Origin of the sequence: Paenibacillus sp. CECT 9249 (genome assembly GCF_918697855.1) — a bacterium.
Classification (GTDB): Bacteria; Bacillota; Bacilli; order Paenibacillales; family Paenibacillaceae; genus MSJ-34.
Genome location: NZ_CAKKLI010000002.1, coordinates 1 through 57671, shown reverse-complemented (window position 1 = coordinate 57671; position 57671 = coordinate 1). Strand labels below are relative to the sequence as shown.

The 57671-nt window shown below is 50.2% G+C and carries 56 protein-coding genes and 1 pseudogene (1 of these 57 running past the window's edge); 46 read left to right on the top strand and 11 right to left on the bottom strand.

Annotated elements, in window-relative coordinates:
* The 22 genes from LQ229_RS02270 to LQ229_RS02165 all read left to right on the top strand — a co-directional run.
* On the top strand, positions 1–917 hold the 3' portion of the coding sequence (locus tag LQ229_RS02270; RefSeq protein WP_230190842.1) for a nucleotidyltransferase family protein. Its footprint begins 130 nt before the window's first position; only the last 917 of its 1047 coding nucleotides appear in the window; its start codon lies beyond the left edge, outside the window; its stop codon occupies positions 915–917.
* A gap of 33 nt (positions 918–950) precedes the next feature.
* Positions 951–1643: an acylneuraminate cytidylyltransferase family protein gene (locus LQ229_RS02265; protein ID WP_230190841.1), complete on the top strand. Its 693-nt coding sequence runs from the start codon at positions 951–953 to the stop codon at positions 1641–1643.
* 224 nt (positions 1644–1867) lie between these two features.
* Entirely contained in the window at positions 1868–2065 is a 198-nt protein-coding gene (locus tag LQ229_RS02260) for a cold shock domain-containing protein (protein ID WP_216536754.1), read from the top strand.
* Positions 2066–2225: 160 nt separating this feature from the next.
* A complete protein-coding gene (raiA, locus tag LQ229_RS02255) occupies positions 2226–2774 on the top strand; it encodes a ribosome-associated translation inhibitor RaiA (RefSeq protein ID WP_230190840.1) in 549 nt (182 codons plus the stop codon).
* Between the two features lie 324 nt (positions 2775–3098).
* Positions 3099–5609 (top strand): preprotein translocase subunit SecA, encoded by a 2511-nt coding sequence (gene secA, locus LQ229_RS02250; protein ID WP_230190839.1) that lies wholly within the window; start codon positions 3099–3101, stop codon positions 5607–5609.
* A gap of 104 nt (positions 5610–5713) precedes the next feature.
* A protein-coding gene (gene prfB, locus LQ229_RS02245; RefSeq protein WP_230190838.1) for a peptide chain release factor 2 occupies positions 5714–6821 on the top strand; the annotation gives its coding sequence in 2 pieces (ribosomal slippage) (positions 5714–5785 and positions 5787–6821; 1107 coding nt in all).
* A 119-nt stretch (positions 6822–6940) separates the two neighbouring features.
* Complete coding sequence (locus LQ229_RS02240) at positions 6941–7798, top strand: YitT family protein (protein WP_230190972.1); 858 nt, start codon at positions 6941–6943, stop codon at positions 7796–7798.
* A gap of 214 nt (positions 7799–8012) precedes the next feature.
* Complete coding sequence (gene argC, locus LQ229_RS02235; RefSeq protein ID WP_230190837.1) at positions 8013–9062, top strand: N-acetyl-gamma-glutamyl-phosphate reductase; 1050 nt, start codon at positions 8013–8015, stop codon at positions 9060–9062.
* Positions 9063–9077: 15 nt separating this feature from the next.
* Positions 9078–10322 (top strand): bifunctional glutamate N-acetyltransferase/amino-acid acetyltransferase ArgJ, encoded by a 1245-nt coding sequence (gene argJ / locus LQ229_RS02230; RefSeq protein WP_230190836.1) that lies wholly within the window; start codon positions 9078–9080, stop codon positions 10320–10322.
* Positions 10323–10398: 76 nt separating this feature from the next.
* Complete coding sequence (argB, locus tag LQ229_RS02225; RefSeq protein ID WP_216536761.1) at positions 10399–11220, top strand: acetylglutamate kinase; 822 nt, start codon at positions 10399–10401, stop codon at positions 11218–11220.
* Between the two features lie 86 nt (positions 11221–11306).
* Entirely contained in the window at positions 11307–12503 is a 1197-nt protein-coding gene (locus tag LQ229_RS02220) for an acetylornithine transaminase (RefSeq protein ID WP_216536762.1), read from the top strand.
* Positions 12504–12520: 17 nt separating this feature from the next.
* Entirely contained in the window at positions 12521–13477 is a 957-nt protein-coding gene (gene argF, locus LQ229_RS02215) for an ornithine carbamoyltransferase (protein ID WP_216536763.1), read from the top strand.
* Between the two features lie 36 nt (positions 13478–13513).
* Positions 13514–14755 (top strand): argininosuccinate synthase, encoded by a 1242-nt coding sequence (locus LQ229_RS02210; RefSeq protein WP_216536764.1) that lies wholly within the window; start codon positions 13514–13516, stop codon positions 14753–14755.
* Positions 14752–16167, top strand: a complete 1416-nt coding sequence (argH, locus tag LQ229_RS02205; protein WP_216536765.1) for an argininosuccinate lyase — start codon at positions 14752–14754, stop codon at positions 16165–16167. The genes LQ229_RS02210 and argH overlap by 4 nt, the downstream gene beginning before the upstream one ends.
* 1444 nt (positions 16168–17611) lie before the next feature.
* On the top strand, positions 17612–19450 hold the full coding sequence (locus LQ229_RS02200) for a sensor histidine kinase (RefSeq protein ID WP_230190835.1): 1839 nt from the start codon (positions 17612–17614) through the stop codon (positions 19448–19450).
* On the top strand, positions 19428–20975 hold the full coding sequence (locus LQ229_RS02195; RefSeq protein WP_216536811.1) for a response regulator: 1548 nt from the start codon (positions 19428–19430) through the stop codon (positions 20973–20975). The genes LQ229_RS02200 and LQ229_RS02195 overlap by 23 nt, the downstream gene beginning before the upstream one ends.
* 174 nt (positions 20976–21149) lie before the next feature.
* A complete protein-coding gene (locus tag LQ229_RS02190) occupies positions 21150–22394 on the top strand; it encodes a sugar ABC transporter substrate-binding protein (RefSeq protein WP_216536767.1) in 1245 nt (414 codons plus the stop codon).
* Positions 22395–22481: 87 nt separating this feature from the next.
* Positions 22482–23396, top strand: coding sequence for a sugar ABC transporter permease (locus tag LQ229_RS02185; RefSeq protein WP_230190834.1), 915 nt, complete (start codon positions 22482–22484; stop codon positions 23394–23396).
* A 5-nt stretch (positions 23397–23401) separates the two neighbouring features.
* On the top strand, positions 23402–24226 hold the full coding sequence (locus LQ229_RS02180) for a carbohydrate ABC transporter permease (protein WP_230190833.1): 825 nt from the start codon (positions 23402–23404) through the stop codon (positions 24224–24226).
* Between the two features lie 24 nt (positions 24227–24250).
* Positions 24251–26398, top strand: a complete 2148-nt coding sequence (locus tag LQ229_RS02175) for a glycoside hydrolase family 3 N-terminal domain-containing protein (RefSeq protein WP_230190832.1) — start codon at positions 24251–24253, stop codon at positions 26396–26398.
* Positions 26379–28457: an amylo-alpha-1,6-glucosidase gene (locus tag LQ229_RS02170; RefSeq protein WP_230190831.1), complete on the top strand. Its 2079-nt coding sequence runs from the start codon at positions 26379–26381 to the stop codon at positions 28455–28457. The genes LQ229_RS02175 and LQ229_RS02170 overlap by 20 nt, the downstream gene beginning before the upstream one ends.
* Positions 28458–28869: 412 nt before the next feature.
* Positions 28870–29667, top strand: a complete 798-nt coding sequence (locus tag LQ229_RS02165) for a TrmB family transcriptional regulator (protein ID WP_216536772.1) — start codon at positions 28870–28872, stop codon at positions 29665–29667.
* 42 nt (positions 29668–29709) lie between these two features.
* Here LQ229_RS02165 and mscL read toward each other — a convergent pair whose 3' ends face one another.
* The 6 genes from mscL to LQ229_RS02135 form a co-directional block, all read right to left on the bottom strand.
* Complete coding sequence (gene mscL / locus LQ229_RS02160) at positions 29710–30183, bottom strand: large conductance mechanosensitive channel protein MscL (RefSeq protein WP_216536773.1); 474 nt, start codon at positions 30181–30183, stop codon at positions 29710–29712.
* 60 nt (positions 30184–30243) lie between these two features.
* Positions 30244–31140: a diacylglycerol kinase family protein gene (locus LQ229_RS02155; RefSeq protein WP_216536774.1), complete on the bottom strand. Its 897-nt coding sequence runs from the start codon at positions 31138–31140 to the stop codon at positions 30244–30246.
* Between the two features lie 77 nt (positions 31141–31217).
* The gene (locus LQ229_RS02150; protein WP_216536775.1) at positions 31218–31562 is read right to left on the bottom strand and encodes a DUF4870 domain-containing protein; all 345 of its coding nucleotides are present in this window, start codon (positions 31560–31562) and stop codon (positions 31218–31220) included.
* 432 nt (positions 31563–31994) lie between these two features.
* Positions 31995–32255: a transposase gene (locus LQ229_RS02145; RefSeq protein WP_230190830.1), complete on the bottom strand. Its 261-nt coding sequence runs from the start codon at positions 32253–32255 to the stop codon at positions 31995–31997.
* 284 nt (positions 32256–32539) lie between these two features.
* On the bottom strand, positions 32540–32866 hold the full coding sequence (locus LQ229_RS02140; RefSeq protein WP_230190829.1) for a zinc ribbon domain-containing protein: 327 nt from the start codon (positions 32864–32866) through the stop codon (positions 32540–32542).
* Between the two features lie 52 nt (positions 32867–32918).
* The gene (locus LQ229_RS02135) at positions 32919–34097 is read right to left on the bottom strand and encodes an MFS transporter (protein WP_216536778.1); all 1179 of its coding nucleotides are present in this window, start codon (positions 34095–34097) and stop codon (positions 32919–32921) included.
* Positions 34098–34432: 335 nt separating this feature from the next.
* Between LQ229_RS02135 and LQ229_RS02130 the strand changes: the two genes are divergently transcribed.
* From LQ229_RS02130 to LQ229_RS02100, 7 genes are all read left to right on the top strand, one after another.
* Positions 34433–34612, top strand: coding sequence for a hypothetical protein (locus LQ229_RS02130; protein WP_216536779.1), 180 nt, complete (start codon positions 34433–34435; stop codon positions 34610–34612).
* A 437-nt stretch (positions 34613–35049) separates the two neighbouring features.
* A complete protein-coding gene (gene coxB / locus LQ229_RS02125; RefSeq protein WP_230190828.1) occupies positions 35050–36102 on the top strand; it encodes a cytochrome c oxidase subunit II in 1053 nt (350 codons plus the stop codon).
* A 47-nt stretch (positions 36103–36149) separates the two neighbouring features.
* Complete coding sequence (gene ctaD, locus LQ229_RS02120) at positions 36150–38000, top strand: cytochrome c oxidase subunit I (protein ID WP_216536812.1); 1851 nt, start codon at positions 36150–36152, stop codon at positions 37998–38000.
* Positions 37997–38629, top strand: coding sequence for a cytochrome (ubi)quinol oxidase subunit III (locus tag LQ229_RS02115; protein WP_230190827.1), 633 nt, complete (start codon positions 37997–37999; stop codon positions 38627–38629). The genes ctaD and LQ229_RS02115 overlap by 4 nt, the downstream gene beginning before the upstream one ends.
* Positions 38630–38632: 3 nt before the next feature.
* A complete protein-coding gene (locus LQ229_RS02110) occupies positions 38633–38950 on the top strand; it encodes a cytochrome C oxidase subunit IV family protein (RefSeq protein ID WP_216536782.1) in 318 nt (105 codons plus the stop codon).
* Positions 38951–39038: 88 nt separating this feature from the next.
* Positions 39039–39947 carry a cytochrome c oxidase assembly factor CtaG gene (ctaG, locus tag LQ229_RS02105; RefSeq protein WP_216536783.1) on the top strand — a complete coding sequence of 303 codons (909 nt, stop codon included), beginning with the start codon at positions 39039–39041 and terminating at the stop codon, positions 39945–39947.
* 29 nt (positions 39948–39976) lie between these two features.
* The gene (locus tag LQ229_RS02100) at positions 39977–40441 is read left to right on the top strand and encodes a DUF420 domain-containing protein (RefSeq protein WP_216536784.1); all 465 of its coding nucleotides are present in this window, start codon (positions 39977–39979) and stop codon (positions 40439–40441) included.
* 293 nt (positions 40442–40734) lie between these two features.
* Here LQ229_RS02100 and LQ229_RS02095 read toward each other — a convergent pair whose 3' ends face one another.
* From LQ229_RS02095 to LQ229_RS02085, 3 genes are read right to left on the bottom strand one after another with little or no spacing between them, the layout of a single operon-like run.
* A complete protein-coding gene (locus LQ229_RS02095) occupies positions 40735–42216 on the bottom strand; it encodes a hypothetical protein (protein WP_230190826.1) in 1482 nt (493 codons plus the stop codon).
* Positions 42213–42569, bottom strand: coding sequence for a hypothetical protein (locus LQ229_RS02090; RefSeq protein WP_216536786.1), 357 nt, complete (start codon positions 42567–42569; stop codon positions 42213–42215). Before LQ229_RS02090 ends, LQ229_RS02095 begins: the two co-directional genes overlap by 4 nt.
* On the bottom strand, positions 42553–43104 hold the full coding sequence (locus LQ229_RS02085; protein ID WP_216536787.1) for a sigma-70 family RNA polymerase sigma factor: 552 nt from the start codon (positions 43102–43104) through the stop codon (positions 42553–42555). The genes LQ229_RS02090 and LQ229_RS02085 overlap by 17 nt, the downstream gene beginning before the upstream one ends.
* Positions 43105–43318: 214 nt before the next feature.
* Between LQ229_RS02085 and LQ229_RS02080 the strand changes: the two genes are divergently transcribed.
* The 17 genes and pseudogenes from LQ229_RS02080 to LQ229_RS27260 all read left to right on the top strand — a co-directional run bounded on the left by LQ229_RS02080 (position 43319) and on the right by LQ229_RS27260 (position 56637).
* Complete coding sequence (locus LQ229_RS02080) at positions 43319–44038, top strand: hypothetical protein (protein ID WP_230190825.1); 720 nt, start codon at positions 43319–43321, stop codon at positions 44036–44038.
* A gap of 42 nt (positions 44039–44080) precedes the next feature.
* Positions 44081–44470, top strand: a complete 390-nt coding sequence (locus LQ229_RS02075) for a GntR family transcriptional regulator (RefSeq protein WP_230190824.1) — start codon at positions 44081–44083, stop codon at positions 44468–44470.
* Between the two features lie 23 nt (positions 44471–44493).
* Positions 44494–45408, top strand: coding sequence for an ABC transporter ATP-binding protein (locus LQ229_RS02070; RefSeq protein ID WP_230190823.1), 915 nt, complete (start codon positions 44494–44496; stop codon positions 45406–45408).
* Complete coding sequence (locus LQ229_RS02065) at positions 45408–46310, top strand: ABC transporter ATP-binding protein (protein ID WP_216536791.1); 903 nt, start codon at positions 45408–45410, stop codon at positions 46308–46310. Before LQ229_RS02070 ends, LQ229_RS02065 begins: the two co-directional genes overlap by 1 nt.
* On the top strand, positions 46303–47592 hold the full coding sequence (locus LQ229_RS02060) for an ABC transporter permease (RefSeq protein ID WP_230190822.1): 1290 nt from the start codon (positions 46303–46305) through the stop codon (positions 47590–47592). Before LQ229_RS02065 ends, LQ229_RS02060 begins: the two co-directional genes overlap by 8 nt.
* A 69-nt stretch (positions 47593–47661) precedes the next feature.
* Positions 47662–48663, top strand: coding sequence for a TraB/GumN family protein (locus tag LQ229_RS02055; RefSeq protein WP_230190821.1), 1002 nt, complete (start codon positions 47662–47664; stop codon positions 48661–48663).
* Between the two features lie 132 nt (positions 48664–48795).
* A complete protein-coding gene (locus LQ229_RS02050) occupies positions 48796–49473 on the top strand; it encodes a response regulator transcription factor (protein WP_216536794.1) in 678 nt (225 codons plus the stop codon).
* A complete protein-coding gene (locus tag LQ229_RS02045; RefSeq protein ID WP_230190820.1) occupies positions 49470–50480 on the top strand; it encodes a HAMP domain-containing sensor histidine kinase in 1011 nt (336 codons plus the stop codon). Before LQ229_RS02050 ends, LQ229_RS02045 begins: the two co-directional genes overlap by 4 nt.
* Positions 50481–50572: 92 nt before the next feature.
* Positions 50573–51286 (top strand): ATP-binding cassette domain-containing protein, encoded by a 714-nt coding sequence (locus tag LQ229_RS02040; protein WP_230190819.1) that lies wholly within the window; start codon positions 50573–50575, stop codon positions 51284–51286.
* Positions 51283–52050: an ABC transporter permease gene (locus LQ229_RS02035; protein WP_230190818.1), complete on the top strand. Its 768-nt coding sequence runs from the start codon at positions 51283–51285 to the stop codon at positions 52048–52050. The genes LQ229_RS02040 and LQ229_RS02035 overlap by 4 nt, the downstream gene beginning before the upstream one ends.
* On the top strand, positions 52047–52796 hold the full coding sequence (locus LQ229_RS02030; RefSeq protein WP_230190817.1) for an ABC transporter permease: 750 nt from the start codon (positions 52047–52049) through the stop codon (positions 52794–52796). The genes LQ229_RS02035 and LQ229_RS02030 overlap by 4 nt, the downstream gene beginning before the upstream one ends.
* 61 nt (positions 52797–52857) lie before the next feature.
* Positions 52858–53262: a hypothetical protein gene (locus LQ229_RS02025; protein ID WP_230190816.1), complete on the top strand. Its 405-nt coding sequence runs from the start codon at positions 52858–52860 to the stop codon at positions 53260–53262.
* 60 nt (positions 53263–53322) lie between these two features.
* A complete protein-coding gene (locus LQ229_RS02020) occupies positions 53323–53583 on the top strand; it encodes an FAD/FMN-containing dehydrogenase (protein WP_216536798.1) in 261 nt (86 codons plus the stop codon).
* A 92-nt stretch (positions 53584–53675) separates the two neighbouring features.
* A pseudogene (locus LQ229_RS02015) lies at positions 53676–54378 on the top strand (response regulator transcription factor).
* Positions 54368–55720, top strand: coding sequence for a HAMP domain-containing sensor histidine kinase (locus tag LQ229_RS02010; protein WP_230190815.1), 1353 nt, complete (start codon positions 54368–54370; stop codon positions 55718–55720). Before LQ229_RS02015 ends, LQ229_RS02010 begins: the two are co-directional and overlap by 11 nt.
* A gap of 14 nt (positions 55721–55734) precedes the next feature.
* Complete coding sequence (locus LQ229_RS02005) at positions 55735–55953, top strand: SHOCT domain-containing protein (RefSeq protein ID WP_216536801.1); 219 nt, start codon at positions 55735–55737, stop codon at positions 55951–55953.
* A 594-nt stretch (positions 55954–56547) separates the two neighbouring features.
* Complete coding sequence (locus tag LQ229_RS27260; RefSeq protein WP_356709468.1) at positions 56548–56637, top strand: TraB/GumN family protein; 90 nt, start codon at positions 56548–56550, stop codon at positions 56635–56637.
* A 79-nt stretch (positions 56638–56716) separates the two neighbouring features.
* On the opposite strand, the gene LQ229_RS02000 is transcribed toward LQ229_RS27260, so the two are convergent.
* On the bottom strand, positions 56717–57052 hold the full coding sequence (locus tag LQ229_RS02000; protein ID WP_216536802.1) for a type II toxin-antitoxin system PemK/MazF family toxin: 336 nt from the start codon (positions 57050–57052) through the stop codon (positions 56717–56719).
* Positions 57049–57318 (bottom strand): AbrB/MazE/SpoVT family DNA-binding domain-containing protein, encoded by a 270-nt coding sequence (locus LQ229_RS01995; protein ID WP_356709299.1) that lies wholly within the window; start codon positions 57316–57318, stop codon positions 57049–57051. Before LQ229_RS01995 ends, LQ229_RS02000 begins: the two co-directional genes overlap by 4 nt.
* Positions 57319–57671: the final 353 nt, after the last annotated feature.

Genomic DNA, 57671 nt, shown 5'->3' with positions numbered 1-57671 from the left:
ACGGAGACATTCGAAGAGGCATCTTAAAAGGAAAATCGCTTGATGCTCCAGTAACAGAGATTATGAATAATAAACCAATTATAGGATTTGTTGGTGAAGACCAAGATAAACTAATGCAGAAAATGAGATTTGCGGGAATAAGGCAAATTCCTGTTGTCGATCAAGAGGGACGGGTTATTTACCTGGAAACGTTAAAAGAAATTTCAAAAGTGAAAAGACGGGATAATTGGGTTGTATTAATGGCAGGAGGGCTTGGTAGTAGATTACGGCCTTTAACGGAAAAGTGCCCTAAACCATTGCTTGAAGTCGGAGGTAAGCCGTTACTGGAAACAATAATTGAAAATTTCAAAATATATGGATTTTATAAATTTTTCATATCTGTTAACTATAAAGCAGAAATGATAGAAAAGTATTTTGGCAGTGGAATTAAACATGGCGTTGAGATTAAATATATTCGTGAAAATAAGAGACTTGGGACAGCAGGAGCGTTAAGCTTATTGCCCCAAAATCCGAGTGATCCCCTTATTGTAATGAACGGTGATTTATTAACAAAAGTGAACTTTACACATATGCTTGATTTCCATCATCAGCAACGTGGGGTAGCTACGATGTGTTTAAGAGATTACGAGTTTCAAGTTCCATATGGGGTTATTGACGTGGATCGTAGTAGGTTGATCGGTATTAGTGAAAAACCTGTATTCAGACATTTTGTAAATGCAGGGATATATGTATTAAATCCAGAGGTTCTTACCTTTATACCTAAAAATTCTTATTATGATATGACAACCCTGTTTGAGACTTTAATAAATAATCATTTTGTCACTTCGGCTTTTCCAATTAGAGAATATTGGATGGACATTGGTAGAATAGATGATTTTGAACAAGCTAACAATGAGTTTTATGAGGTATTTGGTTAATTAGCGAGATCTAAAAAGAAGGTGCTGGGTTCGATGATAAACAATAAAAAAGTATTAGCCGTAGTTCCCGCCCGCGGAGGTTCGAAAGGAGTTTCGCGCAAAAACCTTAGACCCTTATTAGGTAAACCACTAATACAATGGACAATTGATGAAGCCAAGTTATCAAGATATCTAGATCAAATTATTGTTTCTACAGATGACATGGAAATAGCTAATGTTGCCAAAACGCTTGGAGTCAATGTTCCATTCTTACGTCCAGTAGAACTTGCTCAAGATGACACTCCTGGTATCGAGGTAATGCTACATGCTATTCGGATGGTACCTGGGTATGAAATTGTAATAACTCTTCAGCCCACTTCTCCTCTTCGTACAAATAGAGATATAGACTCGGCTCTAGAGTTTTTTATTAATCAAAATGTTAATGCCTGTGTTTCTGTTACTGAGCCGGAAAAATCACCTTATTGGATGTACTATGTAGACGAAAAAGATAAACAACTTAAACCTATCATTTCAAACGAACGGGTAATTTCTAATAGACAACAGTTGCCGCCTACTTACGTTTTAAACGGCGCAATATATATTGCTAATACAGACTGGCTTGTTCAATCCAAATCATACATTACCAGCGAAACTATCGGATATATTATGGACAAAGATCGTTCCTACGATATCGATACAATTTTAGATTTTAAATTAGTTGAGTATATTCTTGAACAAACTAATTAGATAATTTTACTAGTACATATACATAAAAAGGTAATGGTGAAAATGGCTATTGAACATCAACTTAAAGCGGCTGGACATCCGCAACTTATAACCGAATTTCAAACATCCCCATGAAACCCCTTACAAAATTCCCGCCAAAGTCATTGACATCGTTTACAAGCGGTGTTATATTCAATCTGTGGGCCAAGGCCTGCTTTCATTTGAAGACGAAGGGAATGTGTTACATGCAAGGTAAAGTTAAATGGTTCAATGCAGAAAAAGGCTACGGTTTTATCGAAACGGCTGAAGGCGGAGACGTATTCGTACATTTCTCTGCAATTCAATCCGAAGGATTCAAAACTTTGGAAGAAGGCCAATCCGTTGAGTTCGATATCGTTGAAGGCGCTCGCGGACCACAAGCAGCTAACGTAATCAAACTCTAATCATCCCGGCAATCGCCGACCTACATAATACGGTACGATGGTTAACATAACAGATTCGGTAGCATGAACCCTGGGAGCGAACTCTTGGGGTTTATTTTTTTGCTTTTGAAAGTGCTCCTTGGAGTGTGGTATAATGGATGTACCAAAGGAGGAGTGCCATATGAAATACAGTATTCGAGGACAACACATCCAAGTGACAGAAGCTTTGAAAGAGTATGTCGACAAGAAGCTGAGCCGATTGGATAAGTATTTTGAAGTGCCCCCTACCTCTGACGCTTATGTTACGCTTAGCGTAATTCGCGATCTGCATAGCGTCGAAGTAACGATTCCTTTGCCAGGCGTGTTACTACGCGCCGAAGAGAAAAGCGACGATATGTACGCTTCGATGGATGCCGTAATTGACAAGCTCGAACGGCAAATCCGCAAACACAAAACGAAAGTGAACCGCAAGTTCAGACAAGACGGTGGTTTGAAAACGCTCTTCCGAGACGAAGGCTCCGTCGCCGTACAGTATGAAGAAGAAGAGGACAGTCTGGAAGTCGTCCGGACGAAACGATTCGCCTTTAAACCGATGGATGTGGAAGAAGCGATTTTGCAAATGAACATGATTGGACATAACTTCTTCGTATTTTCCAACATCGATACCCAAGAGGTAAATGTTGTCTACAAGCGCAACGACGGCAAATACGGATTGATTGAACAAGGTTAAATAAGAAGAAGCAAATGATACTTACAAAGCTTGGCTCCGCAGGGGCCGGGCTTTTTTCGGCTTTCGGGGACAATCGAGGCTTGCCGGCAACCGCCGCGATCTTCCGGCGGCATGATCCGACAGTCGATGGAACCAATTCAGCGTATATATGCCAAGTATATATGAAATGGCAGTGAGTTCCTGCAACGTTTCACGCATTTTCAGCGTATAATAGGATGTATCGACTGCTAGTGATAGAGGGATGTTGTTGCGACAACCCTTATAAACTGTTACAATTTATTGCAAACCATCTTTTTTTGCACGAAACATGAAAGGGGTACACCCATGCTAGGAATTGTGAAAAAGATTTTCGGCGACGCCAACGAGCGCGAAGTGAAGCGTCTAATGAAGACGGTGGACCAGATCAACGATATGGAACCGACATTTCAAGCGCTCTCGGACGAACAACTGAAAGCGAAGACGGAAGAGTTCCGGGCGCGTCTGGAAAAAGGGGAGACGCTGGACGACTTGCTTCCTGAGGCGTTTGCGGTCGTGCGCGAAGCGTCGAAACGGACGCTCGGCATGCGTCACTTTGACGTACAGTTGATCGGCGGTATGGTGCTCCATGAAGGGAAAATTGCCGAGATGAAAACCGGGGAAGGGAAGACGCTCGTCGGAACGCTTCCGGTTTATTTGAACGCATTGCTTGGCAAAGGGGTACATGTCGTCACCGTCAACGATTACCTCGCTCAGCGGGATAGCCAATTGATGGGACAAATTTACGAATTTCTCGGCATGACCGTCGGGGTAAACCTGAACGGTATGTCTCATGAAGATAAACAAGCGGCATACGCTTGCGATATTACGTACGGAACGAACAATGAATTCGGCTTCGACTATTTGCGCGACAACATGGTATTGTACTTGGAACAAATGGTGCAGCGGCCGTTATATTTCGCCATTATCGACGAGGTCGACTCCATTCTCGTCGACGAAGCGCGGACGCCGCTCATCATTTCCGGTCAAGCCGCCAAATCGACCGAGTTGTATTTTGCGGCCGATCGTTTCGTCAGCCGATTGCAGCCGGAAGAAGATTATACGGTTGATATCAAAGTGAAATCCGTCGCCCTGACGGAAGCCGGCGTTGCGAAAGCGGAACGCGCCTTCGGGATCGAGAACCTGTTCGATCACGCGCATGTCACGTTGAACCATCATGTGACGCAAGCGCTCAAGGCGCATGTCATTATGAAACGCGACGTCGATTACGTCGTTCAGGACGGTGAAGTGTTGATCGTCGACGAGTTCACCGGTCGGATTATGCAAGGCCGCCGTTACAGCGACGGGCTGCATCAAGCGATCGAAGCGAAGGAAAAGCTCGATGTGCAGAACGAAAGCATGACGCTCGCGACGATTACGTTCCAGAACTACTTCCGTATGTACCGCAAGCTTGCCGGCATGACCGGTACGGCCAAAACGGAAGAAGAAGAATTCAAGAAAATTTACGGTTTGGACGTCGTGCAAATTCCGACCAACAAACCGAATATTCGCAAGGATATGGCCGATATCGTCTATAAGACGCAAATGGGCAAATTCAAGGCGGTTGTCGAAGAGATCGTCAAACGCCATCAGAACAATCAACCGGTGCTCGTCGGTACCGTTTCGATCGAGAATTCCGAGCTGATCTCGGAACTGCTGAAACGGAAAGGCGTTCCCCATAAAGTGTTGAATGCCAAATACCATGCCGAAGAAGCGGAAATCATATCGCGCGCCGGGCAAGCGGGCAGCGTCACGATCGCGACGAACATGGCCGGCCGCGGTACCGACATATTGCTGGGCGACGGCGTTTCGGAAGCAGGCGGACTGCATATTATCGGTACGGAACGGCATGAAAGCCGCCGGATCGACAATCAGCTGCGCGGCCGTTCCGGGCGTCAGGGCGACCCGGGCTCGTCCCAATTTTATCTGTCGTTGGAAGACGAATTAATGCGTCGTTTCGCATCCGACAGCATTACCGCGATGATGGACAAACTCGGCTTCGACGAAGAATCGCCGATCGAGAGCAAGCTCATTACCCGCGCGATCGAATCCGCGCAGAAACGCGTGGAAGGCAGCAACTTCGACATGCGGAAGATCGTCCTGCAATACGACGACGTGATGAACCAGCAGCGCGACATCATTTATAAACAGCGCCGCGAAGTGTTGGATTCGGACAATATCCGGCAAATCGTGCTGGATATGATCAAGCCTTGCATTGAACGCGTCGTCGAGGCGCATTGTACGGACGACATCCCGGAAAATTGGGAGCTGCAGGAAGTTGCCGATTATGCGAACAGCAAACTGCTCGAAGAAGGCCAGTTGACCAAAGACGAGCTTTGGGGCAAGGAAAAAGAAGAAATTATCGAGCATATATATAATCTCGTATTGCAGCGCTACGACGAACGCGAACAAACGATGGGTCCGGAAATGATGCGCGAATTCGAGAAAGTCATCGTCCTGCGCGCCGTCGACAGCAAATGGATGGATCATATCGACGCAATGGATCATTTGCGCCAAGGCATCCATTTGCGCGCCTATGGCGGAACCGATCCGCTGCGCGAATATCAATTCGAAGGGTTCGAGATGTTCCATGAGATGATCAGCCGTATACAGGAAGAAGTCTCGACCTATATTATGAAAGCGCAAGTGGAACGCAATCAGGAACGCCAAGCCGTTGTGGAGGAAAGCAAAATGTCCACGAACAGCAGCAGCGAGCCGGCGGAGAAAAAACCGGTCACGCGCGGCGAGACGATCGGCCGCAACGACCCTTGCCCATGCGGCAGCGGCAAAAAATACAAAATGTGCCATGGTAAAGCGTAACAAAACGGAAGTTGCCGCGGGCATAGCGCATGCATAAGATGGACTAGCGGGCAATCGCAATGTACGATGCGGTTGCCGCATACAGTGTGATGAGGTGAACAGCCATGATCGATCCGAGCGTCAAACATGATTTGCGCGAAGTGGCAAAGAGATTAACCGACCTTAGGGGGTCTCTTTGACTTAGATGTTAAGCAGGAAATGATAGCGAACTATGAGGAGAAGATGGCGGCGCCCGATTTTTGGGACGACAACGAGCGGGCGCAGAGCCTTATCGCCGAACTGAACGGCGTCAAGGCCGTCGTCGACCAATACGAAGCGTTGCGTCAAGAATACGAGGATGTGCAATTAATGCTGGAATTGGCTGAGGAAGAGAAGGACGAGGCGCTGGCGGACGAAATCGCCGGCAATATCGAACAACTCTCGGACAAAATGAGCAACTTCCAATTGCAGCTATTGCTTAGCCAGCCGTACGACAAATTCAACGCCATTCTGGAGCTGCATCCGGGAGCGGGCGGCACCGAGTCGCAAGACTGGGCGCAAATGCTGCTGCGCATGTACACCCGATGGGCCGAGAAACGCGGCTTCAAAGTCGAAGTGCTCGACTATTTGCCCGGCGACGAAGCCGGCGTGAAGAGCGTAACGCTGCTGATCAAAGGCTTTAACGCTTACGGCTACCTGAAAGCGGAGAAGGGCGTGCACCGGTTGGTGCGCATTTCTCCGTTCGATGCCTCGGGGCGGCGGCATACGTCGTTCGTATCTTGCGACGTCGTTCCGGAAATATCCGAAGATGTCGAAGTTGAAATCCGTACGGAAGATTTGAAAATCGACACCTACCGTTCCAGCGGCGCAGGCGGGCAGCATATTAATACGACCGACTCGGCGGTGCGGATTACGCATATCCCGACCGGCATCGTCGTCACTTGCCAAACCGAACGCTCGCAGATCAAAAACCGCGAGCGCGCCATGACGGTATTGCGTTCCAAGCTGTACGAGCGCAAGATCGAAGAGCAGCAGAAAGAATTGGCTGAAATTCGCGGCGAACAATCGGATATCGCTTGGGGCAGCCAAATCCGCTCATACGTGTTCCATCCATATAGCATGGTCAAGGACCATCGGACGCAAGTGGAGACGGGAAATGTAGGCGCAGTGATGGACGGCGATCTCGATTCGTTCATCGACGGATATTTACGCAGCCAGATTCGGCAAGAATAAGCACAGTACGAAATTCCTACACGACAGTGTAGGAATTTTTTGTAAGTGAGGAGAGTACATAGGTGAATACCTTAGAAAGCAAGGAAACCAAGGGAACGAGATCGAAACCGAATCGAAGAATGCCGAAACCTGTCAACCGCAAGCTGCAGATGACCATCGAATATGCCCTCGTCATGATCGGCAGTTTTATCGTGGCGATCAGCTTCAATTTATTTTTACTAGCCAATCAAATCGCTTCCGGCGGCGTATCCGGGATTTCGATTCTAGTCGAACAATTGACCGGCATCCAACCGGCATTCACCCAGTGGGGGTTCAACATCCCGCTATTCGTGATCGGCACGATATTGCTCGGCAGACGATTCGGCTTCAAAGTGCTGCTCAGCAGCATTGTCTTGCCGTTATTCGTCTACTTGACCCGGGACTGGCCTGCTCCGACAGACAATCCGTTGCTTGCGTCGATATATGGCGGGATGGGAATCGGTCTGGGTCTTGGCATCGTATACCGCGGCCGCGGTTCCACCGGAGGTCTTGATCTGGTTGCGCAAATCGTTCACCGTTTCACCGGTCTAAGCTACCCGCTGTCGGTCGCGATGCTGGACGGAATCGTCATTTTGTCCGCGGGCATTTTGTTGTCTCCGGAGAAAGCGCTGTACGCCTTAATCGGCCTGTTCGTGACGAGCAAAATGATCGACGCGGTTCAAGTAGGCTTCGGCTTTTCCAAAGTTGCCTTTATTATTTCCGCGCAGACGGAGCCGTTGACGGAAGCGATCTTGCATGAACTGGACCGCGGGCTGACGAAGTGGGACGGCCAAGGCGGCTTCACCAAAGAAGGGCGCACCGTTCTCATGGTTGTCGTCGGCCAGACGGAAGTCAGCAAATTGAAGGCGATTGTAAAAAGGGTCGACCCGACCGCTTTTGTCATCATTAGCAATACGAATGAGGTGTTGGGCGAAGGTTTTAAACTTCATGGCAGTTGAAAAAATTACATAAATTGAGCATTGTATTTTTATAAATCCAAATGTATAATGATACATATTTTAAAATACGGCTAATATTTCCACAGGGGGTCAATTGGTGTACAATGGTAAAGAAGACGGACTTATACGGAAAAGAACGTAACAAAGGACGTATTCGAAAGTAACTTTTGAAAGACCTCTTACAGAGTATGGCGATTTGGAGGGAAAACGCGACATGAACAAAACAGTAAGGGCAGCGATTGTCGGTTCGACCGGTTACGGGGGCGTCGAACTGATTCGTTTTTTAGGGGGACATCCGCAAGTGGAGATTGCGTCGGTGCTATCCTCATCCAGCAGCGGGGTTCCCATCGCGGAAGGCTATCCCCATCTATCCGAGATCGTAACGGATTTGCTGGACGGCATCGATATCCCGGCGATCCGCGAGAAGGCGGACGTTGTATTCACCGCTACGCCGCATGGCGTAAGCTCCAAGCTGGTGCCGCAGTTATTGGATGCCGGCTTGAAAGTGATCGATCTATCGGGCGATTTCCGGCTGAAGTCCGGCGATCAATACCGGCAATGGTATAAACACGAACCGGCGCAGGCGGAACTGCTGCAAAAAGCGGTATACGGCCTCAGCGAAGTGTTCGGCGACGAGGTGACGGGAGCCCGCTTCGTATCCAATCCGGGATGTTATCCGACGGCGACGCTGCTCGGCTTGATTCCGGCGCTTTCCGCAGGCTGGATCGACCCCCGTTCGATTATCGTGGACGCGAAATCGGGCGTATCCGGCGCGGGGCGGGGCGCGAGCTTAGGGACTCATTATTCGGAAATCAATGAAAATTTTAAAGCATATAAAGTGAATAAGCATCAGCATACGCCTGAAATCGAGCAGGTGCTTTCGCTGCTGAGCGGAGAACAGGTTACCGTGACGTTCACGCCCCATTTGGTGCCGATGACGCGCGGCATTATGGCGACGATGTACGCGACGTTGAACGACGCGCATACGGAGGAAGATTTGATCGAGCTGTACCGCCAATATTACGAGGGGCGCCCGTTCGTGCGCATACGCGATAAAGGCAAGTGGCCTGCCACCAAGGAAGTGTACGGCTCCAATTATTGCGATATCGGCTTCGCGGCCGACGAGCGAACGGGACGGGTGACGATCATCTCCGTGATCGATAACTTGGTCAAAGGCGCCGCGGGTCAGGCGATTCAAAATATGAATTTGATGATGGGATGGAACGAAACGTTAGGTTTGAAACTAACGCCTGTGTATCCATAGGACGGAGGAACGACGATGGGGAAAAATGCGGTAGAAGAGCTGCCTTACACGATCGTGCCGGACGGCTCGGTGACGACGCCTGCCGGTTTCCGGGCGGGAGGCTTGCATTGCGGCTTGAAGAAGACGACCCGATTCGATTTGGGGGCGATCGTATGCGAAGTGCCGGCAACGGCGGCGGCCGTCTATACGACCAATGTGTTTCAGGCGGCTCCGCTGCAGGTGACGCGCGACAGTATTTCGCAGGAAGGCAAGCTCCAGGCGGTGCTTGTGAATAGCGGCAACGCGAATGCGTGCACGGGCAAGCAAGGCGAAGAAGATGCGTATCGGATGCGTTCGACGCTCGCGCAGCGGCTCGGCATCGCGGAGCATTACGTCGCGGTCGCGTCGACCGGCGTGATCGGCGAACTGCTTAAGATGGACCGTGTGCTCAAGGGGGTAGAATCGTTGCCTGCGAAGCTAACGGATCAAAACTCCGGGGCGGATGATTTTTGCCAAGCGATACTTACGACCGATTTGGTGAAAAAAGAATGCTGCGTTCAAGTCCGCGTCGACGGCAAAATCGTGACGATTGCGGGCGCGGCGAAAGGCTCCGGCATGATTCATCCGAACATGGCGACGATGCTCGCCTTTATGACGACGGATGCCGAGATCGAACGCGAGTCGCTGCAACGGTTGTTGGGCCAAACGACCGATGTTACGTTTAATATGATTACCGTGGACGGCGATACGAGCACGAACGATATGCTCGTCGCGATGGCCAGCGGACTGGCCGGCAACAATAAGCTGCATGAGGGGCATCCCGACTGGCCGGCGTTCGCCGCGGCGTTTCGCCGGGTATGCGAGCATTTGGCGCAGGCGATTGCGCGCGACGGCGAAGGAGCGACGAAGCTGATCGAGGTGAACGTGGCCGGGGCGGCAACGGAGGAAGGCGCCCGCGCCATCGCCAAGACGGTGATCGGTTCGAGCCTGGTCAAATCGGCCGTGTTCGGCGCCGACGCCAACTGGGGGCGCATTATTGCGGCGGTCGGACGCTCCGGCGTGCCGGTCGATCCGGAGACGGTCGATATACGTATCGGCGATATCGTCATGTTGGAACAATCGCGGCCGATTCCGTTCGACGAAGAGGCGGCGCTTGAATATTTGAAGGGCCAGACGGTGGTCATTCATGTGGATCTGCACATGGGTCAAGGCGAAGCGACGGCATGGGGCTGCGATTTGACGTATGATTATGTGCGCATTAATGCGGCGTATCGAACGTAAATATACGACAGTTTTCGATGAAATCATATTGCAAGTTGGCCATATTGCGCCATAAAGGGAGACAGGAGTAAAGTTCATGGATAACAATGCGTTGAACGGACAGAAGCAACGGCGATTTGTCATGAAATGCGGAGGCAGCACGCTTGCGGCGCTGCCGGACGCTTTTTACGCCGATTTATGCGCGCTGCAAGCGGAAGGAATCATTCCGGTCATCGTGCACGGCGGCGGACCGGCCATTTCCGACACGTTGACGAAATTGGGCATCGAGACCGAGTTCGTGAACGGTTTGCGGAAGACGAACGATGCGGTATTGGATGTCGTCGAAATGGTGCTGGCCGGGAAGATTAATAAAGAAATCGTCCGCAAAATCGGCGCAAGCGGCGCCAAAGCGCTCGGCTTATCCGGCGTCGACGGCGCGTTGATTCAGGCAGAGCCGGTAGCGAACGAGGCGGAAATCGGTTTTGTCGGCGAAGTCACGCATATTAACGCCGAAGCGATCGAAGGGATCGTCGCGATGGGGTATATGCCTGTCATTGCCCCGATCGGCATCGGCAAGGACGGCAAACAGCGATACAACATTAACGCGGATACGGCGGCAGGAGCCGTCGCCTCTTATCTCGGCGTCGAGCGCATGATCGTCGTGACCGATGTGCCGGGCATTATGCGAACGGCGGCAGACGGAGGGCGAACCGTCCTCCCGAGCGTGACGGTAGCGGATATCGAAGAGATGATTGGCTCGGGTGAAATATACGGCGGCATGATTCCGAAGGTACGGGCGGCGATGCAATGCATTCATGGGGACGTGCGGGAGGTCGTAATTGTCGACGGCGCGGAACCGGGCGTGCTTCGCAGCGTGCTGCAGGGCGCGGCCATCGGCACGCGAATTGTGCGCGGGTAAGGTATAGAGGTTGTTCAAAAAGCAGCTGAAAAGTTGACTTTTTGAACACGCATTAATATGGAAAGATGACGGAAGGAGTGAATCGAATGAGCGAAAATAAGGTGCAGCAAAGCGCATTGTTTCCGACTTATGCGCGCTATCCGATTTCGCTGGTGAAAGGCCAGGGCAGTTGGCTGTGGGACGATCAAGGCAACAAGTATCTCGATTTTATGAGCGGATTGGCGGTCGCGAACCTGGGTCACGTACCGCAAACTGTGAAGGAGAAACTGGTCGCCCAGCTCGACGAATTATGGCATGTTTCGAATTTGTTTCAAATCCCGAATCAGGAAAAGGCGGCCGGTCTGCTCACCGCCAACAGCTGTGCGGATGCGGTATTCTTCTGCAACAGCGGCGCGGAAGCGAACGAAGCGGCGATCAAATTGGCGCGGCGTTACAACAACAAAGTGCTTGGAAGCGACCGGTACGAAGTCATTACCTTTATCCAATCGTTCCACGGGCGCACGCTTGCGACGTTAACGGCAACAGGGCAAGAGAAGGTGAAGGATGGGTTCTCTCCGTTGCCGACAGGCTTCAAACATGTTCCTATGCATGATGTTGAGGCGTTGACCGCCGCGATCGGCGGCAAAACATGCGCGATCATGCTCGAATTGGTGCAGGCCGAGGGCGGCATCCATCCGGTCGATCCGGCGTTCGTGCAAGAGATCGTTCGCCTGTGCAAGCAGCATAACTTGCTGCTCATCATTGACGAAATTCAAACCGGCATGGGCCGGACCGGCAAACTGTTCGCCTATGAGCATTACGGCATCGAGCCGGATATTTTTACGTTGGCGAAAGGGCTGGGAAGCGGCTTCCCGGTAGGAGCGATGCTTGCCAAAGCGCCTTTGCGCGAAGCGTTCACTCCTGGCAGCCATGCGACCACATTCGGCGGCACGCCGATTGCGATGGCGGCGGTCATTGCGACGATCGAGACGATCGTCGGCGAAGGAATTCCCGCACGCGCCGCCGAGATGGGCGACTACTTGATGCGGCAGTTGCAAGAGCGGCTTGCGGGCAATCCGTATGTGCGCGACATTCGCGGCAAAGGGCTGATGATCGGCATCGAATGCGTCGAACCGATCGCCGGGGTGCTGGCCGAAGCGCAGAAGGCCGGGCTGCTGTTCGTGCCGGCCGGACCGAACGTCATTCGACTGCTGCCGAATTTGCTTGTAACCAAAGAAGAAATCGATCAGGCTGTTTCCATGATTCACTCGCTGCTGGCGAACAGAACAGCCGTTCATCCATAGAACAGGAGGGAATGCCCATGAATCCCACGGTGCAAGAAGAGATGGGGATTAACTTGAAAGGGCGGGATTTTCTCGCATTAGGCGATTACTCCCCCGAAGAAATTCAATATTTGATCGATCTGGCGATCGACTTGAAACGGAAACAGAAGAACGGTGAAATCTATCACCCGCTCAAAGGCAAATCGCTCGGCATGATCTTCGAGAAATCGTCCACGCGGACGCGCGTCTCCTTTGAGGTCGGCATGTATCAACTAGGGGGGCAGGCGCTATTTTTAAGCAAGAACGATTTGCAGCTTGGACGGGGCGAGACGATTTGGGATACGGCGCAAACGATGTCGCGCTATCTCGACGGCATTATGATTCGCACGTTCGCGCACCGCAATGTTATCGACTTGGCGCGGGCGGCGACGATTCCCGTTATTAACGGGCTGACCGACTTGAATCATCCTTGCCAGGCGTTGGCCGATTACCAAACGATCTATGAACATAAAGGAAAATTGCGCGGCTTGAAGCTTGCCTACATCGGCGACGGCAACAATATGGCGCATTCGCTCATTATGGGCGGCCTGAAACTGGGCGTGAACGTGGCGGTCGCGACGCCGGAAGGATATGACCCGGATGCCGGCATTGTGGCGCAAGCCAAAGAAATCGGCGCGAAAACAGGCGCAAACCTGCTCCTGACCCGCGACCCGAGAGAAGCGATCGAGAGCGCGGACGTGGTATATACGGATGTGTGGGCGAGCATGGGCTTTGAGGCGGAGCAAAAAGAACGCGAGGCGGCTTTTGCGGGTTATCAAGTGAACGAAGAACTGACGCAATACGCGAAGGAAGATTACGTATTCATGCACTGCTTGCCGGCGCATCGCGGGGAAGAAGTGAGCGAAGGCGTGATCGACGGGCCGCATTCGATTATTTTCGACGAGGCCGAGAATCGGCTGCATGCGCAAAAAGCGGTTATGGCCGCATTGATGTAGATAGCAGGGCTCGCAAACGAAGGGAGAGAAGGAAACGTGGCAAAGGAAAAAATCGTATTGGCCTACTCGGGCGGCTTGGATACGTCCGTCATTCTGAAATGGTTGAAAGAAACGTACGATGCGGAAATTATCGCCTTTACGGCGGACATCGGACAGAAAGAAGAGCTGGACGGTCTGGAGGAAAAAGCGCTGGCAACCGGCGCTTCGAAAGTATATATCGACGACCTGCGGGCGGAGTTTGCGAAAGATTTCATTTACCCGATGTTTCAAGCGGGAGCGCTGTATGAAGGGCAATATTTGCTCGGAACGAGCATTGCGCGGCCGCTGATCGCCAAGAGGATGGTGGATATCGCGCGCGCGGAAGGCGCGACGGCGATCGCACACGGAGCGACGGGCAAAGGAAACGATCAGGTGCGTTTCGAATTGACGGCTGCGGCTCTTGCGCCTGAGATTAAAGTGATTGCGCCTTGGCGTTCGGAGGAATTCCGGAACCAATTCCCGGGACGGGCGGAGATGATTGCTTACGCCGAGAAGCATGGCATTCCGGTACAGGCTTCGGCGGCGAAGCCGTACTCGATGGACCGCAACCTGCTGCATATCAGCTTTGAGAGCGGCATGCTGGAGGATCCGTGGTTCGATGCCAGTGCGGAATCAAACAAAGATATGTATGTGCTGAGCGTTTCGCCGGAAGACGCGCCGGATCAGGCCGAATACGTCGAGCTCGAATTCGAGCGCGGCGATTGCGTAGCCGTGAACGGGGAGCGGATGACGCCGCTGCAAGTGATGGAGAAGTTGAACGAACTTGGCGGCAAACACGGAATCGGACGCGTCGATATGGTGGAGAACCGCTTCGTCGGCATGAAGAGCCGCGGCGTATACGAGACGCCGGGCGGTACGATTTTGTTTACGGCCCATCGCAAAATGGAGTCGCTCACGATGGACCGGGAAGTGATGCATTTGCGCGATTCTTTGCTCTCGCGTTACAGCACGCTCGTATATAACGGCTTCTGGTTCGCGCCGGAACGGCTGGCGCTGCAAGCGCTCGTGACGGAGAGCCAGAAAAATGTGACAGGTACGGTCCGTATCAAGCTGTATAAAGGGAACGTGATCGGCGCCGGCGTGAAAAGCCCGGTCAGCCTGTATAACCCGGATATTGCGACGATGGAGGCCGATCCGACGCAAGCATACGATCAAGCGGACGCAACCGGATTCATCCATTTGAATGCATTGCGCTTGAAAGTGGGCACCGGCGTCGCGCAAAGGGGACAACACGAATGAGCAAACTGTGGGGCGGACGTTTTACGAAACAAACCGATCAATTGGTAGAAGAATACACAGCGTCGATCTTATTCGATAAAGAGCTCGCGGAGGAAGATATCCAAGGCAGCTTGGCTCATGTGACCATGCTGGGCAAATGCGGCATACTGCCGGAGGATGACGTCGACAAAATTAAGGAAGGCCTCCATAAAGTGCTCGGCATGATCCAGCGCGGCGAAATCGAGTTTTCCGTCTCGGACGAAGATATTCATATGAATATCGAGAAAACGTTGATCGAAGAGATCGGCCCGGTCGGCGGGAAGCTGCATACCGGACGCAGCCGCAACGACCAGGTCGCGACGGATATGCACCTTTATTTGCGCAAGCGCGTCGTCGAATTCGTCGGATTGCTCGTGAAGCTGCAGCAGGCGCTTTTGTCCCAGGCGAAGGCGAACCTCGACACGATCGTGCCGGGATACACCCATTTGCAGCGGGCGCAGCCGATTCTGTTCGCCCATCATATGATGGCGTACGTGTCGATGTTCGAGCGCGATATCGAGCGGTTGCAGGACAGCTACAAACGCATTAACGCGCTGCCGCTTGGTGCGGGGGCACTGGCGGGAACGACGTTCCCGATCGACCGCCATTTCGTGGCGAAGGAACTGAAATTCGACCGCGTATACGAGAACAGCCTGGATGCGGTAAGCGACCGCGACTTTATCGTTGAGTTCCTGTCGAACGCGTCGCTTATTATGATGCATCTGTCGCGCTTTTGCGAGGAATTGGTGCTCTGGTCCAGCACCGAGTTCCAATTTGTGGAGCTGGACGACGCATTCTGCACCGGCAGCAGCATTATGCCGCAGAAGAAAAATCCGGACGTCGCCGAACTCGTTCGCGGCAAAACCGGCCGCGTATACGGCAACCTGTTCGGATTGCTGACCGTGCTCAAGTCGTTGCCGCTTGCTTACAATAAGGACATGCAGGAAGACAAGGAGGGCATGTTCGACACGGTGCGCACGTTGGACGGCGCTTTGCGCCTGTTCGCGCCGATGGTCGAAACGATGAAGGTGAATCGCGACCGGATGCGCAAAGCGGTGAACGAAGACTTCTCCAACGCGACCGATATCGCCGACTTCCTCGTAGGCAAAGGCTTGCCTTTCCGCCAAGCGCATGAAGTGATCGGCAAGACGGTACTGTATTGCATCCAGCAGAAGAAATATTTGCTCGACTTGACGTTGGACGAGTTCAAGCAGTTCTCTTCCTTGTTCGACGAGCGGATCTACGACGTGCTGCAGCCGCAGCAAGTGGTGGACGCCCGCAACGTGTACGGCGGCACCGCCACGCGGCAAGTTGCGGAAGCGATCGCCCGCGCCGAGCGCGCAGTGGCGGAAGCATCCGCTTGGCATGCGGAATACGAAGCGAAATGCAAATAAACATAGCCGGGGGCTGCACCTATTGTCCGAGAAGGACGCGGGGTGCCAGCCCCTGTTTTGTTCTAGGGAAGGACGTCGGGGTGCCAGCCCCTGTTTTTGTTGTAGAGAAGGACGTTGGGGTGCCGAATCCTGTTTTGTTGTTCGAGTAGGATGTTTGGGTGGCGGTCCAGCTTTATTGGCCGGGAAGGATGTTGCAGTGGCAGATATAAAGCAATTCGGTTTTCGGCTGCATTGAAGCGTTTTTTGAATTAGTGGTAAATACTGGCGTTCATTTATTCCCCTAGCGCGATGGATGAGAATTAGCGGTATTATGTGGAGCTATTTTGGAGCGGATGGGCCGAAATGGCTGATCAGGCTTAGATTAACGGTAGGTTTTACCGATAATGAGCGCATATTGCCATAAAGCAAAAAATTAGCTCCAGAAATTGGAGCTATTCCGAAGGAGCGATGGCTATGTCACGCCCCGATTCCCATGCTCCTTCAACCAGCCAACGAATTCGACCGCCGGTACGATCGTCTCCAGCGATTTTCTTATGTAACTGCGAAAATCCATTTACATTTAACGATTTCAGCGTTTTTCGATCCTGTAACTGCAGAAATCCAGTTATTTTCGCTCAAATGACCCCCAAATCGAAAAATCGGTTCGAATAACTGTATTTTTGCATCTGCTACCCTCCAAATGTGATATTCCTTGCCAAATTACTGGATTTTCGCAGTTACTCTTTACGTGTGGCCGATGCAGTAAATGCTCCCAAGCAACCACCATGCACTCTAGCCACAATAGCAGTAACTTGTATCAACACGCGGTACAGTTGCAATGCAAGTAACTTGATATCACCGTGAAGACTAGTTACAATCCATGCGCTACATACCACCCACGAACCTAATTGCATTCATACGCTGAAATATTACCTTTTCTAACCGACGCACAGCGACGCTCTCCCAAACATTGCGATTCGCGCCGACTTGCTTTAAGATGGTGTACATAGAATTGACGAGCAGGCAGGGAAGCAAATCATCAAGCTGGCCTGCATACCGCGTATGGGGGCGACCGGCTGACGCGGTGCAGAACATTACTGTGTGTTGGGGGCTTCCGCGCAGTGCGTAGTGAGCATCGCGCTGACCGTTACGCACAGGAGAAAACGCACAGGCGGGATGCGCATGCCCGGCCAGCAGGCGGCAAATCGGGTGCGAACGCAAAGCGTCCGCCACATAGGCGATGCAGTAGCAGCGCAATCGCAGCGGAGTGACGCGAGCGCAATGCCCCCCGGCCAGCAGGCGGCAAATCGGCGAACGCAAAGCGTCGCCAATAGGCAACGCGGCAGCAGCGCCCCCGCAGGGGAGCGTCACAAACGCGCACGCGCCGCCGCCCCCCCTGCAAGCCGCAGACGCTTGCCGCCACGGTGCCGCGAGCAAAACAATCCAACGCAAAGGGTAATGCATCATGATGCGCCTCAAACATAAATTTCTGAATTTAAGTTTAAAAAATAAATTAATCATCGCCTTTTCCTGCCTCATTATCGTACCGCTCTTCACGATTGCGGGAGTTTTGTCGTGGCTGTATTTGGAGTCAAACCGCAATATGATTCTGGACGTGGTGGTGGAGAATAACAATCAGATCGTGAAAAACATCGATACCTCGCTCAACCCGCTGCTGCGCCTGTCGATGTCCCCGGTTCAGAACAGGGATATCTTCCGGATTATGGGCAAAGACTACGACGAATCGGCCTACCCGCTGCTCGAACGGGAGCAGGACTTCGACAAGGTGAACGGATTGATTCGGAACAATATGCATCTGTACACCGATTTGATCGATTCGGTCATCGTCTACCAGAGCAAGAACGGCATTATTATCGGGAGAAGCAATATCGAATATATGGACCATCGTTATTTCGAGCGGGAATTCCGCGATGAACCGTTCGTTCGGCAAATTTTGGACAAGCAAGGGCTGTACGTGCCGATCGGGATTCATCCGGAGAAGCTGATGTCCTACGACCACGCGCCCGTCGTGTCGATCGGGCGGGCGATCATGGATCCTTACACGAAAGAAAGCTTAGGGCTCATCATGCTGAACATCAGCGTCGAAAAGTTGAAAACGTTATGGAGCGACATTCATTTTACGGAAAATACCAGGTTTTACTTGATCGACGAACAACACAATATTATCTACAGCCAACATCCGGAAGAGATCGGCCAAGCGGCCGACAGCGCGATCGGCGAAGACTTCGCTTCCGTCATCGGGGAAGGCCGGACGACCGGCGAACATCAGGACATGTATTTCGTCAGCTCGATCTCGGACGTATCGAATTGGCGAGCGATTACGATCATTCCGAAGACGGAAATGTTCAGCTACATCTACCTGACTTTGAAAATAACGACGATTAGCCTCATCGTTCTGCTCGCGCTATCGATCCTGATCGCGATTTTCATCGCAACAAGCATAACGAGGCCGCTCGCCGTGCTCGAACGGAAAATGAAGCTCGTCTCGCAAGGGAATCTCGATGTCAGCATGGATATCCGCTACGGGGAAGCGGGGAAAATCAGCAAAACCGTCGATCATATGCTGCGCGATATCCGCGGCCTGATTCGCCGCATCTATGAGGAGGAAAAGGAGAAGCGGCATTTGGAAATGCTTGCGCTGCAATCCCAGATCAAGCCGCATTTTATATACAATACGCTGAATGTCATCAAGTGGATGGCCAAGCTGCAAGGGGCAAGCGGCATCGAAGAAGCGCTGTCCTCGTTCTCTTCGGTCATCAAATTTACGGTCAAGACGGAGAGCGACTACGTCACGATCCAAGAAGAGGCGGAGTTCATTCGCAGCTATACCGACATCCTATCCTTGCGATATTTGAACAAGTTCGATGTTTCCTTCGACATCGACCCGCAAGTGCGCGAATTTTACACCTTGAAGTTTCTGCTTCAACCGCTTGTCGAGAATGCCGTGTTCCACGGATTCGACGGCATCGATTACAAAGGCAAATTAACAATTTCCATCGCTCGGGAAGCGAATTATGTCATCATGATCGTGGCCGACAACGGAAAAGGGGTGCGGGACGACGAACGGGAGCAGTTCGAATCGCGAGCGGAAGCGGACAAAATCAATCCGATCGGCATGAAAAATATACGAAAGCGGCTGGAACTGAACTACGGCCAAGATTACGGCTTGACGATCGCAAGCCGCGAGCCGTGCGGAACGGTCGCAACGATCAAAATTCCAGTCCTAACATCCATTCCAAATGAGTCTGCGGGTGAGAGATATGAAACTGATCATCGTCGATGACGAACCGTTGGTTCGTATCGGGATTAAGTCGGCCTTCGATTGGGAAGCGAGCGGCATGCAAATTGTGGGGGAGGCGTCCGACGGCGTCGAGGCGTTGAAGCTGATCGAAGAGCGGAAGCCCGATGCCGTGCTCCTCGATATTAAAATGCCGAGAAAAGACGGCCTCCAAGTGCTGGAGGAGCTCAATGCGAAAAATATCCGCACCAGCGTCATTATTTTGAGCAGCTTTGACGATTTGACGTTTGTTAAAAAGGCGATGAAATTGGGAGCCGTCGATTATTTTCATAAACCGGCCATGAACGCGGAGGAAATCGCCAACGTTTTAACGAAACTGAAGAACGAGCTTGAAGCCGGGCGGTCGCCGCAAGGCGAACAAGCGGAACAGGGCGATGCGATGCGGCAACAGCATACGGGAACCTTTCCGCACAATAGGCTGCTGGTCCATATGGGAGCGATCGGCCAGACGAAGTTGAAGGAAGGCAATATGTATGCCGTTCAATTCACCGTGAAAAATTACGCGCAAGTCATAAAACGGTACACGAAAGACAGCGAGTCGCTTCTCTCCAGCACGATTGCGAACCTATTGTCGGAGCTGCTGGCTCATGAGAAAGAAGCAGAGTTTTTGCAAGTGCAGGAAAACCTGTTCTACGTCTTCGTTAGCGTCAGCGAATCGAAGAGCGTGCAGGCGGCGTTTTCGCGCGTCAATGAAATCGTTCAGGTCATCTCCGCTTCGCTCAAGCGGTTCGTCAACGTCGAAGCCGTATTCGGCGTTAGCGAAGCGTTTCATTCTTTCCAGGAAGTAAGGCAGGCTTGCCAACAAGCCGAGCAGGCGCTAAGCGAGCGGTTTTACCGTCCCGACGATCCCGTGCTCTATTACCGGCATAGGCCGATCGACGATGAGGAAGCGTTGGAGCAAGTCAACCTCTATATCGCCGGCATGAAGAATGGGCTGATAGAGGAGCGGTACGACGAGTTTGCGCGTCAACTGGCGGAGTGGGAACAATATGTACAGGAAACCCAATGCCTCAATGAACGGGACGTCAAAAAAATATACGAAGGCTTGCTGTTTATGCTGGAGGAGAGCGGCGACTATTTGGAATACCGCGGCAAAATCGAAGAAATCGAAGATTTCGAACAATTGTCCAACATGTGCCATGCGATCATCGACGAAAAAGTAAGGCTGCGAGCGCTCGGAAGCAATAAAGAATATAGCCCGGTTGTGCGCCATATTTTGCAATATATTGAGACCCATTATGACGACGACATCTCTTTGAAACAGCTGGGAGAAAAGTTTCATGTGAGCGGCAACTATATCAGCAGACTATTTAAGCAAGAAGTGGAGAAGGGGCTGTTCGACTATTTGAATGAAGTGCGGATTGAGCGCGCCAAAGAACTGTTGAAAGATTACCGGCATAAAATTTACGAAGTCGCGGAGATGGTCGGTTTCCATAGCCAGGTTCATTTCGCGATCGTGTTCAATAAATACGTAGGAATGTCCCCGAAAGAATACCGCAAAACAGTGTAATTTTATTAAAAGAAAGTCAAAATTGTTAAACAAAACGGGCGCCGCCGGCGAACAGAATAGAGCAAAGTCAATTTTATTAAATTAATCACTCGTTGATTAATTTTTTTTATGGTCGAATAGGGCTAACATCATAGGTGAAGCTTATACTTAACTGGTTACAAGGGGAGGATTATCATGAGAAAGATGAAAAAAATGTCGATGCTGCTCGCGCTTGCGCTGACGCTGGTACTCGTATTGTCGGCTTGCGGCGGCAAGAACGAAGCGGGCGGCAACAACGGCGCAGGCGGAGATACGGGAGCCAAAACGACGGTAACGATGGGCTTCTGGGGAACGGCGCAAGATCTTAAAATATATCAAGAGGCAGCTAATTCCATTTCGGAGCAATATCCGAATATTGAGCTGAAAATTAAACAATACCCAAGCAGCGAGCAGTTCTGGAACACGTTGCCGGGCGAAATTGCGGCAGGCGTCGCGCCCGATTTTATTAAATTGTCCAATGAAGGGGCTTTCGAATATATCGACAAAGGATTGTTCACCCCGCTGGACGATTTGATTCAATCGACGGGCGTCGACATGAGCCGTTTCTCGCAAGCGGCGACGGACATTTGGAAAGTGGACGGCAAGCAGTACGGGATTCCGAACAGCGGTATGCCTGCCATGTTCTTTATTAACGAGGAGATGTGGAAAGAAGCCGGACTGGGCGACTATCCGACGACTTGGGACGAAGTCGAAGCGGCTGCCAAAAAATTGACGACCAATGACGTGTACGGCATTGCGATCAACCTCGACGCGTTCCATATTACGAACTACGCGAAAAGCTACGGCGGCGGTTGGGACAACGGGAAAAGCATTAACTCCCCTGAGAACGTAGCGGCATTGGAAAAAATATTCAAAATGTATGAAGAAGGCGTCGCGGTAACGCCGAAGACGTTAGGCTACGGTTGGGACGGCGAAGTGTTCGCCAACGGCAAAGCGGCAATGAGCACCGGCGGTTTCTGGTACAAAAACTATTTGCAAGACGCCAACCCTGATTTGAAATATGTCGCCCTTCCGGTCCCGAAAGGAACCGTGAACGGCAGCACGCTTAGCGCAGACGCGTATGTCGTCCTGAAAGACGCGAAGAACAAAGAAGCGGCGCTCCAAGCGGCCTACTACATGACGAACGACAAAACGCAATCCGATTTTATGAGCTTGGGCTTCAATCCGGCCGTATCCAGCTTGTCGGCGAACTATTTTGAACAAAATCCGGAATATCAATTGCTCGAACCGGCAATGGAATACAGCAGCGATTACGGTTATCCGAAGGAAACGAAGAAGTTTACCGACGAACTCGTGAAACAATTGGAAGAAACGATTCTGGGCGGCAGCAAGAAATCGGCGAAAGAGCTGCTTGACAGCGTGCAAGAACAATTCAAATAACGGATGCGTTCCCGTTTCCGCCAAGGAGACGGGAACACTTTTATCCTGAGTTGAAATATACAATTTGTGGAATTACAGGAGGTTTCGATGACTGGACAACCCAAAAAACAATCCCGGTTTCGTTCGATCTTCGATTCGGATTTCACGTTAGGCTGGATGCTCGTCTTGCCTTTTTTGGTTTTATGGGCATGGTGGTTTTTGTATCCTTTCGTGGAATCTTTTATAAGAAGCTTTCAAGACGTGAACTTCGCCGCGCTGGGCGATGCGAAATTTATCGGACTGCAAAACTATATCGCCATATTGAACGACAAGCAGTTCTACCAAGCCGTTCTTCATTCCTTGCAAATCGTTGTCGTGGCGGTGCCCGTCCAAACGATTCTCGGTTTATTGATGGCCATACTGGTGAATCAGAAAATCAAAGGCAAAGGCATTTTCCGAACCGTATTCTTTATTCCGTACATCACCTCGCAAATCGCTCTGACCACCGTCTTTATGATGCTGTTCAAGCAAGGGACGTTTGTCACGAAATTTTTCGCGTTTTTCGGCCTGCGCGACGTGACCTGGTTTGCGGATACGGGCTATGCCTTGATGTTCGTATGCATTTTGTTCATTTTCCAACAATGCGGATTCAGCATGATCGTCTATTTGTCCGCGCTGCAAGAAGTGCCTAAAGATCTGTATGAAGCGGGCGACATCGACGGCGCTTCGAAATGGGAGAAATTCCGTTTCATCACCGTTCCTTTTTTGAAGCCGATTACCTTTTTCGTTATTTCCGTTTCCACCATCCTCGGATTTCAAATTTACGACCAAATTGCGGCGATTTCCCGATACGGTGCGCTTGGATCGCCGGCCGGAGCGACGAGCACGGTCGTCACTTATTTCTACCAACACGGGATTCGCTATATGAATATCGGATACGGAAGCGCGGCCGTTATTCTATTCTTTTTCATCATTATGTTCATTACGTTTCTGCAGAAGAAATTTCTGGACGATAAGGAGTGATGGCCGTGAAGGCTCGAAAAACCTTTTTCAAATTGCTGGTATACGCCATCATCGGTATCCTCGGAGTCGTTTTCATCCTTCCGTTTGCTTATACGGTCTATACCTCGTTAATTACGATGAAAGACGTTAATAAATTCGTGGACATTTCCAGATGGACTTTTGAAAATTACACCATGTTTTTCACTAACGACGCATACAATGTGCCCAAGTGGTTTTTAAATACAGTCATTATGACCGGAATCGTCGTAATCGGGAACTTGATCGTCAACCCGATGGCAGGCTTTGCGCTGGCGAAGCTCCATTTTAAAGGGAAGAAGCTCGTATTCTGGATCGTCGTCGCGACGATGATGGTTCCGTACCATATGATCCTGATTCCGGTATACGTCAATATGGCGAAGATCGGCTGGCTCAATACGTTCGCGGCGTTAACGGTGCCGTTCTTGTACCAGTCGTTGTACATTTTTATGCTGCGGCAGTTTTTCATCAGCGTGCCGGGCGAATTTATCGAAGCGGCCCGAATCGACGGCTTGACGAAAATGGGCGCCTTCTGGCGGATCGTCTATCCGCTCGCGCGTTCGTCCTTAATTACGATGTCGATTTTGTCTTTCGCCGGAACGTGGAACAGTTACCTCATTCCGAGCACGTTAGCGAACGATCCGGAGAAATATGTGCTCGTCGTCGGGCTGAACAGCTTGAAGGACGCGTTCTTTGAGAATACGCCGTTAATTATGGCAGGCGTGACCTTGTCGACCTTGCCGATCCTTATTTTCTTCTTCTTGTTCCAGAAACAATACATCGAAGGCGTATCTAGCGCCGGCATTAAAGGGTAACCGGAAGACGGGGGGAGGACATCAATGTTGAATGATGCAGCAAAGGCAGAGCGGTTGTTGAAACGGATGACGTTAACCGAGAAGATCGGGCAGACGGTGCAGTTCGGGCGATGCGAAGCGCAAGAGATCGAATGGATCAAGCAGGGAAAGATCGGATCGCTGCTTAACGTGTACGGCGCGGAGAAGATCAACGAATTGCAGCGGATCGCAGTGGAGGAAAGCCGCCTCGGCATTCCTTTACTGATCGGGGACGATGTGATTCACGGGTTCCGCACCATATTCCCCATTCCGCTCGGCGAAGCGGCAAGCTGGGATGTGGAGGCGATGGAGCGGAACGCCCGCATCGCGGCGGCGGAAGCCGCGTCCGAAGGCATTCGCTGGACGTTCGCGCCGATGGTCGATATGACGCGCGAACCGCGTTGGGGAAGAATCGCGGAAGGCGCCGGCGAAGACGTATATTTGGCCAACCAGGCGGCGGCCGCCAGAGTAAGAGGTTTTCAAAGCCCGGACGAGAACGGTTATCCTACCGTTGCGGCATGCGTCAAGCATTTTGCGGGCTACGGCTGGGTCGAAGGCGGCCGGGATTACGATACGACGGGCATGTCCGAAAGAGTGCTGCGCGAAACGGTCTTACCGCCGTTTTACGAAGGAATCCGAGCCGGGGCGTTATCGGTCATGACCGCCTTTACCGATCTGAACGGCGTCCCTGCTTCGGGCAACAAGTTTCTCATCAGAGAGATTTTAAAAGGGGAATGGAACTATCCCGGCATCGTCGTCAGCGATTGGGAATCGGTTGAAGAATTGATTCACCACGGCTATGCGGAAGACCGCAAGGATGCGGCGTGCAAAGGGTTTGCCGCCGGGGTGGATATGGACATGCATTCCGGGGTATATCTTGAGCATTTGGAGCGGATTTTTCAGGAACGGCCCGATATGCTTCCATTGCTTGACGACGCGGTACTGCGAATTTTGACGGTGAAGTACCGGTTGGGCTTATTCGATCATCCTTATGTCGACGTTCGGAAGCGGGAGCGCGTCATGATGATTCCTGAGCATGTGGAACAGGCGCGGGACAGTGCGCGGAAATCGATCGTTCTATTGAAGAATAGAGGCAAAACGCTGCCGCTAGATCTTGGCGCGCGGAAACGAATCGGCTTGATCGGCCCGCTGGCCGACGACCGCCATAATGCGATGGGCTGCTGGGCGTGGAAAGGCCGCAAGGAGGATGTTGTCACCGTTCTGGACGCCTTCCGGTCCAGAATCGCCCCGTTGGCGGAAGTGACTTATGCCAAGGGATCCGAGGTGAAACAGCCGTTGGAGCGGGGGCTGGAAGAAGCGGTGGCGGCCGCGAGAGACAGCGATGTCGCCGTTGTCGTCGTCGGCGAAAGCGAGGATATGACCGGAGAGCATTATAACCGGGCCTATATCGGCTTGCCGGAGTGCCAGGAACGGCTGATCCGGGCAATCAAACGGGAAACGGGGACGCCGGTCGTCGTCGTGCTGATGAGCGGGCGGCCGCTGGCCGTGGAATGGGTGCATGAGCATGCGGACGCCGTTGTCGAAGCATGGCATCCGGGCACCCAAGCGGGGAATGCGCTGGTCGACGTGCTGATCGGAGAGTACAATCCGAGCGGCAAGCTGCCGGTTACGTTCCCGCGTTCCACCGGACAAATTCCGATTTACTATAACCGTAAAAATACGGGAAGACCGCATCTTTACGAAGATTATGTCGACGTGAGCGACGAACCGCTGTATCCGTTCGGCTACGGTTTAAGCTATACGACGTTCGAATATGCCGATCTTCGGCTGGATGCCTGGCAAATTGCGCGCGACGGAAGCGTCAATGTATCCGCAAACGTAACCAATACCGGAGAACGGGACGGCGAGGAAGTGGTTCAATTGTACATTCGCGACGTCGTGGGAAGTACGACAAGACCGGTGAAGGAATTGAAAGGCTTTCGTAAAATATTGCTGAAACAAGGGGAGACGAAAAGAATCTCCTTTACGTTAACCCCGAACGAGCTTGGCATGCTGGACGAAAGGCTGCAGTTTGCGGTGGAGCCCGGCAAATTCCTCGTATGGATCGGCCCGAACTCCGGGGAAGGGCTTCAGGGAGAGTTCACAGTCATGGATACGAAGGAGAGGGAAGGCGATGGATTACAGCGTCATTAAAGAAGGCGATTTGTTCCTGCTAACGGACAGGAATGGGGATATTACCGGGAACAATGAAATCGGCCACGGTTTATATACGAAAGATACGCGGTTTTTGAGCCGGATGGAAGTGTGGATCGACGGGGACAAGCCGTCGTTGCTTTCCTCGGCGGCGAATCAAAGCTATGTCGCTTCGATCCGTTTAATGAAGGATACGAAAGACGTCGGCGCCATTGAAGCGGTACGGGACCGTTTTATATTCGGCGGCGTGCTGTACGAGCGAATTGCGTTAACGAGCTATTACCCGGAAACGGTATCGTTCGATTTCTCGGCGGCATTCGATGCCGATTTTCAGGACATGTTTCTGGTGCGGAAATATCGGACGGGGGAAGTCGGCTCGATCACCGGCAGAAGCATGGAGCCGCAAAGCTTGACGATCCGTTATTCCGGCGCGGACAACATCGCAAGGGAGACGCGCATACGTTGGGACAAACCGGAAACGGAAGCGAGCGATTCCGGGTTGATCCGCTTTGCTATAACGTTGCAGCCGAAAGAGACGGAGCGCATATGCTTTACGGTCGCGCCGATGCTGGACGGACAAGCGGGAACCGAGCTCTCCTACGAAGAGGGGCTGGAACGATTGGAGGCTTCTTATCGGCGATGGGACGCGGAGACGGCTCGGGCGACATCCGATTCGGAGGCGTTTAACGGCTTGTACCGGCGCGGCTTGCAAGATTTACGGATGTTAATGACCGACGTCGGATACGGCGATATGCCGGTAGCCGGCTTGCCGTGGTTCGCGGTTCCGTTCGGCAGAGACAGCCTGATTACATCCTTGTTCATGCTTCCGCTCGATCCGGGCAAAGTGCGCGGAACGCTGCGCACCCTGGCGGCTTATCAAGGTACCGCCGTCGACGCTTGGCGCGATGAAGAGCCGGGGAAAATCATGCACGAAATCCGGTTCGGCGAGCTGGTCGCGACGAAGCAATCGCCGTTCTCGCCTTATTACGGATCGGCGGACGCTACGCCTTTGTTTCTTGTGCTGATCGGCGAATATTTCCGCTGGACGGGCGATTTGTCGCTGGCGGAGGAGCTTAAGCCGAATATCGAGCGGGCCCTGGCATGGATCGACGCGGCGATGGCGAAATCGGGCTTCCTCGCCTATCACCAGGAAGCGGAGAAAGGCTTCCCGAACCAAGGCTGGAAAGATTCGAGCAACTCGATCGTTCACCGGTCGGGCGAGTACGCGTTGTCGCCGATCGCCTTGTCCGAAGTGCAAGGCTATGTGTATATGGCGAAGCAAGGCATGGCGCCGCTCTTCAGGCTGATGGGCGACGATGCGCTCGCCGATCGGCTGGAGCGGGAAGCCGGGGAATTGCGGGAACGGTTCGAACGGCATTTCTGGATGGAGGACGAACAGTTCTACGCGCTCGCGCTCGACCAGGAAGGCCGGCAAGTCGGGTCCGTGACATCGAACCCGGGGCATTTGCTGATGACCGGGCTTCCCGGCGCGGCGCGGGCGGCAAGGACGGCCGAAAGACTGACGGCCGACGATATGTTTAACGGCTACGGCATTCGGACGATGAGCGCGGAGGCGGCGGGGTATTACCCGATGAGTTATCATAACGGGAGCGTATGGCCGCATGATAATGCCATGATATTGCTCGGGCTGAGCCGCTCGGGGTATCGGGAGGAAGCGCGCAAGGTGATTTCCGGCTTGCTTGCTGCATCCACCTATTTCGAGTACCAGCGCTTGCCCGAACTGTTCTGCGGATACGGCTCGGAGCTCGGCTATCCGGTGCCGTATCCGACCACATGCTCGCCGCAGGCCTGGTCGGCGGGAACGTCGGTCGTCTTCATGCAGGCGATGCTGGGCTTGCATCCGGACGCGCTGACGAAACGGATCGCGATCGACCCGTTATTGCCGGAGCAATTGAACGAGTTGTTCGTCGAGCGTCTCGCCATCGGCGCGGGACACCTGTCGATTCGCATTTCCCGGGGCGGCGGCGCGGGGAGCGAGGTCAAGGTGGAGGTCGTACGAAATACGACCGGCTTCGAGATTATTCATAAAGCGGAATAATGCTACGGTACAGGGCGGCCTAATGGGGGGCCGTCCTTTTGCTTGCCCGGCGCGGTGGGCGGTTTCGCTTCATGTCGGCGTACGCCGCTTCTTGTTGGAAATCCCCCGCCCGACGAGTGTTTTACAGCACGCATGATCTTTTCCCGCCAAGTAACTTATAGTTTTCTTCGGTCCCTTACGAGCAGCCAAGAGATTTAAATTAGCGCGTCTGCCAATGCGATTGTATCCATGCGCCTGACCAATTCCGTCTTGGATGCAAAAAGTCAGCCGCTTGCCGGGAATCGACATAAAATTCGCTTTTTCGATCTCGCGTTGCAGTAGCTAGGCAAAATTGATACGATAGGGCTAAGAGACTAGTAGAGATCGCAGACAGTTAGTTGTGATAGCATCTGTGAAAGGGGCAGCCAGAGAAATGGAGCGTTTGTTGCAGCATTTGCGCGTGTTAGGATTTACGGAGATGGAGTCGAGGATGTTGGTTGTACTGGCGGAACAGGGCGCTATGACGGGATATGAAGTGGCGAAACGGCTCGGCGTATCGCGCTCGAACGTGTACGCGGCGCTGCAGAAGCTGGTCGACCATGGATTCGTGATGTGCAGCAAAGGCGAGCCTTCTTTATATACGATGATTCCGGTAGAGGAACTGACCCGCAGCATAGCCGATAAAATGCAGGAGTCGATTCGGATCGTAGAGGAGTCGATGCCGAAACGAAGCGACGATCGGACGGAATTTTACAGCATAGAGAGCGATCGGAAAGTAATGGATAATTTGCGCCGGGAACTGGAGAAAGCGCAGTTCGAGATTATTGCCGATGTATGGACCGAGGAAGCCTCGCTATTCCGCAAAGAACTCGAAACGGCCGAAGAGCGGGGTGTGAAGGTGTTGTGGTCGGTCATCGGCGGAGACGAGGATTTGCGGCTCGCACAGCAAATGATCGTGCACGGCCGGGACGGGGCGTGGCGGACGCAGACCGGCGGGCGCAAATTTTCGTTCGTCATCGATCGGCGCTGGTGCATGATCGGCATGCGCGGCGAAGGACAAGCGACGAAAGCGATGGCGACCGAGCATCCGGCGATGATCGAACTGCTTCTGAACAATTTTGCGCATGATTTGGTCATTTACGAGATGGAGCAAGAAATGGGCCCGGAGATTGAAAGGAAGTACGGCGCCAACTACGAGCGAATCTATCAGAAATATTTCAAGCTGCAATAATAGAGTAGGCGCCTGCCTCACGGCAACCGCCCGAACAGACAATTATTTCGCTTCGGCAGGCTCTTCGAGAATGGACGTGCAATGAGCGCAGCGCGTCGCTTGTACCGGAATTTTGGACAAACAGAAAGGACAGTCTTTCGTTGTTGGTTTTTCAGCCGGCTTTTCGGCTATCACTTTTCTTCTCAGCATATTAATCGTCTTCACTAGCAAAAACACGCTGAGCGCAACAATAAGAAAATCGAGCATTACATTAATAAATTGGCCGTAGGCGATGACCGCCGCACCGGCCTCTTGGGCTTTGGCGAGCGAAGCGAAGTTGCCCTTGTCCGGATCCAAGTTGATAAACAGATCGACGAAGCTGGAGCCTCCCAACACTTTACCGATTGGCGGCATAATAATGTCGTTGACGATCGATGTGACAATTTTCCCGAACGCCCCGCCGATAATGACCCCGACCGCCAAATCGATAACGTTGCCGCGTATTGCAAATTCTCTAAATTCTTTGAGTATTTTCATAGTTCACAATCTACCTCCTTTACTATCGTATAGGCCTGTCCGCGGCACGTCAAATCAAATCTATGGGGTCACGATGAGCAACGTTTGCGGTTCGGCCTGCGCGCTTAGCGGCGTTGCGCCGCAAGGTTCGCCGTCGCCATATGCGATGCGCGGCAACTCGGAGGAGACGGAAACGGCGTATGCGCGCAGCATTGTCACATACGGCAGCTTCGTATGCCTGCCTTGCAATACGGTAGGGAAAAGGCGCAGAAGCTGCCATTTCGTACAGCCGTGGACAACGCAGACGTCGAGCAAGCCGTCGTCAGGCTGCGCCTGCGGGCAGATGCGAAGGCCGCCGCCATATGTTGCGACGTTGGCGACGGCGGCCATCCACGCATCGGCGAACGTCGCCGTCCGCTCGCCGTCGAGCTCGAGCCGGAGCTGGGCGGGACGAAATCGGATTAGCGTATGCATAATTCCGATGATATACGCAACCCGCCCGATGCCGAGGCGGTTGCACCACTTCTTGTAGCCGCCGTTGTTGACCGCTTCCGCGACGGCGGCGTCAAATCCGACGGCGAGCGCCGTAACGGAACGCTCGCCGTCAACGCCGATCAGGTCGATGCGCCGGCATCGACCTGACAACAGCACCTCCAGCGCGGCCAAAGGCTTGCGCGGGATGCCGAACCCCCGGGCGGTATCGTTGCCCGATCCCGCCGGAATGACCGCGAGCGGCACATCCCTGCCGCTCAGCTCCGGCAAGACGCTGCGGATCGTGCCGTCGCCGCCGATCACTGCGACCGCGCGCAGCGGCCAGGCGGCGAGCGCTTCCCGCACCTGCATCCGCGCTTGCTCCGCAACGTCCGTTACCGCGCAGCGGTACTCGATGTTCCGCTCCCGCAACGTCCGCTCCATCTTGCGCCAGACGCGCATGCCGTTTCCGTTTCCCGCCTGCCGGTTAATTACAAAAAAATACAAACGCCTCTCCCCTTGCCGTCGTTCCTCTTCTGCCATTTGCTATTGATTATACAACAACGGAACGGGAGCGCAATCTTTTATTTGTTCAGCTGTTTCTCCACCAAATCGCCGACGAGCGGCAATTTAAACCATTTGCCTTGAAACGCCTGAATCATCGTAACGATCCATAGAATGAAAATGAGAAGTCCGATGAGGGAAGAAAAGATCCAACCGATGAAAGGAATGCCCGCCAAAATCATTTGAGCGACAAAGAGCGGGAGAAAGGTGAAAATCGACTGCAATGCATGAAAACGTACAAACCTGCTGTCTTTTTCAATCAATACAAAAATGATGCCGGTAACGAACGTCAAAATGTAACAAAGCAGTCCCGCCACATTTTCATCCAGTCCGGAAGACGTTTTTCTCGGGATATTGGGTTCCATCCGGAAACCTCCTTTAAATAAGTAGATTTTGGTAATCAGATACTTTTATTTAATCATATCCTTCATAGAAAAGGATAGAACAATTTTCATTAATCTTACAAAATCTGACGAACAGTAAGAAATTGTCGACAAACTATAGAGGCACGAGTGCGGCGTTCAAAATGTAACGGAACTGAAAGACCTTAAAGTGGCAAAGCTCATTCTTCTCGGATTATAACGGAACCTAGCGCTCTTATTCGTTGATTATGTATGGAGAAATGAACGAATGACGGCAAATAAGGTCCCTCATTTCCGTTACATATTAAAAAGCCTCGATTTTGTTCAAATAACGTCTCCTGCATCCGTTAGCGACAAAATTGCTGCAGGCGCGCAAACACACATCAAAAAAACCTTGCCGGCGGATGGCGCTCCGCCAGGGCAAGGCAGCAATGATTACTTGTCTTGGCGATCCCTATGCCCGCGAGGATGAACGAGTTTTTCGCCTTCCTCTTTGTCGTCCGCTTTGGGAACGAGTCTTGGATCGGTTTGTCCTTCATGATGATTGTCGAACATATATTCCTTCAGTTCCCATTCCGTCACGCCGAGCTGAACATCCGCCGGGAACGTCTGTCCGCGGTGCAGATGCTCCTCTCTTCCCCATTCGTTGGTGTATATGCCGTCCACCTCGACGCGCTCCTTCGAGATCGGGTTCATGTCGCTGCCGTCGCGATCTATATATGCAACCTCCTTATGCTAAGTTACTAATCTATGGTTCCCTTTCCGCTTGCGATCATGCGCCCGGTCGCATGCCACTATTTTCATCGGCAATCCGACGCCATTTCCCGCATTGTTCCAACATTATTCCAGCATCAAGAAACCGATGACGGTTCGAAGCAATGAATCTGTCACTAATTCCGGATATCCGCCTCACGTGGGTAGTATTCGCGAAACGCTCAAGGCTATTGTTGGCATGCATCCCGCAACCGAAATTGTAAGTCTTAGAACAATCGCAAGCCGCAGGAAGGACAATGCTCATCGCGGTGGGTTGCGGCGGCGCCGCAAGCGGGACAGTCTTCTTCGAACGGTTCCGCGGAAGCGGGCGCAGCCGCCGTACGGTCCGACGGTTTCTCCGGATCGTAGGGCGACACAGCTCCTCCGAACAGCGCTTCGAAATATTTTTTCAACTCCCGATGCTTCTCCGAATCGTCGGCCGTCATACGGACAACGGCGATCATGCCGATCACAATCGCTAAAACGACGCTTACTGCGATAAAGGTACCGATCCAATGAACTGCGCTTCCGTATAATGGCTCCTCTCCAGCCATACCGCATCCCCTCCGCTAGATGGATAAGAGACGAACTCCTAATTGCAGCCTATTACAGCGCTTCGCCTTTGGAGGATCTTATAGGATAAAGAATATAGAATAGAGCGATCAATCCGAACAAGACCGCACTGATCATAACGACCGTTTGTTCATTATACATGTCCGACAAAAATCCGCCCAGCACCGGCCCGATCATGACGCCGATTCCTTCCACCGTGGAGAAAAGCCCCCAGCCGAGCCCTTTCTGGGAAGGAGGGATGTAGGAAGCGAGCAGCGCGTTCCATGCGGGCAGAACGGCCGAGTAGGAAAGGCCGAGCACGATCGCCCATATAAAGGTGAGCCGCAAGGACGGCAGCATCGATAACGAATAAAGCGCAAACGCGAAAATCGCGAATCCGATGACGAGAAACCATTTGCGACCGAACTGGTCCGCAAGCTTGCCCATCGGAATAAGCCCGACGACGGCGCATGCGCCGCCAAGCAGAAGCAGCAGGGAGTATTGTCCGCTCGTCAGCGCCAGCGATCCTTGGGCGAAACTCGGCAAGATCGGCACGATCATGCTTGCGCCGGTCGTCTGCAAAATCATGCCGGGCAGAAGCGGCCTCATCATGCGCAATCGCTCTCCAAGCATCCGCAGCTGGGTGCGCAGCGGAATCGTATCGATGCTCGATTGCCTCTCGTTGGAAATGAACATCGAGAGGAACCAGGCGCCGAGCGTCAGCAGCACCAAAATCCAATAGGTCAGCTTCGGGCTCGCGTCGATCAGAAGATTGCACACGACAGGGCCGAGTCCCATACCGATCAGCCAAATGGTATATAGATACCCCATCTGCGTCGCGCGCCGTTCCGGGGATACTTTCGACAAGCAAACGATCCAAATCGGAGACATTCCGACGCCGTAAAGGGCTGAGGCAAGAATAAAGAGGCCGGGCCTCGAGCCGTACTGGAACATAAACATGCCAATAAGCGAAATAAGCAGTCCCGAATGGACGATAAAACGAATGGAAAAGCGGTCGAGCAAGTAGCCGATGACGATTTTCAATCCTGTGTCGGTTAAATAATGCGCGGTAATGGCGGCGCCGATCATGGTGGCGTTAATAATCAATATTTCTTTTCCGTAGATTGGGACGAAACTGACCAGAGTGGCTCCTCTTGCAAACTCCACTAAAAACAAAACAAAGGATAAGAGCCAAATCTCTCTTCCTATCCCCAAATTTCGAATCGATTTCACGTAAACTCTCCTCGTATAAATGTGGTTGGCCGATATAATATGTAGACGCAATATAAATAAGGAAGCTTCTAGTATTATTATACACTAGCCTATTCTATTTATACAAAAGTGTAATGAAAGTAAGAGAATAGAGTTTTCGAAAAAGAAAGAGGGAATATCATGAAACAAGTCAAATATTTACATTTGTCCTTTGCGGTTTTTAACTTGACTGGAATATGATATAATGTAACGAACAGGTGCTGCAGGCATTGTCTTACATCATGTGGGAAAAGTTGAATATTTACTGCGTTCTCTAATACGGAGCATACTCGATTACGCTTTGGGAGGGAATCTTCATGGCAACGAAAGGACATAACGAAGTGAAGGAAAGTATCAAGGAAATGGCGCGAATTTTCCGACCTAAGGATCCGAGAAAGTTTGTCAAGGAATATGTCCGCAAGTACCACATTATGGGAGGGTATGAGGAGGAATTGACTCTCCTTGTTGAAAACGAATTGGTGAAATTGGATTCTTGATCATAATTGCACAGCCGTCTTTGTGAAGCTCGCTTTCGCATTGGCGGCTTTTTTTCGGCGATGCGCGGCAACGCGCTGTTGACGGCGGTTTTCGAATAAAAGAAAAGCATATCGGCGATAATATGGAATAAAGTGTCTAAATTGTGACAATTGTGTTGCGATGGCCGCTTTTAGCTTCCGGTTGACATCATTGACGGATTAAAGCGTAAGCTATTATTGTAAGCGTTTGCAAATTCAGGGCTGGTGCGATTTTGACAGCTTTGAGAACAATTTGTGAACTGTCTTGAAAACATTGACAAAAAGGTGAAGGAAATTTATATTTATACGTGATGGTCTTAATTGACAAGACGTTTGACTTCTGTGTTTAACAAGTGAATTGCCTTTTTTTTATGCATAAAATTGGCAATTGGCTAAAACGTAAAAAGTGGGGTTGATTAATGATGAATCGGTGGCATGCGGTAAAACGACTCCTCCCAATGTTGGCGGGTTTAACGTTATTACTATCCGCTTGCGGAAGAGCGGATTTGTCCGCCTTGAATCCGCAAGGGCCGGTAGCGGAAGAGCAATTCGGATTGATAAAACTGTCGATCGCCATCATGGGATTCGTAATGGTTGTCGTCTTTGCTCTTACCTTTTATGTATTGTTCAGATTCCGGAGACGCAAAGGGCAAAACGAAATTCCAGAGCAAGTGGAAGGGAATCATAAGCTGGAGATTATTTGGACCGTAATTCCGATTGTCCTTTTAATTATTTTAGCGGTTCCTACAGTGAAATACGTGTTTCAATTCGCCGAGGATCACTCCAAGGACGAAAATGCCGTTCAAGTGAAGGTGACAGCGCATCAATATTGGTGGGAATTCGAATATCCGCAATATGGCGTGACCACGGCCCAGGAGCTTGTCGTTCCTACTACGAAGCGGATTTCTCTTCAATTGAAGACCGCCGACGTTCTGCATTCCTTCTGGATTCCTTCATTAATGGGGAAAATCGACACGAATACGGAAGGCAACATTAATAAAGCATATTTTGAAGCGCCGAAAGCCGGCGTCTACCGCGGGAAATGCGCCGAGTTGTGCGGACCTTCGCATGCTCTGATGGATTTCAAAGTCGTAGCGGTCGACGAAGCTGCGTTCGGCAAATGGGTCGAAGAAATGAAAGCGCCGGCCGTTCTGCCGGAAGATGAGCACATCCGGGAAGTTTTCAAATCGCAATGCTTGGCATGCCATGCGATTGGCGACCAAGGCGCGCCGACATTCCCTAACCTTACGGGCATCGGCAGCAAGGAAGCGGTAGCGGGCGTACTGTTGAACGGTACCGGTCCCGGGGAACAACCGGTTGAACAAAACTTGAAGGAATGGATCGCCGATCCGCAAAGAGTGAAACCGGGCAACAAAATGCCAGCGGTGCCTCTAACGCCGGAAGAACTTGACGGCATTGCGAAATATTTAGCGGAACAAAAATTAACTTACAATGAAAACAGCGCGAAATAAAGGGGGTACATACCTTGGCTCATTCGGTGAAACGGTATCGGGGTTTAATGGACTGGATTACGACCGTAGACCATAAAAAGATCGGGATTCTTTATCTTATTGCCGGGGGTCTATTCTTCCTGATCGGCGGGATAGAAGCCATCCTCATTCGGATCCAGCTTATGGGACCGAAGATGGAATTCGTTTCTGCGGCAGTATTTAACGAATTGATTACGATGCACGGTACGACGATGATTTTTCTGGCGGCGATGCCGCTGATCTTCGCGTTAATGAACGCGATCGTACCGTTGCAGATCGGAGCGCGCGACGTTGCGTTCCCATTTTTGAACTCGCTTGGATTTTGGACGTTTTTCTTCGGCGGCTTGCTGCTCAATTTGAGCTGGATCGTAGGCGGAGCGCCGGATGCGGGCTGGACTTCCTACGTTCCGCTTGCAACGAACGAATATAGCACTACGCACGGGGTAGATTTTTATACGATCGGCTTGCAGATTGCCGGGATCGGTACGTTGCTCGGGGGCATTAACTTCCTGGCGACGATTATAACGATGCGCGCGCCTGGCATGACGTTTATGCGTATGCCGATGTTTACATGGACGGCGTTTATTACGTCCGCGCTTATATTGTTCGCATTCCCGGCCGTTACTGTCGGACTGGTCTTGCTGACGTTCGACAGATTGTTCGGAGCGAACTTCTTCGAAGTTGCCAACGGGGGGAACCCGATTTTATGGCAGCATATTTTCTGGATCTTCGGACACCCTGAAGTTTACATTTTGATTTTGCCGGCATTCGGTATTATTTCCGAAGTCATCAGCACGTTCTCCAGAAAGCGGTTGTTCGGCTACAGCTCGATGGTATTCGCAACCATGCTGATCGGCTTCTTGGGCTTCATGGTATGGGCGCACCACATGTTTGCCGTCGGTTTAGGGCCTATCGCCAATGCTTTGTTCGCCGTCGCTACGATGTTGATTGCGATCCCGACCGGGATCAAGATTTTCAACTGGATTTTTACGATGTGGGGCGGGCAAATTACATTTAATACGGCAAGCTTGTTCGCGATCGGATTTATTCCGACTTTCGTTATGGGCGGAGTAACCGGTGTTATGCTCGCTGCCGCGCCGGCCGACTATCAGTATCACGATACGTATTTCGTCGTCGCGCATTTCCACTACGTTATCGTCGGCGGCTTGATACTCGGTTTGTTCTCCGGTTTCCATTACTGGTGGCCGAAAATGTTCGGACGGATGCTGAACGAGACGTTGGGCAAATTAACATTTGTCACGTTCTATATCGGTTTCCATCTCACTTTCTTCGTGCAGCATTTCCTTGGATTGATCGGAATGCCGCGCCGCGTATTTACTTATTTGCCGAACCAAGGATTCGACACGATGAACTTGATCAGTTCGATCGGAGCGTTCCTGATGGGCGTAGGTACGATTTTCTTCCTGCTGAACATCGTCGTATCCGCGAAGAAACGCGGCGAAGTTCCTGCCGATCCGTGGCAAGACGGGCGTACGATCGAATGGACGATTCCTTCGCCGCCGCCGGAATACAACTTTAAACAAACTCCGCTCGTTCGCGGATATGACGCTTATTGGAAAGAAAAAATGGCCGGCAATAAGGAAATGACGCCTGCCGAGCCGGTTGGACCGATTCATATGCCGTCCGCCTCCATCTTGCCTTTCTTGATGTCGGTCGGTCTGTTTATCGCAGGTTTCGGCTTTATGTTCGCCAAAGATACGTTCGGCAACGCTTTTGTCGGCATGTTGTTCAACAATTACATCGTTGCCATCATCGGTTTGGTGATTACGTTCGCAAGCATGGCCGCCCGTTCGATCGTGGACGATCACGGCTGGCATATCGAGCCGGATGAACTGAACGACAAGGGGGTTAAAGCATGAGCGCGCACGCAGAACACCAAGTAGAGTTTAACGAGAGCAATTGGCCGCAAGAACCGGAAAAGGCGACCTTGGAAGGACGCAATAAGGTTCTCGGATTTTGGCTCTTCCTTGGCGGAGAGACGGTCCTGTTCGGTACGCTGTTCGCGACGTTTCTGGCGCTTCGCAACGAAATCGCCGACGGGAAGGCCGCAAGCGAATTGTTTCAATTGCCTATGGTCTTCGCCGCAACGATGATTCTCTTGGTCAGCAGCTTGACCAGCGTATTCGCGATTCAGGCGATGCATCGTTATCGCGTCAAGTCGATGCTCAATTGGTTGATCGTTACGGTTATATTAGGATTAGCGTTTCTCGGTTTGGAAATTTACGAGTTCGTTGAATACGTCCATGAAGGTCATAAGTTTACGACGAGCGCATTCAGTTCTTCGTTCTATACGCTAGTCGGTTTTCACGGGGCGCACGTGGCGTTCGGGATCGTATGGATCTCCTTGCTGATCGCGCAGTTATTCCGCAAAGGCTTGAATTTCGTTACAGCTCCGAAAGTATATGTGGCGGCCATTTACTGGCACTTTATCGACGTCGTTTGGGTTTTCATCTTTACGGTTGTTTACTTGATGGGAAAGGTGGGGTAATCGATGACAACGGATCAAGCCGCTCCGAAACAATCCCAACACCGGCATAGGCATGAAGGTCCCCAAAAGCATATCGTCGCGTTCATCTTCTCGATCGTCTTAACGCTGATTGCATTCGCGGCGGTTGCGGCGCTTGAAGTCAATGCGACATTTACGATTATCATTTTGCTGGTCATGGCCGTGCTGCAAGTGGTCATCCAGATGGCTTACTGGATGCATATGAAAGACCGCGGTCACCTGATGCCGATCATATTCATCTTCGGCGGGGCGGTCATCGCCTTCACATGCATCATTATGGCAATCTACTGGGTTTGGTGGTAAAATGGGAAGAGGAGGGCTTCGACAAGATGCCCCCTCTTTTTTTCAAATCGTTGCGAAAAAAAGAAGCTGATCGGATAGGAGGTACCTCATGCTTGGTTTGGAATATTTTAGCTTCTCTGATTTATGGAGCCCGTTGTTCCTCGGCTTTATGCTTTTGGCAACAATCGCATATCTGATGGCGGTAGGGCCGATGAGACATCGCTTTGCCGATTCGGACAAGATCTCGCTTGCCAAGAAAATATCGTTTGTCACCGGAATGGTATTGCTATATGTGGCGCAAGGGGGTCCGATCAGCTTTCTTAGCCATATGATGTTCAGCTTCCATATGGTGGCGATGGCGCTGTCGTACATTATCGCGCCGCCTTTGCTGCTAATGGGGACGCCGGCCTGGTTGTGGCGAGCGATATTGAAATACAATCCGTTGCGGAAATTCGGTTTTCTCATGAATCCGATTTTTGCGGCCGTTTTGTTTAACGTCTTATTCTCGCTCTATCACGTACCGGCCGTTCACGATTACGTGATGCTAAACTTTACGGTGCATCGGCTCTATTATATCGCCTTGTTTATCACGTCCATGATGATGTGGTGGCCGCTTCTATGTCCGGTACCGGAATGGAACAATATGTCCGACGTCAAGAAGATGGGCTATATCTTCTTGAACAGCGTATTAATTACGCCAGCATGCGGGTTGATTATTTTCGCGGGCGCCCCGGTATATGCGACCTATAACGATCCGGAGATATGGTCGCAGGCGATGGGCTACTGTTTCTCGGGAGACCCGGCGGTATTGCTGGAGCTGTATGAGGGACCGGCATTTTTCAACTTGTTCACGCCGCTGGAGGACCAGCAGATCGGCGGAATTGCAATGAAATTAATACAGGAATTCGTCAACGGCTCGGTGCTTGCCTATGTCTTTATTCATTGGTTCAAGCGCGAGAGCAAAGACGATGATATCATGGATGTGATACCGGAAACCGGTCAATTAAACAAAGCATAGAACGGCATCGGGAAAGGATGGGGAAACAGATGGATTTGTATACGATCTTTCCGACGATCAGCACGTCGTTTATCGTGATTAGCGCCATACTCGTGGCGATCGGATGGGTCCTGATCGTAAAGGGCAGGCGCGAAGCGCATCAGAAGACGATGATTGCAGCAGCTATTGCGGCGATCGTCTTTTTCGTCATTTATATGTCGAGGACGATCTTCGTCGGCAATACGTCATGGGGCGGTCCCGAAAATTTGAAGCTGTACTATCATATTTTCTTGTTTTTCCATATTACGCTGGCGACGATCGCGGCTGTATTCGGCTTGACGACATTGGTCCTGGCATTTAAAAAACGGTTCGCCAAACACCGCAAATGGGGCAGGGTGACGGCCGTCATCTGGTTCGGTTCGGCAATTACCGGCGTCATGGTGTACACTTTGCTGTACGTTCTCTATCCGGGCGGGCATACGAAACCGATGATCGACGCCATTTTCGGATTGTAGGCTTGCCTTAGTTAGGAAATGAAATCGCCTTATTTGCGAATGAAAATTCGTAAATAAGGCGATTTTGTTTTTATGCGTTGTGTCATACTGCTCCATTTCCCGCCTTCTGTCGATATCCCCCTAGTTCAGTGTGCCAACTTTTATCATTGAGAGGCCCGGACCGTCGTTACCCTCACATTCCATTGATCGGCCCGCTTTTCTGAGGGAGAGGGATTTCGATAGAAGGCGAAATGAGTAGATGCAGGGCTGATGGCCTCCATCTCTCTGTTTCGCCTAACCGTCGCCCGGATTCATCAGTTTTGCTTGCCGTCGCTTTCTCTCGCCCGGGCTTCCGTTTCGCGCATCAGTTCCCGATCGAACGGGCTCGGATGCGGAATTTGCCGCAAGTAGCTCAGCGCCGTCTGCGGATCGCCCTCGTCATCCATTGTAATGCCGTGCAAATGCATGATCGCGAGCGCGCGCAGCGCATACGGGTTGTGGAGCTCCGTTTCGTACGTTTGCATCGCTTCTTCGTATTTGCCTTCGACGACAAGCTTGTCGCCTTTCAACTGCTCCTTATCGTCCAGAGAGAAGAAAGGCAGGTTGTTGTCGAAGGAGGTATAATAGCCGCTGGAACTGCTTATTTTTAAGCCGTCGCTGTCGTATGCGTCGACAGACCAGACGAATTTGCCTCCTGGATAGACGGCGCCTAGAATCGCGGCCGGAGACAACTGCGTTCTCCCTTCTCCGTCCGACGTCTTGCCGTATCCGCGCGGCACCGTGCGCAGCGTTTCGATGCCGTACTCCGCGTAGGGCTCGCGCCACGTATCCTCCAATGCAATGGGGAACGTATCGTACGATTCGCCCTCCCGGACATTATCTATCGCCGAAATGGTCAGTTTATAATAATCCGCGCCGGGATACGGTTCCCACTCGAAGCGGATGACGTCTTCGGCAATCGTTTCTTTATTCGTCGGGTTTACCACTTTCACTTGCGGGACGAACCGAACGTCATATTCGGCGGTCGTTCCTTCCGTCACAACGACCGTTTGGTTCGCCGGCTCGGCAAGATAATAGCCGTCGACCTTCTCTTTCCGCAAGCCGATTCCAATCTCGTATTCGCCTGGGGCGACATCGTAGAAGCGGAATGTGCCGTCCCGATCCGTCAGCGCCATCGGATAATAACCGAAGGGCGGGCTATGCCACACGTTCTCTCCTTTGCGGCGAAGTACGGCATACGCATCCGCGGCGGGAGCGTCGCCGATCTGCACGCTTCCTGTTACGGAAGGGGCGGCATCAGGACGAACATGCCGCGAAGCCAGCATCGCCGCATGCATTTTTGCCGTTTTGCGGCGTTCGCCATACGTGCTATCGTCTTGCGCAATCTCCCGGTACAGCTTCTCCGCCTCATCCCATTTTTCCCCGACCATATATAAGTCTGCCAATTTCCAACGAGCCATACCGGCATGGCGATAGTCCGGATATTCCGACAGCAGCCGCTCCAACAGTTTCTCGGCGTAGGCCAACTGCCGTTTGGAGTTTCGCTCTCCATGGGAGTACGACGACGCAGTCGGAAAGACGAACAACAGATGATCTTGACCCGGAAACGGCACCATCGTTTCCGCCGCCCAGTACAACGCCTCGGGCGCTTCTTTGCTGTTAGGAAAATAGGTTAACACCGCATCGTATTTTTGCATTTTGTATAGAACGGAGGGCATGGCAAGATAGGCAACCGCCGATAGAAGGAATAGTCCGGCGAGTCCGAGCGCCAACGTTTTGACTTTGATCCGAATCATCGCTCCCATCCCTTCTGAAGCTGCTCTTTGTAATATACGCCTCCGTTCATGGCAATCAACTCGGACTCGTACCGCTCAACTGTGCCGATATCGCGGCGTTCTTCTTCGATGACGGCCTGCATCTGCTTGAGATAGGACGAAGACGAGTCGGCGCAATCCAGCCACAACCAGCCGCCTGCAATGACAAGCAGACAAACGGCGGCGGCGGCCGAACCGGGGATGCGAATTTCACGCTCCCAGAAAGACGGCTTGGCACGCTGCAGAACCCGTCGCTTCATGATATCGGTGAACTCGGCATCGGCTAATTCCCGTTCCAAGGCGGAACGAATGTTATGTTTAGATGGTTGCCCCATCGACCCCATCTCCTTCCTCTAGCTTGCTTCTTAACAGCGTTCTGCCGCGCGATAATTTGCTTTTGACGGTTCCTTCGGATTCCCCGAGCGCCGCGGCGATTTCCTTTATCGTTAACTCCTGATAGTAATACAGCACGATAACGACCCTATACTTATACGGCAATTGTTGAATGTCGGACATGAGCGATAAACGGGCCGCCGCTTGCTCCGGTCCCGGCTCCGTACTGGGAATCGCATCATCCGTCATATCGCGGTACAACAAGCGTTTCCAGGCGGCGAGCCTCATTTTGCTTCGGCATAGATTGACTGTAATCCGCAGCAGCCAAGCGCGCAAGCTGCCCTGACCGCGAAACTGCCGAATCTTTTGAAAAGCGGCGAGAAAAGCTTCCTGGCTAATGTCCTCTGCCAGATGGCGGTCCTTGATAAGCAATATGGCGGTGCGATACACATCGTTGCCGTACCGGTCCATCAGCTTCGACAAGGCGGAACCGTCTCCTTGGCGCAACCGCTCGATCCATTCCTGCTCCGGATTCATAACCTTCCTCCTCACTCCTCATTATACTATGATGCTTGCAGACGGCTGAAAGGTTGCAAATGAAGACAAAAGAAGAGAGATAATTTGCAATGAAAATATCATTTTCCAAACATTGGTCTTCTATAGATGTTGACGGCAGCCGGATCGCAATGTATACTGTGCATAAGATTATATACAGTATACACATGCAACGGCAAGTTGAAAGGGTGAGCGCATGGAACGGCTTCGAAACGCTTGGATGATTACGAAGTTGGAATTTATAGGAATTCATGTACCGCTGGTTTGGACCGTTATTTTCAACCTTTATATCGGGGGGATGTCGGTCCCGATGCTGCAAGGGATTTTAGGTACGAAGGATGGCAAAACGTTCGGTTTTTTTATGGATTTTTACTTTCTCATTCTCATTCCCATGCTCGGTTTTTTCTTTTCGCGGAAATCGGCAAGGTATTTAAGGGAAGATTCTTATACGAAATCGCTGGGACGGTTGCGGGTGCTGCCCGTCAAGTTGGAAGAAATGATTTTGGCGCGAATATTGCTCCTGTTCATTGCGCTGATAGGCAACGCAGTCCTCTTCTTCGCCATACAGTATGTTTTTGCGGCAAGCATACGGAATCTGTTGTCCGCAGGCCCGTTTTTGGTGTATGCCTTCACTTGGATCGGCTATGCGTTCATCGTTTCGGCCCTATACATTTACATGGAGTTAGGCTTCAAAGGGAAGATATATTTTTACTTATCGATGCTCTCCATGCTCTTACTGGTGGCTGTCGCTGTCATGGTTCAGGCGCTCGGCTCGAACGTCGTCTTGTTTACGATTGAACAGGCGCAGAGAATGAATGTCGTTATGCCGCTTGCTGCGATTGCCATTGGGCTCGGGAGCCTTGCTTTGTCATACCGGCTGTCGAGGCGAAAGCTTCAAACGAGGGACTTGGCATAACTAGATGCCTGCGAGGAACATAACGGGAAAAGAGGTGTTAAGGTGTGGATTCCGATTCAATTGAACGAGAATAGCGCTGAGCCGCTATATCATCAAATAGAAGTGCAATTGCGTTCTCTTATCATAAGCGGTCAGATCGAAGAAGGGACGTTGCTGCCTTCCATTCGCGAATTTGCGAGCGAATTGAATTGCAGTGTCATTACGGTGCGGCGCGTCTATCAAGACCTGGAGAATGAAGGGCTGCTGCGCACGAAGCAAGGAACCGGCACATTCGTAGCCAAAGTCGGTACGGAAGAACGAGATCGGCACCGGCGCACCGCCGTTGTGGAAGCGATGGAAGCGGCAATCGACATCGGCATGCGAATGAACTGTTCGCGGGAAGAGATGATGGCCATTTTTACGGACATCATGACGAAAAAATATCAATCATAGATGGCAGGATGGGGTGAATTCATATGGAAGAATCCGTTTTGACGATGAACGGCGTCATGAAGCATCGAGATTCGCTGTTATTCGGTCCGGTCGATTTGCAGCTTCCGAAAGGGTACGTATTTGCCATCGTCGGTCCGAACGGATCGGGGAAGAGCACGCTGCTGAATATCGCATTGGAATTACTGCATCCGGATGCTGGAACGGTGAGTTTGTTGGGACAGCGTCTTGACAAGCCGTTGGATCGGGCGATCAAGCAAAAAATCGGCTATGTGCCGGAAGTATCCAGCCGCGATGAAGATCATTTCACGCTGGAACAACTGGCGAAGTTTACGGCGCATTGGTATCCGGGTTGGAGTTGGAGCAAATATGACGAATTTGTAGCGAAGTTTCAACTGAAACCGACGCAGAAATTCGGCAAAATGTCCAAAGGGGTCCGGCGGAAATGCGAATTGACGATGGCGCTCTCCTGTCAACCGGAACTGCTCATACTGGATGAACCGTCGTCGGGGCTCGATCCGTTTGCTTGGAAGATGATGGTTGACGAACTTCGCGGCTTCATGGATCAAGGAGACCGCACCGTCATCTTGTCGACGCATATTGTCGATGAAATGAAGCGGCTTGCGGACTATATCGTCTTCGTATTCCAAGGCCAAGTGCTGGGCATGTTCGAAAAAGACAGCCTGCTCGATAACTGGAAAGAGATGTGGGTAACGGAAGAAACGGGCATGGCCCAGGATGCGGGCGAACTTCCCGGTCTTGTCGAATGGGGAAGGGAAGCGGGCGGCATGATCCGGCTTGTCAGCAGCGACGCGAGCGCCACGGAACGGACGATGCGGGAGCTCGGATGGAACCCGGTCAAAACAAGAACGCTGGAGTTGGATGAAACGTTGCTGTATTTAATCCAGCGGAAACAGACGATGAGAGAGGAGAAATCATAATGCAACCATTGCAATTGGAATATGTTGTGAAGCAATTCGGCGAACATACGGCAGTGAACCGTGTCAACCTGGAAGTGGGGAAAGGGGAAATTTACGGATTGCTTGGCGCGAACGGCGCGGGCAAAACGACGACGATGCGTATGGTGCTCGGCCTCATCTATCCGGATGGAGGAAGAATTCTGTACAACGGCAAACCGTACAACGCCGAGATGCAGCGAATGATGGGATACCTTCCGGAAGAGCGGGGGATGTATCCGAAGGTGAAAGTGAGCGATCAGCTCATCTATTTGGCGCAGCTGCGCGGCATGTCGCGCTCGGAGGCCGACAAAAGCTTGAAACGGTGGCTTGAACGTTTTCATGTGCCGGAATACTACAATAAACGCATTGAAGAATTGTCCAAAGGCAACCAGCAAAAAATTCAGTTTATTGCCGCCGTCATTCATAAGCCGCAATTTCTTATTTTGGACGAGGCGTTCAGCGGGTTGGATCCCGTCAACGTGGAATTGCTGAAAGAAACGGTGAAGGAAGTGCGCGACGAAGGAGCGAGCATTTTGTTCTCGACGCACCGGATGGAGCATGTCGAGGAATTATGCCGCAATGTAACGATATTGCACAGATCGAACACGGTGCTGCAGGGCAGCTTGAAAGAAATTAAAAGCAAATTTCCGCGGGAACAGGTCATATTGGGTACGGACAGGGAAGTATCCGGTTTGGAGCAAATCCCCGGCGTGAGAACGGTGGAGAAGCACGAGTCCGGCTATAAAATCGCCATTTCGGACGAGGCGGCGGCCCAGCCTATCTTGGCCAAAGCGATGGAACAGGCGGTTGTGCACCGCTTCGAAGTGGTTGAACCGACGTTGAATCAAATTTTCATTAAGGCGGTAGGTGAGAGCAATGAATAAACTGGGCACGATTATCGGATTTACATTTAAGAACAAAGTGAAAACGAAGGCGTTTTTGGTCACGACGATCGTTCTCATTCTTCTCATGACGATCGGAATCAATATTCCGTTTATCATTTCCTTGTTCGACGGAGACCAGAACAAAACGGCCGCGATCGGGGTCGTGGCGGACGGCAAAACGGAAGTGGCCGCCATGCTGAAGGATTATTACGATAAGCAGGAAAACCCGGATTTGCAAATCCGTCTGTACGATCAGGAAGCGTCGGCGCAGGCGGACGAAACGAAATTGAAGCAGGAAGTGGCGAACAAGGTCATTAAAGGCTATTTGGTGCCTCAAGAAAACGCGCAAATCGGATTCCCGGATTTCGTCTATAAATCCGAAGGAATGATTGATATGAACGTCAGTTCCTCGCTGCAAAATGCACTCCGTACAATTAAAATGGAAGTGATCGTGAAGGATTCGTTGACGGAAGCGCAAAAAGAGGCGTTAAACGCTCCGATTCAAATCGAGAGCGAGCAAATTGCGACGGAACCGGGAGAGAATCCGGCGAAAACCGGAGAGCAAGCGGCGATCGGATATATTATGGTCACCGTGCTAATGGTACTGTTTTTCATGACGATTATGATGACAGGCAATATGATCGCATCGGAAGTGACGGCGGAGAAAAGCTCCAGAATTATGGAGATTCTCATTACGAGCACTTCGCCGTTGCAGCAAATGTTCGGGAAAGTGATCGGGATGTTCTTGGTCGGTTTGGTGCAGATTGTAGTATTCGCGATCACGATCGCCGTCAATCTGTCTCTGCCTCATAATGCGGCCGTATTCGCGGATATCGGGCTCGATTTGTCGCAAATCGATCCGGCAATGATCATTTACGGTTTCATCTTCTATGTACTTGGCTATTTCTTGTACGCGACTTTATTCGCGGCGATCGGTTCGCTCGTAAGCCGCACCGAGGAATTGGGCCAGGCGGTCATGCCAATCACCGTATTGTCTTTGGCAGCTTTCTATATTAGCACGTTCAGCGTATCGACGCCGAACACGATCTTGGTGAAAGTTTCGTCGTTTATTCCGTTTTTCTCGCCGACGAGCATGATTTTGCGCATTGGCGTCGGTCATGTCGCCGCATGGGAAATTTGGCTATCGATCGCTATTCTCGCCGTATCCATCTACGTCTTCGGCTGGCTGTCGGCCAAAATTTACCGCACAGGCGTATTGATGTACGGCAAACGGCCTACGTTCAAGGAACTGCGAAAAGCGATGAAGGCGTACAAAATATAAAATGTAGACTAACTGGTGAACCGAGGATACGGATATAGAAAGAAAAGAAGATGGATGGAGAGAAAACCGATGATGAAGAAAGTTACGATTTTGATGGCAAGCCTGATGTTCGTTTTCGTTATGGCAGGCTGCGGCGCCGGCGGAGGAACGTCGCACAACCTGCAAGAAGGGGAGCCGGCGGAACAAACGGCGGGTACGGAATCTCCGGCACCGACGCCGGGCGACAGCGCGGGGAGCGGGGAAGGCTCGGGCGGCTTTCTGTGGAAAGTAAGCCATAACGGAAACACCGTGCATATGTTAGGCTCGATTCACGTTGCCACGGCGGATTTCTATCCGCTCAATTCCAAGATCGAATCCGCCTTTGACGAATCGGACGCATTGGTTGTGGAAGCCGATGTAGCGAATATCGATCCAGCTGCGATGCAGCAACAGATTGACGGCCTTGCCAAATATGCGGACGGATCCAAGCTGAAGGATCACCTAACCCCTGAGCTATACAGCCAATTGAAGCATCGGCTCGATGAATATGGGATACCGGAAGAAATGGTGGAAAACTATGAAATATGGTATGTCAATATGCTGCTGGAAAGTATGGACGCTATCGCTACCGGACTCGATCCGCAGCAAGGAATCGATTATTACTTCCTGCAAAAGGCGAAGGATAGCAAGGATATTCTGGAGCTGGAAGGAGCGCAGTTCCAATTTGAAATGTTCGACGGATTTTCCGAAGACGTGCAGAAGACATTGCTGGAACTAGCGCTGAATCCGGAGGCGGATAAGCAAGAAACGCTGCAGCAGTTGGCCGAATATTGGAAAACCGGCAACGAACAAGGATTGGCGGAATTGCTGTTCGCGCCTGTCGAGGAGAAATACAGCGACAATTACGCCATCTACATGGAGGCGCTAACCGACAAGCGGAACGTCACGATGACCGAGAAAATCGAGCAATATTTGCAAGGCGAAGGAAATAAAACGTACTTTGTCGTCGTCGGCACCGCCCATTACCTCGGAGACCAGGGCATCGTCAAGCTGCTGGAGCGGAAGGGGTACAAGGTGGAGAAGGAATTGTAAGCGTCGGGGCCGGATTGCCATATGGCAGCGCGGAGCGTTCATGGAACGCTCTGCGTTTTTTTTGCTCATGCCATTTTTTAGATTGTGTTAATCTGTCTAATAATGAACTCAATTTAGAGAGAGGGATGTTACTTGAAAAGAAACGTATTATATATTGAAGATAATGAGAAAATAGGCAGCCTGCTAAAAGAAGAATTGGAACAGCGAGGATTTTCGGTTCAGTGGCTGCTTTCCGGTGAAGGAGCCGAAAAAGAAGTACATCAGCATGAAATCGTTATTTTGGATATCATGTTACCCGGATTAGACGGATTTACGGTGGGAAAACGATTAAAAAAGGCAGCTCCTGCTGTTCCTATTTTGTTGTTATCTGCTCGAACATCGATAGATGATAAGGTAGATGGTTTACAATTTGCCGATGACTATTTAACGAAACCGTTCCATACGGATGAATTAGTTGCAAGATTAGAAGTATTAATCCGTCGAAGCGGTGGAACGCATTCCGAACGCATTTCATTAGGAAATCATATTGAAGTAGATCCGGAAGCCCAAATGGTATTTGACAAACGCACAGGAGAAGAAATTGTATTGACTGGGAAACAACATCAAATTTTAATGTATTTCTTACGCCACCCTAATCAAGTTCTGCCAAAAGAACAAATTTATGAAGCTATTTGGGAAGAAGCTTATATAACAGGTGATAAAACAATAATGGTGCATATCCATCGACTGCGCCAAAAGCTGGAACGTCATCCGGATTCCCCGGAGATTATTGAAACGTTAAAGGGAATAGGCTATCGGGTGAAACTATGAAACAGTCTAGATCATTATTTCGTCGTTTTCTAAAAGGACATTTTCTATTTATCTTTCTTCCTCTAACTGTGCTTATTTTCTTCTTTACATTCGTTGGGTTTTCTGATATCCATGAAAAAGATCCAAATAAATTAAATCTATTTTACGTTACCGTGCTATTGTTTGGTTTTATTATTGTCGCATTTGTTGTATTATCTTGGCTGTTCTTCTTGAAACTTCAAAAACGTCTCGCTCGCTTGCAGGAAGTCATGTCATTTTCAGCTAATCATAACTCATTTCCTAAACCAATACCTGTTCAAAGGGATCGTATGGATGAAATAGACCAGTTAGGAAGTTCTTTTAATTGGATGATTCAGCAGCTTGAAGACAGTCGCAAGCGAGAATATGAAGAGGAATTATTACGACATCGACTCATTGCGAATTTATCTCACGACTTACGAACGCCGCTTACCATTTTGAGAGGACATGTCACCAGATTAAATAAAGAATCAATAAGTTTAGAAGGACAAAACTCATTAACAGAGATGAACCATACGATTACAAGAGTCGGAGATCTAATGGATGATTTGCTTTCCTATACATTGCTTACATCAGGGAAACATCCTTTTCATCCCACTTCAACAGATATTGGACGTTTAGTAAGAGCATCTATTGCTGCGTGGTATCCTGCATTTGAAGAAAAAGAAATTCAGCTCGATGTTGATTTACCGACAGAAGAGACTTTTTATTGGGAAGCAGATCCTAAATGGATGACACGGGTACTGGATAATTTATTTCAGAATATTCTTCGCCATGCGGCAGAGGGAAAATATGCAAACATTGTGGTTGATGTAGAAAAAGAACAGATCATTGTTGCTGACAGAGGTCCAGGTATGGATAACTCTTCCTATGAGCGTGGGGCGGGGATTGGTTTATCGACTTCAAATTATATGTTGAAAAAAATGAAGCTGAAAGCTGACTTTACATCAAATGAAAATGGCACAAGAGTAGCTATTGGTAGAGCGTAACCTAAAGTTAACCCAGAAGTAAACAGCGTGATAACCGAGATGTAACTTTGCTTCTTTATAATTAGAACCATAACAGAAAGGAAGTGTTATGGTTGCTTACAATTAATAACTTGGTCAAACAGCGCGGAACGCGAGAAATCTTATCAGGTATCAGTTTTAAAGCTAGACCAGGGAGAGTAACTGGTTTTTTAGGTCCGAATGGGGCAGGGAAAAGTTCTACGCTTCGCATCTTGCTTGGATTAGATCGTGCCACCTCAGGCAGTGCACTAATTAATGGAAAGCCATTCGCAGAATTGCATAATCCGCTAGCAACAATAGGTGCCGCACTTGATGGATTTGGAGCTCATCGTATGCGAACAGGACGGGCACACTTGCGTTGGATTGCTCGTGCCGCAGGATTGTCTCGCTCACGTGTCGAGGAAGTTCTGGAAATCGTAGGTCTTACGAATGCAGCCGGGAAAAGGGTTGGGAGTTATTCCCTTGGCATGGGGAGAAGACTTGGAATGGCAGCTGCACTGCTTGGCGATCCAAAAATATTGGTTTTAGATGAACCCGTTAACGGGCTCGATCCACAAGGAATCCGCTGGATTCGGACATTTTTACGTGAACGTGCTGCGTCTGGAAACACGGTGTTACTATCCAGTCATCTCATGGGAGAGCTTGCAGAGACGGTTGATGATGTGGTGATTATTCATCAAGGAAAAATCGTTGCAGATGGAACATTGGAAGAAGTAATAGGTAACCATTCCACGCTGGAGGAAGCCTTTTTTGCCCTGACATCTGAACATGCAGGTGATGTTGTATGAGAGCATTCAACGCGGAACTATCTAAATTGTTCTCCCTGCCGGGCATTTGGCTTGCCTTTCTTATTGGAGCATTTGCCCCAGCGGTCATTGCAGCCTTGGTCATTACACAACAAAAAGCGGAGATTATAGCTACAGGGCTATCGGAAGCCGGTTATGATGGATTAGGTTTCGGTGTGCAAGGTGTCATTATTCTTGGTGTGCTTGCTGTCAGCAGTGAATATTTGACAGAGAGCAGTGAATCGGGTGGAGGGCAGCAGATTACAACAAGTTTAACTGTTGTTTCATCAAGGCTTCATTTTTTGCTGGCAAAAGCAGGCGCTGTGACCGTGATCAGCATACTGCTTTGTATGGTTGCTATTATGACAACTGTGTCGGCAACGCATCTTATTCTTGGTGAATATGCCCCTGCATTTGAATGGTCTAGACTTATCGGCGTGGTTTGTTACTGGACATTTACTGCTCTTTTAGCATTTGGGATTACTGTTCTAACAAAGAATGGCATGATCCCACTTGCTGTGCTCATCATAAATTCATCCGTTGTATCATTTAGTGTCCTGCTTTCTAAGGTTACAAAGTTGGCATTTTACTTACCAGATCGGGCTGGCATTGATATGTTTATGTCTATGAGCGACACCCCGTTCACAGGCAGTTTTTTCGACAGATTTCACACCCCGTTCACAGGCGGTTTAGTCATGTTTGCCTGGGTAGCCGTTTTTTTCATTGTTGCAGCTATCGTATTCCATAGGAGGGACGTTGCATCATGAGTGTCTCATCTAGTAGAAAGATAACACAAATCCTTGGTGCTGAACTGGATAAATTAGTTACATTACCATTGATATGGCTCACTCTTATGGGTACATTCATTCTTAATTTAGTTTTAGCCGCAGCTTTTACTTCGGCTGGTCTACAAGGGGCGGCAGGAACGCAAAATATACTGAATATAGGACTTGCTTCTATGGGATATCTTCAAGCAGGGTTCATTATTCTCGGTATCTTAGCTGCTTGTTCGGAGTATACTGGCGGACAGATTCGAACGACTTTAACTACGATACCTTGGCGTGGGTTTCAATTATCCGCGAAGCATTTGGCATTGGCGATTATAACCATTCCTGTGGCGTTTATTATTGCTGCATCAGGTGTATTATATACTTTTATTATGATGAGAGACACAGCAGTAGGGTTTGAAATAGACACAATGATAAAAACATTAGTAGGTGCAACAGGCTATCTAACATTAACCGCACTTCTCAGTGCAGCTATAGGTGCTTTACTAAGACGAACCACTCCTGCTTTAGTGTTACTGCTTGGTTATTATTACATTGTCAGTCCATTGACGAGAGATTTGCTACCTAAATATTTGCCGGATACGGCAGGATATTATATGTATATGCCGCCTTCCTCTGATGAAATAAATGTCCTTACACCAATGCAAGGGACAGGTATTTCAATGTTATGGACACTGATCTTTATTACAGTAGCTATTGTATTTTACCGTAAACGAGATGCCTAAGTTTAGGTTTCTTAAAAGACTTTTTGAGACAAAGCCTGGTGTATCAGGCTTTTTGTTATTCATGCAGGAGAATCAGGCAACCGAAAGTCTTGCCCGTTCAAGCTGGTGCGGTGATGTGTTGATCAACGGAAAGCTTAGTTATACTTTCTCTGTGGACTCAGTAACAGGAGAATTATTTACTATAGCTCGTGAGAGAACACTGGATAAAAAGGTCTCCGTAGCCTTTGATACAGCTCTTGCTAAACGTCAGGCGCATGCGCGTCGCAAATACGATGAAGCGCTGAAAGCCGTGCCGGAAGCCATAAGCAATCAGTACAGTGTGACTGCGCAAGGGCCGGATGGCTATTATGCGCTTGGCTTCGTCTGCAGAAATCCCGGACGATGCCGAAGAACTTGCTGGGACAGGCGATTGCTAGGTGGGGTCTATTTGACGTTCACTCTTTTTTCCTTCATAACTTCTTCATAAGTTGCAAATTCATTCTTCATAACTCTGTTTTATAGTGTAACTATAAGGAGGAGATAAAAAATGAAGAAATTGGGGATTGGATTAGGGGCACTACTACTGGTTATGGGAATTGGGTCAGTTGGTGCTTACGCAGCTTCGATAAACAATGGCAACAACAGTGGCTTCTTCGAAAATATGCTGCCCTTTGCTAAACAGATACATCCCGACCTGTCAAATGAACAAATTGAGCAAATGTACAATTATTGTAACAACTCAAATGGGGCAGGAATGTCAGGAATCAAGAGAAATTCTCAATTCAGAGCAGGCATGATGAACTTCTAATCCGGTCATAATAAGATAAGACTTTCATAAGATGAGACCTTCAATGATGAAGGTCTGTCTTTGTAAACAAAAAGAGATAGGTGAGGAAGTTTGTGAAGATACTATTGGTGGATGATGAAGAAAATATCCTGCACGTCATCAAGGCTTACTTGGAGAAAAATAATTATATAGTGTATGAGGCCGATACTGGAAAGGGCGCTCTTCATCCTTTTTGAGACATTACATCCTGATCTTATCGTGTTGGATTTAATGCTTCCGGATATATCCGGAGAGGAAGTGTGCAGAATAGTACGGAAGACTTCGAACATTCCGATTCTCATGCTAACGGCGAAAAGTAGTGAAGACGATATGATAAATGGACTTATGATCGGAGCAGACGATTATATTACCAAACCATTCAGTCCAAGAGAGCTCCTCGCTCGCGTAATTAGTTTATTGAGAAGATCTAATCATTCTGAACAGGAGAATAATACGTCATTAATGTCCTTTGCCCAAGGCCGTTTAACCGTGGATTTGGAACGCTATGAAGTAAAATTTCAAGATGAGCCCGTTCCTCTTACACCGATGGAGTTCAAACTGCTGGAAATTTTGGCAAAGCATCCGAAGCGAGTGTTCTCGCGGCTTGAACTGGTTAACCTTAGCCAAGGTGATACTTTTGAAGGCTTTGAGCGAACCATTGATGTTCATATCAAGAATATTAGACATAAAATTAACGATGACCCTAAACACCCTGAATTTATAGGTACTGTCTTTGGGGTGGGTTATAAATTTTTGGTGAATACTGATGAAAAGTAGTGGTGGATTGAGCAGAAAGCTCCTTGTCTCCCATACCGGTGTTGCGCTCAGTGCGCTTCTGTCCATTGTCCTGCTTGTTAATCTGGTCATGGGCCTTTCGTTCAATCAGTATCAGAAAAATCAGCAGCAGGCGGAAATACAAAGTATTCTTGAAGATTTAGAAGCTTCTTATAATGAATCTACTGGTAAATGGAATACCGATATTTGGATGCTTCTTTCTCACCAGGCGATGATTGGCGACTATGTCGTACGTGTTTATGACAATGACCACCGCTTGATTTGGGATACCAGCCTAATGGGAATGCATAGAGAGGCGAAATCCAAGCCCTTGCTAAGCCCTATCCAAAAAAAAATTGTAAAAGGCAATCAGCAGGTGGGAATATTGGAATTCCAATCGGTGAACGAAACGTCCCAAAGTCTGAATAAACAGTTCCTCCGCATGTTTAACACACTATTATGGGTGGCGTTAGGTATCGTCATAGTCGGAACGTATCTGTTTAGCAGATATATGGCTAAAAGTATTAGCCAACCCCTTTTGGAAATAAGGGATATTGCTTTAAGAATGAAAGAAGGAGACCTCAGCTCCCGTGTAGAAGGGACTAATCAAAATACGGAGATTTATGAGGTGGGCCAGGCTCTTAATCATTTAGCTGACGGGTTGGAGAAACAAGATCAGTTAAGGAAAACGTTGACCGCTGATGTAGCTCATGAACTGCGCACGCCCTTAACGACTCTACAAAGCCATTTGGAGGCATTCCAAGATGGCATCTGGGAACCATCCCCTGATAAGCTTCAAGTGTGTCATGACCAAGTAATGCGCCTGATTCAACTTATAAGTGATTTGGAAAATCTGACTGTTGTAGAGAATCCCATGGCTCAGCTTAAGACGGAAATGGTACCTCTTAATGAAATTGTACGGGAGTCGATGAATACTATATCAAGCCAGTATTGGCATAAAGGTCTTTCAGTTGATCTGGTAAACAAGAGTGATGTATGGATTACCGGGGACCGCTCACGGCTGGTTCAGGTATTCTTGAATCTAATAAAAAATGCATATAAATATACGAATTCAGGAAATATTCATATTGAAGTGACCAAAGATAAAGGCGAAGGTGTCGTCATTATATCCGATACAGGAATGGGAATCACGGAAGAGGAACTCCCTTATATTTTTGAACGTTTTTACCGTGGGGAAAAATCAAGAAACCGGAAGACAGGCGGGGCTGGAATAGGACTTGCCGTTGTAAAAGCAATTGTGGATGCTCATGCTGGAACCTTACATGTGACAAGCGAGGTCAATAAGGGGACAACAGTTTGTGTTCGGCTCCCCATAATTCGATGAAAGGATGAGACAAAATGATGATGGGTTATGGTTTTGGGTTCGGAACGTTTGGCATGATCATCAATTTTCTTTTAATTGTCGGCGTAATTTATTTGGTAATAAAATGGGTAAGAGGAGAAGGAAACACACGCCACAATGAAAACACACCAGAAAGAATCTTGGATGAGCGGTTTGCAAGAGGGGAAATCTCAGAAGACGAATATCTTCGAATGAAAAATATGTTGCGTGACTAATCAGAAAGGTCGCTAATTTAGCGGCTTTTTTCTTTTATCGGTACAAGAACATTGTACCAGGCATTAGCAAATACTGATAATTTGGACTCCCTCACAGCAGCCGGAGCAATGAGTGGATAAATTACACCATTTACAAGAAATGGTTATTATTCAACAATATACAACCGATAACTTGTAATATATCTTTCTTTTCTGTCTGATGTCTGACCCATACATCAGCTTCACTTGGCTTCATGACACTCCGCTAACACGACTCCAATTGCGACGAAACTCTATTATGCCACAGATTCCTCCATAATGAGACAGGATTCCAATCCCCTCCGTTTCTTTACCTATAGGCGCACTTCCTTGGTTTTGATCTCTACATAGTTGCGCGCTATGAATGTCAGAAAGGCACATCATGCCCAAACCAAATCATGGGAGGTAATGTGATGATCTTCAAACCCGTTTAGATTCCCGTTTCATCCTACGATTAATGCTGATTGGCGGCGGATTGCTGCTCGTATTCGCTTGTATGTTCGCGTTCTCGAAGACCGTGTCAGCCCACGGATATATTAATGATCCGGCCAGCCGGGCGATCCAGTGTAAAAACGGATCGTTGTCGGCACCGCCCATTATCTCGGAGACCAAGGCATCGTCAAGCTGCTGGAGCGGAAGGGGTACAAGGTGGAGAAGGAATTGTAAGCGTCGGGGCCGGATCACCGGCCGGGAAAGAATAAGGCAACGCGGAGCGTCCATGGAACGCTCTGCGTTTTTTTGTTGCTCATGCTAAGATCGATCGAGTATTTCGAAGAACAGCTTTCATAAATTCTGATTCGCTGCCGACATTGCCCACAATTTTAATGTTCCGTTTCTTAACATCCAAACTTTTAAATTGATCCGTAAGGACAACTCCAGTAATTGGGGACCCATCCGGAAGAGGAACCTCAAAAGGATAAGTTTTGACTTGGCTTGTAATCGGACACACGACAGCAAAGCCGGTCAGTTCGTTGAACTCCGATTCGGACAGCACGACTGCGGGACGTCGGCCAGCTTGTTCATGCCCGGCTTGCGGATCAAAATCGAGCCATATTAAATCACCGCGAGTTGGAATCGTCAAATGAGCTCGTCTCCTTCAATGCCTACGTCCACTTCATCATGACGCGGCGAATCAGGCTTCATTTTGGAAAGCAGCTGTTTCAGATGGTTGCGCAGCTCCTCATTTGATTCTTGTGTTTTTTTCTTAGGGCGTAATAATAATTCGTTTTCCTGTGTTACGATGATTTCAATTTCCGTGCCTTCTTCCAGATTAAGACGTTTAAGAATTTGGTTTGGAATACGGACAGCAGTACTGTTGCCCCATTTACTGAGCGTTGCGGTCGTCATTAGAATCACGTCCTTCTCTTTCCTATGATTCAATTATACTTCACTCCCCGAGAAAATGTATATCCTTATGATATACATAAAGCTTATAGATGATACTCCGGAGCCCGGGGAGACTTAGTTCGCAAGAAACGCAGCGCTCATAATGTTGTTAAATTTGAAACTTTTCAAATGTGGTACGAATTCCTGCACTGGTGAGAAAAGCCTGCGATAATACAGGAATTTTCAAACAAATCCCCCATGGCCTGACGACCATCGCCATAAATGAAAATAGAGTTGCAAACTGTATCCGTTTTTGGGGTAATTAATATGGGCAGATCATAGGTCGAAAGCTTTTTGGTGTATCAATACCGTAC

Bases quoted from the DNA above. Each gene is read 5' to 3' on its own strand.
- argJ (WP_230190836.1), top strand. From the start codon at position 9,078: ATGGGGAAAAATGCGGTAGAAGAGCTGCCTTACACGATCGTGCCGGAC.
- argH (WP_216536765.1), top strand. From the start codon at position 14,752: ATGAGCAAACTGTGGGGCGGACGTTTTACGAAACAAACCGATCAATTG.
- LQ229_RS02080 (WP_230190825.1), top strand. From the start codon at position 43,319: ATGGAACGGCTTCGAAACGCTTGGATGATTACGAAGTTGGAATTTATA.
- raiA (WP_230190840.1), top strand. From the start codon at position 2,226: ATGAAATACAGTATTCGAGGACAACACATCCAAGTGACAGAAGCTTTG.
- LQ229_RS02240 (WP_230190972.1), top strand. From the start codon at position 6,941: ATGCCGAAACCTGTCAACCGCAAGCTGCAGATGACCATCGAATATGCC.
- LQ229_RS02115 (WP_230190827.1), top strand. From the start codon at position 37,997: ATGAGCGCGCACGCAGAACACCAAGTAGAGTTTAACGAGAGCAATTGG.
- LQ229_RS02195 (WP_216536811.1), top strand. From the start codon at position 19,428: ATGAAACTGATCATCGTCGATGACGAACCGTTGGTTCGTATCGGGATT.
- LQ229_RS02150 (WP_216536775.1), bottom strand. From the start codon at position 31,562: ATGGAACCCAATATCCCGAGAAAAACGTCTTCCGGACTGGATGAAAAT.
- LQ229_RS02070 (WP_230190823.1), top strand. From the start codon at position 44,494: ATGGAAGAATCCGTTTTGACGATGAACGGCGTCATGAAGCATCGAGAT.
- LQ229_RS02085 (WP_216536787.1), bottom strand. From the start codon at position 43,104: ATGAATCCGGAGCAGGAATGGATCGAGCGGTTGCGCCAAGGAGACGGT.
- ctaG (WP_216536783.1), top strand. From the start codon at position 39,039: ATGCTTGGTTTGGAATATTTTAGCTTCTCTGATTTATGGAGCCCGTTG.
- argC (WP_230190837.1), top strand. From the start codon at position 8,013: ATGAACAAAACAGTAAGGGCAGCGATTGTCGGTTCGACCGGTTACGGG.
- LQ229_RS02100 (WP_216536784.1), top strand. From the start codon at position 39,977: ATGGATTTGTATACGATCTTTCCGACGATCAGCACGTCGTTTATCGTG.
- secA (WP_230190839.1), top strand. From the start codon at position 3,099: ATGCTAGGAATTGTGAAAAAGATTTTCGGCGACGCCAACGAGCGCGAA.
- LQ229_RS02130 (WP_216536779.1), top strand. From the start codon at position 34,433: ATGGCAACGAAAGGACATAACGAAGTGAAGGAAAGTATCAAGGAAATG.
- LQ229_RS02170 (WP_230190831.1), top strand. From the start codon at position 26,379: ATGGATTACAGCGTCATTAAAGAAGGCGATTTGTTCCTGCTAACGGAC.
- LQ229_RS02260 (WP_216536754.1), top strand. From the start codon at position 1,868: ATGCAAGGTAAAGTTAAATGGTTCAATGCAGAAAAAGGCTACGGTTTT.
- LQ229_RS02010 (WP_230190815.1), top strand. From the start codon at position 54,368: ATGAAAAGTAGTGGTGGATTGAGCAGAAAGCTCCTTGTCTCCCATACC.
- argF (WP_216536763.1), top strand. From the start codon at position 12,521: ATGAATCCCACGGTGCAAGAAGAGATGGGGATTAACTTGAAAGGGCGG.
- LQ229_RS02065 (WP_216536791.1), top strand. From the start codon at position 45,408: ATGCAACCATTGCAATTGGAATATGTTGTGAAGCAATTCGGCGAACAT.
- LQ229_RS02165 (WP_216536772.1), top strand. From the start codon at position 28,870: ATGGAGCGTTTGTTGCAGCATTTGCGCGTGTTAGGATTTACGGAGATG.
- LQ229_RS02055 (WP_230190821.1), top strand. From the start codon at position 47,662: ATGATGAAGAAAGTTACGATTTTGATGGCAAGCCTGATGTTCGTTTTC.
- LQ229_RS02005 (WP_216536801.1), top strand. From the start codon at position 55,735: ATGATGATGGGTTATGGTTTTGGGTTCGGAACGTTTGGCATGATCATC.
- LQ229_RS02185 (WP_230190834.1), top strand. From the start codon at position 22,482: ATGACTGGACAACCCAAAAAACAATCCCGGTTTCGTTCGATCTTCGAT.
- LQ229_RS02025 (WP_230190816.1), top strand. From the start codon at position 52,858: ATGCAGGAGAATCAGGCAACCGAAAGTCTTGCCCGTTCAAGCTGGTGC.
- ctaD (WP_216536812.1), top strand. From the start codon at position 36,150: ATGGACTGGATTACGACCGTAGACCATAAAAAGATCGGGATTCTTTAT.
- LQ229_RS02175 (WP_230190832.1), top strand. From the start codon at position 24,251: ATGTTGAATGATGCAGCAAAGGCAGAGCGGTTGTTGAAACGGATGACG.
- LQ229_RS02110 (WP_216536782.1), top strand. From the start codon at position 38,633: ATGACAACGGATCAAGCCGCTCCGAAACAATCCCAACACCGGCATAGG.
- LQ229_RS02060 (WP_230190822.1), top strand. From the start codon at position 46,303: ATGAATAAACTGGGCACGATTATCGGATTTACATTTAAGAACAAAGTG.
- LQ229_RS02035 (WP_230190818.1), top strand. From the start codon at position 51,283: ATGAGAGCATTCAACGCGGAACTATCTAAATTGTTCTCCCTGCCGGGC.
- LQ229_RS02200 (WP_230190835.1), top strand. From the start codon at position 17,612: ATGATGCGCCTCAAACATAAATTTCTGAATTTAAGTTTAAAAAATAAA.
- LQ229_RS02220 (WP_216536762.1), top strand. From the start codon at position 11,307: ATGAGCGAAAATAAGGTGCAGCAAAGCGCATTGTTTCCGACTTATGCG.
- LQ229_RS02265 (WP_230190841.1), top strand. From the start codon at position 951: ATGATAAACAATAAAAAAGTATTAGCCGTAGTTCCCGCCCGCGGAGGT.
- argB (WP_216536761.1), top strand. From the start codon at position 10,399: ATGGATAACAATGCGTTGAACGGACAGAAGCAACGGCGATTTGTCATG.
- LQ229_RS02145 (WP_230190830.1), bottom strand. From the start codon at position 32,255: ATGAACCCGATCTCGAAGGAGCGCGTCGAGGTGGACGGCATATACACC.
- LQ229_RS02020 (WP_216536798.1), top strand. From the start codon at position 53,323: ATGAAGAAATTGGGGATTGGATTAGGGGCACTACTACTGGTTATGGGA.
- LQ229_RS02190 (WP_216536767.1), top strand. From the start codon at position 21,150: ATGAGAAAGATGAAAAAAATGTCGATGCTGCTCGCGCTTGCGCTGACG.
- LQ229_RS02090 (WP_216536786.1), bottom strand. From the start codon at position 42,569: ATGGGGCAACCATCTAAACATAACATTCGTTCCGCCTTGGAACGGGAA.
- LQ229_RS02140 (WP_230190829.1), bottom strand. From the start codon at position 32,866: ATGGCTGGAGAGGAGCCATTATACGGAAGCGCAGTTCATTGGATCGGT.
- LQ229_RS02030 (WP_230190817.1), top strand. From the start codon at position 52,047: ATGAGTGTCTCATCTAGTAGAAAGATAACACAAATCCTTGGTGCTGAA.
- LQ229_RS02095 (WP_230190826.1), bottom strand. From the start codon at position 42,216: ATGATTCGGATCAAAGTCAAAACGTTGGCGCTCGGACTCGCCGGACTA.
- LQ229_RS01995 (WP_356709299.1), bottom strand. From the start codon at position 57,318: ATGACGACCGCAACGCTCAGTAAATGGGGCAACAGTACTGCTGTCCGT.
- coxB (WP_230190828.1), top strand. From the start codon at position 35,050: ATGATGAATCGGTGGCATGCGGTAAAACGACTCCTCCCAATGTTGGCG.
- LQ229_RS02045 (WP_230190820.1), top strand. From the start codon at position 49,470: ATGAAACAGTCTAGATCATTATTTCGTCGTTTTCTAAAAGGACATTTT.
- mscL (WP_216536773.1), bottom strand. From the start codon at position 30,183: ATGAAAATACTCAAAGAATTTAGAGAATTTGCAATACGCGGCAACGTT.